At 45.4% G+C, this 57,671-nt stretch carries 45 protein-coding genes and 2 pseudogenes (2 of these 47 running past the window's edge); 43 read left to right on the top strand and 4 right to left on the bottom strand.

The genetic code is table 11. The features are described from left to right. Together uvrA and MKZ15_RS20925 are read left to right on the top strand one after the other, a co-directional pair. Positions 1–193 carry the 3' portion of an excinuclease ABC subunit UvrA gene (gene uvrA / locus MKZ15_RS20930; protein WP_339817846.1) on the top strand. Its footprint begins 2,687 nt before the window's first position, so the window shows 193 of its 2,880 coding nt (coding positions 2,688–2,880); its start codon lies off the left edge, out of view; it ends in the stop codon at positions 191–193. Between the two features lie 138 nt (positions 194–331). Beyond that, positions 332–442, top strand: a complete 111-nt coding sequence (locus MKZ15_RS20925) for a putative holin-like toxin (protein ID WP_339817843.1) — start codon at positions 332–334, stop codon at positions 440–442. Positions 443–609: 167 nt separating this feature from the next. On the opposite strand, the gene MKZ15_RS20920 is transcribed toward MKZ15_RS20925, so the two are convergent. Beyond that, a complete protein-coding gene (locus MKZ15_RS20920; RefSeq protein WP_339817840.1) occupies positions 610–2,247 on the bottom strand; it encodes a nitrite/sulfite reductase in 1,638 nt (545 codons plus the stop codon). Between the two features lie 329 nt (positions 2,248–2,576). Here MKZ15_RS20920 and MKZ15_RS20915 point away from each other — a divergent pair, with 329 nt between their 5' ends. From MKZ15_RS20915 to MKZ15_RS20900, 4 genes are all read left to right on the top strand, one after another. Continuing rightward, complete coding sequence (locus tag MKZ15_RS20915; protein ID WP_155608185.1) at positions 2,577–2,792, top strand: hypothetical protein; 216 nt, start codon at positions 2,577–2,579, stop codon at positions 2,790–2,792. Positions 2,793–3,108: 316 nt separating this feature from the next. Then, the gene (locus MKZ15_RS20910) at positions 3,109–3,273 is read left to right on the top strand and encodes a hypothetical protein (RefSeq protein ID WP_339817836.1); all 165 of its coding nucleotides are present in this window, start codon (positions 3,109–3,111) and stop codon (positions 3,271–3,273) included. A 224-nt stretch (positions 3,274–3,497) separates the two neighbouring features. Beyond that, positions 3,498–4,412 (top strand): copper amine oxidase N-terminal domain-containing protein, encoded by a 915-nt coding sequence (locus tag MKZ15_RS20905; RefSeq protein ID WP_339817833.1) that lies wholly within the window; start codon positions 3,498–3,500, stop codon positions 4,410–4,412. Between the two features lie 1,021 nt (positions 4,413–5,433). After that, a complete protein-coding gene (locus MKZ15_RS20900) occupies positions 5,434–7,698 on the top strand; it encodes a DUF5704 domain-containing protein (protein WP_339817830.1) in 2,265 nt (754 codons plus the stop codon). A 14-nt stretch (positions 7,699–7,712) separates the two neighbouring features. Here the strand turns inward: MKZ15_RS20900 and MKZ15_RS20895 are convergent, their stop codons facing one another. After that, positions 7,713–8,267, bottom strand: a complete 555-nt coding sequence (locus MKZ15_RS20895) for an AbrB/MazE/SpoVT family DNA-binding domain-containing protein (protein ID WP_213622144.1) — start codon at positions 8,265–8,267, stop codon at positions 7,713–7,715. A 216-nt stretch (positions 8,268–8,483) separates the two neighbouring features. Here MKZ15_RS20895 and MKZ15_RS20890 point away from each other — a divergent pair, with 216 nt between their 5' ends. The 5 genes from MKZ15_RS20890 (at position 8,484) to galU (ending at position 14,311) form a co-directional block, all read left to right on the top strand. Continuing rightward, positions 8,484–9,107: a deoxynucleoside kinase gene (locus tag MKZ15_RS20890; RefSeq protein ID WP_339817826.1), complete on the top strand. Its 624-nt coding sequence runs from the start codon at positions 8,484–8,486 to the stop codon at positions 9,105–9,107. Positions 9,108–9,109: 2 nt separating this feature from the next. Then, a complete protein-coding gene (locus tag MKZ15_RS20885; RefSeq protein ID WP_155608183.1) occupies positions 9,110–9,772 on the top strand; it encodes a deoxynucleoside kinase in 663 nt (220 codons plus the stop codon). A gap of 352 nt (positions 9,773–10,124) precedes the next feature. After that, positions 10,125–12,674 (top strand): DUF3656 domain-containing protein, encoded by a 2,550-nt coding sequence (locus tag MKZ15_RS20880; RefSeq protein WP_339817824.1) that lies wholly within the window; start codon positions 10,125–10,127, stop codon positions 12,672–12,674. A 416-nt stretch (positions 12,675–13,090) separates the two neighbouring features. Further along, positions 13,091–13,288 (top strand): hypothetical protein, encoded by a 198-nt coding sequence (locus tag MKZ15_RS20875; protein WP_155608181.1) that lies wholly within the window; start codon positions 13,091–13,093, stop codon positions 13,286–13,288. Positions 13,289–13,435: 147 nt separating this feature from the next. Further along, entirely contained in the window at positions 13,436–14,311 is an 876-nt protein-coding gene (gene galU / locus MKZ15_RS20870; protein WP_155608180.1) for a UTP--glucose-1-phosphate uridylyltransferase GalU, read from the top strand. A 37-nt stretch (positions 14,312–14,348) separates the two neighbouring features. Here the strand turns inward: galU and MKZ15_RS20865 are convergent, their stop codons facing one another. Continuing rightward, positions 14,349–16,805: an O-antigen ligase family protein gene (locus MKZ15_RS20865; RefSeq protein WP_339817819.1), complete on the bottom strand. Its 2,457-nt coding sequence runs from the start codon at positions 16,803–16,805 to the stop codon at positions 14,349–14,351. 109 nt (positions 16,806–16,914) lie between these two features. Here MKZ15_RS20865 and MKZ15_RS20860 point away from each other — a divergent pair, with 109 nt between their 5' ends. The 25 genes from MKZ15_RS20860 to MKZ15_RS20740 all read left to right on the top strand — a co-directional run bounded on the left by MKZ15_RS20860 (position 16,915) and on the right by MKZ15_RS20740 (position 45,831). Beyond that, entirely contained in the window at positions 16,915–18,195 is a 1,281-nt protein-coding gene (locus tag MKZ15_RS20860) for a glycosyltransferase family 4 protein (protein WP_339817816.1), read from the top strand. A 1-nt stretch (position 18,196) separates the two neighbouring features. Continuing rightward, a complete protein-coding gene (locus MKZ15_RS20855) occupies positions 18,197–19,273 on the top strand; it encodes a mannose-1-phosphate guanylyltransferase (RefSeq protein ID WP_339817814.1) in 1,077 nt (358 codons plus the stop codon). A 36-nt stretch (positions 19,274–19,309) separates the two neighbouring features. Next, positions 19,310–20,275, top strand: coding sequence for a GDP-mannose 4,6-dehydratase (gmd, locus tag MKZ15_RS20850; protein ID WP_339817811.1), 966 nt, complete (start codon positions 19,310–19,312; stop codon positions 20,273–20,275). Positions 20,276–20,285: 10 nt separating this feature from the next. Beyond that, entirely contained in the window at positions 20,286–21,245 is a 960-nt protein-coding gene (locus MKZ15_RS20845; RefSeq protein ID WP_339817809.1) for a GDP-mannose 4,6-dehydratase, read from the top strand. After that, on the top strand, positions 21,227–22,009 hold the full coding sequence (locus MKZ15_RS20840; RefSeq protein ID WP_339817806.1) for an ABC transporter permease: 783 nt from the start codon (positions 21,227–21,229) through the stop codon (positions 22,007–22,009). The genes MKZ15_RS20845 and MKZ15_RS20840 overlap by 19 nt, the downstream gene beginning before the upstream one ends. 14 nt (positions 22,010–22,023) lie before the next feature. After that, complete coding sequence (locus MKZ15_RS20835) at positions 22,024–22,731, top strand: hypothetical protein (RefSeq protein ID WP_339817803.1); 708 nt, start codon at positions 22,024–22,026, stop codon at positions 22,729–22,731. Continuing rightward, on the top strand, positions 22,718–24,343 hold the full coding sequence (locus MKZ15_RS20830; RefSeq protein WP_339817801.1) for an ABC transporter ATP-binding protein: 1,626 nt from the start codon (positions 22,718–22,720) through the stop codon (positions 24,341–24,343). Before MKZ15_RS20835 ends, MKZ15_RS20830 begins: the two co-directional genes overlap by 14 nt. After that, entirely contained in the window at positions 24,327–26,150 is a 1,824-nt protein-coding gene (locus tag MKZ15_RS20825; RefSeq protein WP_339817798.1) for a methyltransferase domain-containing protein, read from the top strand. Before MKZ15_RS20830 ends, MKZ15_RS20825 begins: the two co-directional genes overlap by 17 nt. Positions 26,151–26,156: 6 nt before the next feature. Then, on the top strand, positions 26,157–27,200 hold the full coding sequence (locus MKZ15_RS20820) for a glycosyltransferase family 4 protein (RefSeq protein ID WP_339817796.1): 1,044 nt from the start codon (positions 26,157–26,159) through the stop codon (positions 27,198–27,200). Positions 27,201–27,211: 11 nt separating this feature from the next. Continuing rightward, positions 27,212–28,576, top strand: a complete 1,365-nt coding sequence (locus tag MKZ15_RS20815) for a glycosyltransferase family 4 protein (protein WP_339817793.1) — start codon at positions 27,212–27,214, stop codon at positions 28,574–28,576. A 27-nt stretch (positions 28,577–28,603) separates the two neighbouring features. Then, on the top strand, positions 28,604–30,820 hold the full coding sequence (locus tag MKZ15_RS20810) for a hypothetical protein (protein WP_339817790.1): 2,217 nt from the start codon (positions 28,604–28,606) through the stop codon (positions 30,818–30,820). Positions 30,821–30,879: 59 nt separating this feature from the next. Next, complete coding sequence (locus tag MKZ15_RS20805) at positions 30,880–31,884, top strand: lysylphosphatidylglycerol synthase transmembrane domain-containing protein (RefSeq protein WP_339817787.1); 1,005 nt, start codon at positions 30,880–30,882, stop codon at positions 31,882–31,884. Beyond that, the gene (locus tag MKZ15_RS20800) at positions 31,884–32,846 is read left to right on the top strand and encodes a glycosyltransferase family 2 protein (protein WP_339817786.1); all 963 of its coding nucleotides are present in this window, start codon (positions 31,884–31,886) and stop codon (positions 32,844–32,846) included. The genes MKZ15_RS20805 and MKZ15_RS20800 overlap by 1 nt, the downstream gene beginning before the upstream one ends. A 24-nt stretch (positions 32,847–32,870) precedes the next feature. Then, a complete protein-coding gene (rfbF, locus tag MKZ15_RS20795) occupies positions 32,871–33,677 on the top strand; it encodes a glucose-1-phosphate cytidylyltransferase (protein ID WP_339817783.1) in 807 nt (268 codons plus the stop codon). Then, entirely contained in the window at positions 33,674–34,780 is a 1,107-nt protein-coding gene (gene rfbG, locus MKZ15_RS20790; protein WP_339822540.1) for a CDP-glucose 4,6-dehydratase, read from the top strand. The genes rfbF and rfbG overlap by 4 nt, the downstream gene beginning before the upstream one ends. 66 nt (positions 34,781–34,846) lie before the next feature. Further along, positions 34,847–35,767, top strand: coding sequence for an NAD(P)-dependent oxidoreductase (locus MKZ15_RS20785; protein ID WP_339817780.1), 921 nt, complete (start codon positions 34,847–34,849; stop codon positions 35,765–35,767). A gap of 35 nt (positions 35,768–35,802) precedes the next feature. Next, positions 35,803–37,104: an NAD(P)/FAD-dependent oxidoreductase gene (locus MKZ15_RS20780; RefSeq protein ID WP_339817777.1), complete on the top strand. Its 1,302-nt coding sequence runs from the start codon at positions 35,803–35,805 to the stop codon at positions 37,102–37,104. 19 nt (positions 37,105–37,123) lie between these two features. Next, the gene (locus tag MKZ15_RS20775; RefSeq protein WP_339817774.1) at positions 37,124–38,920 is read left to right on the top strand and encodes a hypothetical protein; all 1,797 of its coding nucleotides are present in this window, start codon (positions 37,124–37,126) and stop codon (positions 38,918–38,920) included. 204 nt (positions 38,921–39,124) lie between these two features. Beyond that, positions 39,125–39,868, top strand: coding sequence for a sugar phosphate nucleotidyltransferase (locus MKZ15_RS20770; RefSeq protein ID WP_339817771.1), 744 nt, complete (start codon positions 39,125–39,127; stop codon positions 39,866–39,868). A 19-nt stretch (positions 39,869–39,887) separates the two neighbouring features. After that, on the top strand, positions 39,888–40,436 hold the full coding sequence (gene rfbC, locus MKZ15_RS20765) for a dTDP-4-dehydrorhamnose 3,5-epimerase (protein WP_339817768.1): 549 nt from the start codon (positions 39,888–39,890) through the stop codon (positions 40,434–40,436). Between the two features lie 13 nt (positions 40,437–40,449). Then, positions 40,450–41,472 (top strand): dTDP-glucose 4,6-dehydratase, encoded by a 1,023-nt coding sequence (gene rfbB, locus MKZ15_RS20760; RefSeq protein WP_339817766.1) that lies wholly within the window; start codon positions 40,450–40,452, stop codon positions 41,470–41,472. Then, entirely contained in the window at positions 41,469–42,344 is an 876-nt protein-coding gene (gene rfbD / locus MKZ15_RS20755) for a dTDP-4-dehydrorhamnose reductase (RefSeq protein ID WP_339817765.1), read from the top strand. The genes rfbB and rfbD overlap by 4 nt, the downstream gene beginning before the upstream one ends. 96 nt (positions 42,345–42,440) lie before the next feature. Further along, the gene (locus tag MKZ15_RS20750; RefSeq protein WP_339817764.1) at positions 42,441–43,379 is read left to right on the top strand and encodes a glycosyltransferase family 2 protein; all 939 of its coding nucleotides are present in this window, start codon (positions 42,441–42,443) and stop codon (positions 43,377–43,379) included. Between the two features lie 119 nt (positions 43,380–43,498). After that, the gene (locus tag MKZ15_RS20745; RefSeq protein WP_339817762.1) at positions 43,499–44,428 is read left to right on the top strand and encodes a glycosyltransferase family 2 protein; all 930 of its coding nucleotides are present in this window, start codon (positions 43,499–43,501) and stop codon (positions 44,426–44,428) included. Continuing rightward, positions 44,425–45,831 (top strand): undecaprenyl-phosphate glucose phosphotransferase, encoded by a 1,407-nt coding sequence (locus MKZ15_RS20740; RefSeq protein WP_339817760.1) that lies wholly within the window; start codon positions 44,425–44,427, stop codon positions 45,829–45,831. Before MKZ15_RS20745 ends, MKZ15_RS20740 begins: the two co-directional genes overlap by 4 nt. Positions 45,832–45,898: 67 nt before the next feature. On the opposite strand, the gene MKZ15_RS20735 is transcribed toward MKZ15_RS20740, so the two are convergent. After that, complete coding sequence (locus MKZ15_RS20735; protein ID WP_339817757.1) at positions 45,899–47,041, bottom strand: acyltransferase; 1,143 nt, start codon at positions 47,039–47,041, stop codon at positions 45,899–45,901. Between the two features lie 173 nt (positions 47,042–47,214). Here MKZ15_RS20735 and MKZ15_RS20730 point away from each other — a divergent pair, with 173 nt between their 5' ends. The 7 genes and pseudogenes from MKZ15_RS20730 to MKZ15_RS20700 all read left to right on the top strand — a co-directional run. Next, complete coding sequence (locus MKZ15_RS20730) at positions 47,215–48,111, top strand: phosphatidylinositol-specific phospholipase C/glycerophosphodiester phosphodiesterase family protein (RefSeq protein WP_339817755.1); 897 nt, start codon at positions 47,215–47,217, stop codon at positions 48,109–48,111. 203 nt (positions 48,112–48,314) lie between these two features. Beyond that, the gene (locus MKZ15_RS20725) at positions 48,315–49,016 is read left to right on the top strand and encodes a heptaprenylglyceryl phosphate synthase (protein WP_339817754.1); all 702 of its coding nucleotides are present in this window, start codon (positions 48,315–48,317) and stop codon (positions 49,014–49,016) included. A 296-nt stretch (positions 49,017–49,312) separates the two neighbouring features. Continuing rightward, positions 49,313–51,687, top strand: a pseudogene (gene pcrA / locus MKZ15_RS20720) (DNA helicase PcrA). Positions 51,688–52,107: 420 nt separating this feature from the next. Then, positions 52,108–54,130 (top strand): annotated as a pseudogene (ligA, locus tag MKZ15_RS20715) (NAD-dependent DNA ligase LigA). Between the two features lie 200 nt (positions 54,131–54,330). Beyond that, positions 54,331–55,692, top strand: a complete 1,362-nt coding sequence (locus tag MKZ15_RS20710; protein ID WP_339817752.1) for a radical SAM protein — start codon at positions 54,331–54,333, stop codon at positions 55,690–55,692. A 288-nt stretch (positions 55,693–55,980) separates the two neighbouring features. After that, positions 55,981–57,456: an extracellular solute-binding protein gene (locus tag MKZ15_RS20705; protein ID WP_213622129.1), complete on the top strand. Its 1,476-nt coding sequence runs from the start codon at positions 55,981–55,983 to the stop codon at positions 57,454–57,456. Between the two features lie 181 nt (positions 57,457–57,637). Next, positions 57,638–57,671, top strand: the 5' portion of a protein-coding gene (locus MKZ15_RS20700; RefSeq protein ID WP_339817747.1) for an MFS transporter. 653 nt of this gene lie beyond the right edge of the window; the window shows 34 of its 687 coding nt (coding positions 1–34); the start codon lies at positions 57,638–57,640; the stop codon falls past the right edge of the window.

Here is a 57,671-nt window from a genome sequence, read left to right as displayed (position 1 = left end):
CGATTATCTGATCGACTTAGGCCCAGAAGGCGGCAGCGGCGGCGGAACGATAATTGCCACCGGTACGCCGGAGGACATCGTAAAGGTTGAGAATTCCTATACCGGGCGTTACCTGGCTCCAATCCTCAAGCGGGATGCCAAGCGCACCGCAGAATTAAGCGTAGTGGAAGAGAAGGATCGGGAAGTTGTATAGAAGATAACAAGAAGCAGTCTCTTTAGATTGAGACTGCTTCTTTTTCTATTAATATATTCCATTAATGGTATAATTACACTAACAACAGAATGGCTATAAAGGGTGGTCGGCTAGTCTCCTGTAAAGGAGGTGATGCCTGTGGAGGTTAAGGATGCTTTGGCGTTAATGATTAGCTTTGGTGCGCTTCATATTGCACTGATCGGGCTGATCGTTACGGTCATGGCACTGAACCAAAGCAAAAAGAAATAGACCGCCCCGAACAAGGTACCGGTCTATTTCAGTAGACAAAACCGTTCACAGTCAACCGCCCTTAAAAGCGGCTGTTGCCGAGTGGAGATGTTCGCGCATCTCCGCTCTTTTTTAATGTATCCTTCTAATTCCCATAATATCACAAATTCAGCATGAATTAAAATGGTTTACGAGGCGATTCCCGCTTCCAAGATCTGGCTTAATTGCTCTTGGAACGCCGGGACTCCAACACGAAGGACGAAATCATGGAAGGACTCGGAGGCATTCCGATTCGTTTTGTAGAACAGCAGCAACTGCTCAAGGACATAGGCAACTTGATCGCCTTTAACGCGTCCTTTCAGTGCTTGGTTAAACTGGGCTTGTGGACCATTCGCTCCACCACCCAAGGTACCGCCTACTGCAATGTCGAACGCATCGACCATGCCCTCCGGTGTTTTAACCAAAGAGCCTTGCAATCCGATATCGGCGATGTGCTTCTGTCCGCAGGCATTCGGGCAGCCGATAAAGTGGATTCGAACCTTCTCGTCCAAAGCCACATGTGCGTCCAGATACTCCGCCACTTCGACCGCGCGTTGCTTCGTTTCCACGATGGCCAGGTTGCAAAATTCATTGCCCGTGCAGGAGACGGTCCGGCTCATAAAGTGCTTCGGAAACGGCGTTAACCGTTGCAGTACCGGTGCCTGAAGGGCTTCCTCCACTTTGTCGTCGGGGATACCGCTAAGCAAAATATTTTGAGACATGGTGGTACGGATTTTGCCGTCACCGTATTGATTAGCCACGTCGGCCAATTGCTCCAGCTCATCGGCATTTAACCGCCCCACCGGTACGTTGAGACCGATATAGTTAAGCCCTTCTTGCTTCTGTGGATGTACTCCGTCAAAGTAGGCTGCTTGCCAGCCGACGGTTTTGTCTTCCCCGCGAGATTCCAGCTCGCCAACCAACTCGACTAGTTTATCTTTGAATTTCTCCGGTCCCCAGTCGGCAACCAGATATTTCAGGCGGGCTTGATGGCGTTTCTCCCGGTATCCGTAATCACGGAATATCGTGGTGACCCCGATCGCTACCTTCAGCACTTCCTCCGGTCTTACGAATATGTCCAGCGTTTTGGCCAAATGTGGCTTTGCGGATAAACCGCCGCCAACCATGGCATGAAACCCGATAACTTCCTTGCCATCAATCACTTTAATCGCCGGTGTTAAGGCCAAATCGTTGATTTCCGCTTGTGCGTTATTATAGACGTTTGCGGAGATCGACATCTTATATTTTCGCGGCAAATTAGAGAAGTCCCGATTCAACAGGAAAAATCGGTTGACCTCTTCGACGATCTCCGTCGTATCGATCAATTCATCCTTGTCGATTCCGGCGAGCGGGTTGCCGACGATCGTACGCGGGCAGTCACCGCAAGCCTCGTAGGAATACAAGCCAACCTCATCTAACCGCTTAAAAATATCCGGTAAATGCTCCACGCGCAGCCAATGGAATTGAATGGCTTGACGTGTCGTCACGTCCACCAGGTCACGTCCGTATAAGCGGGCAATGTCCGTCAGGGCACGCGCCTGCGCGGTGGTCATGATCCCTGTATTAATGCGCACGCGCATCATGAAATGTCCGTCTTTCGGCTTTTGCTGATATACGCCGGCCCATTTGAAACGGTCCATATCGTCCGCTGGAATGGAGTCGAACCCTTTAACCGCATACTCTTCAATTATCGTACGGATCACGTCCAGGCCGTCTTTTTCCAATTTGACGAATTCAAATTTGTTGAGTTTCTCCGGCTCTGCGGTCCATATCGGTTCATACGCCATGCGATAACCTCCCTTTGATTCCTTGAGCTTGTTAATTCCGACAACAAAACTATGAATAATGTTAATTTTCATGGTACCATAGTTGAGATATAGCGTAAATAATGAAAGGGACTTCTGGACATAAAACTTACTTATGAACAACTAAAGATCTGATGATAATACATATGTCAATGACCTCTAACACAAAATAAGGGTTAAAACCGACGTTGAATGCATGTTTTTAGCGAAAAGTTTGACAAAAACTTGTCTTTCCTCTTGCATCCGAACCGGAGGGAAGATAACATAGAAGAAGAGTTGTGATTTCGTGGATTTCAAGAGGAGGTTTCGCGATGTTGCTCGAAGCAGCGCAAGAAACGGCAAAAACAACGACATTTAACGGGTTTGATATTTTTATGATTTTGTTTACGATCATCATTTTGATCGGCGTCATCCGCTTGGTGACCCAGCGCCCGAAGAAGAACTTGTTCGCGATCGCTTTCGGGATCATCAGCCTGTTGGTCTTTTTGGCGTCCGATGCAATTATGATCAAAACTTGGTTTAGTTAAGCCAGAACGAGGGATACATATTTCATCCTATGAAATAAGCCAGGACACTTTATTCCTTTTGGAGGGATGGAGTGTCTTTTCAATTTACAGGATATGGACTATAATAAAGGGCAGGTGAAGCACACCTTGACATCAATCCGATGGCGAGGTGTGTTTTTTTTGTTTTTATAAATGGATGAATTTATCAGAAAAGCAAGAACAAAGGAGGTGTATAGAAGAGGTTAGCGAATAAGTGAGGAGGCATATTTCTCCTAACTGCATCGGATTGGGTAAGGATGCAGAAGGGACACTTTCCCTTCAAGGGAGGTGATCGGAAATGGATACGTTGAATACTGCGATTGCGGTGCTGGTGTTGGCAGGGGCCTTGTTGGGGGCATTGAAAAAAGTCTTAAAAGAATGGTCCGAAGTTCGTAGGCTTTTGTCCGAGATGCTGTTTGCGGGCAAAAGAAAAAAGGATGGCTCCCACCGCCGCAAACGTTAGGGCAACATCCTTTTCCGGGAGGGGCGAATGTGCCTCGTCCCTTCCCTTCTTTATCCGTATTATATCCAATTTATTTTATGCATACAAGCGTAGGAATGGCGGTATGTCCTGGGAGCGTTTTTAACTTCAGCCGGTAGAGTGGTTATTGGCTTGTGGTGGTTTGTCGGGATTTAATGATGGTTCGCAAACGTCAATGAAAACAAAATGATGAGGAGTTAGTGATCATGAAAAAAATGTTGGCGGTGTTGATTTCTGGAGTGATTGTTCTTGGGGGATTTCAGGTTTCGGATGCGAAAGCGGATGGATCTAATGACATTGTTGGTAGCCCTAAACTGGCCGTCTTGGTCGATGGACGTAAGGTGAAATTCGAAGGAGGCGATCCGGTATCGGAAAACGGCCGTGTTCAAGTACCGCTCCGAGGTGTTGGCGAAGCCCTAGGTGCCGAAGTAAGGTTTATCGGCAAAACCGTGACCTACAAAAAGGAGGGAAAGTCGATCGATCTTACCCTTGGAAGTAACGTCGCTGTGGTTGATGGTAAAGACGTGAAGATGGATGCCCAAGCTAAAGCTGTAAATGGCCGGACTTATGTGCCGCTGCGCTTTATTAGCGAAAACCTGGGCGAAACTGTGAGCTGGGATCAAGCTGCAAATTGGGTTTGGGTAGGGAAAAAGGAAATACCGACTCCTGAAGATGTTGGAGTGAAGAATGTACCTATCGGTAACTTTACAGAGTTGATTGGTGATCATACCTGGGTTCTAACAAGTGTTGAGGGAACAAAGTACTCCACTGTCAACGTGATTAAAGCGGATCAGCTTCCCTTGAAGATTGGGGATCGGGTGATTTATGACATTTGGCCAGTCAAGCAGGGAAGTATTGAAGGGTTGAAAATGCATGTTTCTGAGGGTAGTCCTTCATTGGTTTTCCTTGGCTCTCAAATTAATGCAAGATCAAGAAACCCCATAAAAAATCTTTCAGTAACTAATTCGGACAAAACGCATATTGTGACCTATGCGGTTAAAAGTGGCCACGATGTAGATTTTGATCCGAATTTTGAAAAATTCAAACTAGCACAGGTTGATTATATCGTGGTACGTATGTCTTCCAATGCTTTAACGATCATTGAGAACCCGTTTAAATAAGATGGAGAGTCCAATGCTAAAGCGGATTTCAATGATCACATTAGCTGTTCTAGTAGCATTGAGTAGCTTTTCACTTCCTCCAAAGGTGGAAGCAGCCGGTGCATTACCAACCACTCAAGACAAGAATGATCCTAATAAATATTATTTCGTTGCATTATTTAGTTCGGATATTTGGCGCAGATCAGACGGAGTAACTTGGACCGGTGATGGTAGCCCAGGTGGACCAGTAAATATAACATTTCCCTATTCTTTCGATTTTCCTGGTCGAAAAATAAAAAGTGTGGAAGTGACTAGGTTCAGAGAACCTAGCGATTGGGATAATGGTTTAAATATTTGGAATACATCGCGGTATAATTCAATGGATTGGGCTAGTACTGCAGATTTTATGAGTAATAATTTTAATTCTGCCAGATCCGGAACGTTGACCGGAGTTGGAACTAGTACGGTTTCCTTTAAGGTACAAGTCACAGGAACATTAACAACGTCTCAGCTAGGCAATGCTGGGGAAGACATAACGCATGAGGGTGGCGGTGGGTTAGATCCTGGAGTTCTTGGCTACCGTTACTACTTTCCTTCCATGTTGACGATCGAGCTAGAACCTGTGCAGGGGAAGGCCGTCATTAAATACTTTACAACGACGGGTCAATCACTAGACGGGATTGATGGCTTTCGAAATGAAACTAAACAACTTATCAAGGATCAACTGTATTCCTTTAAACCAATGTCAGCGCCGACTAATTATACATATCAGGGCTATCAAACAAAAGAGGACGTAGAACCTGTTGATGGCCCACAAGACAAAGGTGATCCGCCAGGATTCACTTACGAAGGTAAGTTCTCAACCTATTACGTCTACTTTTATTACGAAAAAAAGGGTGGGCCACCTCCAGACCCCGATCCAGATCCTGTAGGCCAATGCACCTCCCCCGCCCCCAGCGGCAACTCCATCGACGTTCCGCTGAATGATCCCTCTGTCAGCGCGGTCATACGGGCGGACAGCCGGGGGAGTGAGAGGTTTAATGTGTTGGACGGGATTCCGACGACGGAGAGTTTGTATGGAAACGTACTTGCGAAAAGCTACTTATCCAAAAATAAATTCGTGGAAATGAGCGGGACGTGCAGCTTTGATATTACGGTGAACCGTACGTATGAACTGACCTGGGATCCCGGAAAGGAAGTCACGGACGAGAAGGGGAATAAGCACATCGAACCTGACCCGCAGTTGGCCAGCGAAACGGTGACGAAGTCGTATACGATCGAGCGGAGGTATTCCTTCTGGGTTATTGATAACCTGGAGGTTTACAAAATCAACGAAGCAGCGCTGCAAAACTATGCGTTTGAAGGAAACGGCATTCGGATTACACCCAGCGGGTACTCGCCGCCAAGCTACGCTACATCGAAATCCAGCGGATATACTCCGCCATCGCCGCCGAGCACGTTAGAAGCGCCGTCCGGAAGCAGGTCGGGCGGGAAGACGAAACCGGACGTCAGCGGAGAAAACCTGAATTCCTATGCCGAGGACGCCGTTGATGAGGTCAAGGTTAAAAACGACAGCCTCATCTTCAACGGAAGTGCGGTAATGAACGGCTCCCAAACGGAACGTGCTGGACAACGCCCGGGGCAGATCCCCACGGCAACGCAAATCTCCAACAACGTGCTGTACAGTCCGGGACATGTCATTCCCACCAGCAAGTCGAACAAAGCGGATCAGCCGAGCACCGGGACGATTTATTATGGACTCATGAGCGGCAATATCAATGGCGGATCTGACAAAAGTTTCCCCATCTACGGCATCAACAGCGTTACCGTACATACACCCGTGGTCATGTACCCCAACGTTTCCGACGATCGGGCTCATAATCAGAAGACGAGTCCGGCGGCGGGACGGTCGGCGATTATTTTGGACCGGCCTTTTACGGTCATGATGCCCAACAGCGGTCAGCATACGAATGATTTAGGGTATGGAAACCGGGATTATCTGAAATACATCGATAGCAAGCAGGTTCGCTTCCCGTTTGATGTGTATGAGGGGACGAAAGCGGCGTTTTATCCGAAAAACACCTGGATTGAAGTAGACAAGTCTCGGGAGCAATTTGCTTTCTACCTGCCTGTTTGGGTGGATGAAGGGTTTTATGCCGTGGAGTTTCGCAGCATAGCGCATAACGCGCCGCCCGGAGCCACGGAGCAAACCAATGCCAACTTGAACCTCAGCCATCATATTGCCTACGGCACAGTGCCAGTTGACGTGATCGGGCGGGTATATGATTTTCAGGTAACCGATATCGTCGATTACAATTGGGAAGGCGTGTTTCGGTCAGCAACCGGAAGTCGAACGCCTACGGGAGCTTCTTACTGGGTCGGGTTAAACGGAATCGATGGGGCGCCAAGAGGCAATCCAACGCAATACACGTTGCCGATTCGCCCGGGGAGCCACCCGCTGTACAAAAACGCCGTCATTAAAACGGGGTACCATTTCAAATTCGACCTCAAAACGAAAGGGAATATGTTTAGCCCTTTAGATCAAATCGCGATTACTCCTTCATTTGATTTCATTGATGCAGCGAGTGGAACGCGGCAGCCCGTTGATCTGTATTACCATACCGGGAGCCAAAGTTACGTGCGGATCGGTTCGGCATCGGACCAGGTGCAGCGGTACGTGATTTTGAACGAGCGGCTAAGAAACGTGCCTGTCGAGGAGTTGACGGATACGGCGCTCTATCAATACGATCACGACTATACGTTTGACCAAGTGGGCGGGATCGGTCGCAGTCAATTCGTGCAGTGGTTTATCCACAAGCCTTCGATGCAAAAAACGCCGGTCGGCAGCTTCAGCCTGCTGCGTTTACCGGCGGGGGTACGCACACTGATCGGTCCGAAGACGGGGATTCCCTTCGCCGTAGATCCGGCGCGGGTGAATGCCGCAGTACAAAGATGGTACGGTGAATACAGCCTTCCGGCCGAATTGTACGCCGTTCCGGCAGGCACGAACGTGGCTGAGTACGGACGGACGCATGGGGGGCTGACGGATCGCTCGGCGATCTTTTTGAAAAAAGGTTATATCGTCGTTAACTTCAACATCGAAACCGTTCGGAACGGGGATACCGGGAAGCCGTATCTCCAATACATCCGTGCGCCGCTGATGAACCAGTGGGCCGGGATGGAAGGTTTTGCGCGGAGCGTGATGGACCCTTACGGGCGCCGCTACGCGCTGAAAGACGGGGATGTAGTATTTTATCATGCGGATCTGTCGAGCCGAGATGATTTTCGGCCGCTGGTGACGCACTAACCCCGCCTATCGCATTATTTACTCCTTCCCTTGATGGGGGAGGAGTTTTTTTCGGATTCCCTTATTTCTTGGAGAAGTTGACTTACCCGGCTTTGGGAGATGCCAATCAATCCAGCCCATTCGGTTTGGGTGTAGTTGGGATGGGTGCGAATGGCTTCTAGCAACAGTTCATAGGCATTACTACGTCTGCGGCCTCGTCTCCTTAAAGGAGGGGTGTCGTTGGATTGACCTGATGCGACGTCCTTTGTGGGGGTGGTAGCTGCTACCGCCACTTCCTCTGTTCCCGGTGTAAAAGGTGAGGGGCTGAGCTCTAAGGCAGCCTGAAGCCGAAGGTTCTGAATACAAGAGGAACAAATAAACTTCTCATGGAAATAGATTAGGTTATCCATCGTCTGGCAGAACATACAGATCTGCGACTGATATTTACGAATCATGATCCATCGGGATTCGGGGTCAATAAAGAACTCCATGGGGTCCTTCTCCTCGATTTCCAATACTCTTCTCCATTCAATGGGCAATACGATTCGCCCCAATTCATCCAATGCTCGAACGATACCTCTTCTTCTCATCGGTTTACCTCCCATCGACTAAGCTGATCCTTTCAGTAATTCGGCACAATTCCAGAAATTCCTGTAAAAAAAGTTAAAAATACCTGTTTATCCCTTATTTCGAATCGTCGCAGATCCACCGTTATCATCAAAAAATGAAAAGGCCATGAAGCCGGTTCTATGTTACAATGTTTAAGTCTATTTTTTCAGGCAAGAGAGATGTGGGAGGACCATCAAGTGAAGAAGCCATGCCCGTTTATCGCCGTGGAAGGCGCCATCGGAGCCGGAAAAACCACGCTAGCTACGATGCTCGCCGAGCGGTTTGATTATCCCCTGTTGAAGGAGATCGTGGATGAGAACCCGTTCCTGGACAAGTTCTATCAAAATATTGAGGAATGGGCCTTCCAGCTGGAAATGTTCTTTTTGTGCAATCGGTACAAGCAATTGGAGGATACGGTGCAAAATTACGTGTCCCGGGGTTTGCCGGTCGTGTCGGACTATCATATTTATAAAAACTGGATTTTTGCTCAACGCACGCTGCATGGGGACAAACGGGAAAAATACCGGCAGATTTATCATCTTCTGACCGACGATCTTCCCAAACCGAATGTGATTGTGTACATCCAAACGGAGCTGGCCACCTTGCTGAAAAGAATTGAAAAACGCGGGCGCGGCTTTGAGCAGGACATCGATCCAGGTTATCTGGATCGGTTGATTGAGGATTATGAAACGGCGATTACGCAGCTTCGAACGCAGGAACCGGATACGGTCATTATTACGATTGACGGAAATGAGCTGGATTTTGTTGAACATCCGGAGCATTTCGAGCAGATCGTTGCCAAAATAAAGGAGCACTTATAGAGATGAATCATGAATTTCGCATCCCCCAGGACGCTCTGATTACGGTAGCGGGTACCGTCGGCGTCGGCAAATCCACGTTGACCACCGCGCTGGCCTCCCGACTCGGCTTTCGCACCTCGCTGGAAAAGGTCGATACCAATCCGTATCTGGAGAAGTTCTACCACGATTTCGAGCGATGGAGCTTCCATCTGCAAATTTATTTTCTGGCGGAGCGGTTTAAAGAGCAAAAAGCGATCGTCGAAGCGGGCGGCGGATATGTTCAGGACCGTTCGATCTATGAGGATACTGGAATTTTTGCCAAAATGCACGCCGATCAAGGCACGATGTCGAAGACGGATTACGAAACGTATACCAGTTTGTTTGAGGCGATGGTGATGACGCCGTATTTTCCGCATCCGGATGTGTTGATCTACCTGGAAGGGAATCTGACGTCCATCCTGAACCGGATCCAGTTGCGAGGCCGGGAAATGGAGATTCAAACCGATGTCTCCTACTGGGAGCATATGCATGAACGGTACGCGAACTGGATCAACGAGTTCAATGCTTGTCCGGTGTTGCGACTGAACATCGATGATTACGATGCAACGGACGAAGCGTCGCTCGACGAGATCATCCGCCAGGCGGCGGAGATCATTCAGACTTCGCGGGTACAGCGGGGCAAATAATGCATGGGGAAGCCGATGGGACCTTTGTGGGTCTGGTCGGCTTCTTTTTTTGACAGGCAGGCTAGCTGTTCCAACTCTTATGACGATTATCCCGTTGCATCAGGTCATGGACGACTCGAAAATTGAATGTTAGGCCCCTCCTGAACGAAAGGGATAATCGCGGAAAGAAGCGTAAGAGGGCTTGAGGACAGTGAGAATGAGGTTACCCCATGTTTTTCCTTGCGAATGGATGGAAAAGCTAGAGTGCACGGGCAATGTCTGCTAGAATATATAAGTTGGTTGACACTTTAATTTTGAAAATTCCGAATCAAGTAGAATAGACGCTGGCTGAAGCTGGCTTGGGAGGACATATATGAGCAAAACAACGTTAACGCGGCAGGATGTTGAGCTGTTGGCGCCGGCTGGCGATTGGGATTGCATGCGGGCGGCGGTGGCGAACGGGGCGGACGCGATCTTTTTTGGCGTGGAGAAGTTTAATGCCCGGGCGCGGGCGAATAATTTTCGCATGGACGAGTTGCCGGAAATCATGGCGTTTCTACACAGTTATGGGGTCAAAGGTTTCCTGACGTTCAACATTCTCGTATTTGAAGACGAGCTGCGGGATGCGCAGGAACTGATCGAGGCGTGCATTAACGGTGGCGTGGATGCGGTCATTGTGCAGGATCTGGGGCTAGTGAAGCTGATTCGTGAATTGTCGCCGGATTTTCCGATTCATGGCTCGACGCAGATGACGATCACATCTCCGGAAGCGGTGGAGTTCGTGAAGCCTTGGAATATGGAACGCGTGGTGCTGGGGCGGGAAAATAACCTCAAGCAAATCAAGGTGATCGGGGAGCAAGCCAAGCTGCCGATGGAGGTATTTGTGCATGGGGCGCTGTGCGTGTCCTATTCGGGTCAATGTTTGACGTCGGAGATGTGGGGCGGGCGCTCGGCGAACCGCGGCGAATGTGCGCAGGCTTGTCGCTTGCCGTACGACCTGATGGTCGACGGGGAACAGAAGCCGATGGGCGATGTAGCCTACCTGTTGTCGCCGAAGGATTTGGCGGCGATCGACATCATGCCGGAGCTGATTGAGGCGGGGGTGACGTCTTTTAAAATCGAAGGCCGGATGAAAAGTCCGGAGTACGTCGCTAACGTGGTGAGCAAATATCGCAAGGCGATTGACCGTTATTTTGACGGGGATGATACCCGTCCGTCGAAGGAAGAGATCCGAGAGCTGCAGCAAAGCTTCTCGCGCGGCTTCACGCATGGCTTCCTGGAGGGGACAAACAATAAGAAGCTGCTGGATGGGACGTTCCCGAAAAGCCGGGGCGTGTACCTGGGCCGCGTTGAGAAAGTGCTGCGCGACGGTGTGGTCTGCAAGCTGGATGCCCCATTAAAACGCGGGGACGGGATCGTCTTTGATGCCGGGGATCCGACGCAAAAAGAAGAAGGCGGACGCGTCTACGACCTGCGCCGTCAAGGCGTGAAGCAGGAGGGTGAAGCCGGGGAAGGCTGGATCGTCGATATCGTGCCGGGCCGGAATGACGTCGATTTGCGCCGTGTGCATGTCGGCGACCGGATCTGGAAGACCAATGATCCGGCGCTCGACAAGCGGCTGCGCCAAACGTACGAGACCGAGAAGCCGTACCGCGTCTTCCCGGTGCAGGTGCGGGCGGTGGGCCACGCCGGCGGGCTGCTCTCGACCTTCTGGACCGATGTGCAGAAGGGGACGATGGTGCAAGTCGACTCGGAGCTCGAGCTCGAGGTCGCGCAAAAACGGCCGATGGACGCCGCTCTGCTCGAAGAGCAGTTCGGGCGTCTCGGCGGTACAGTGTTCCAGCTCGAGAAGCTGGATGCGGAGCTCTATGGCGACGTGATCCTGCCGATGCGAGAGCTGAACAGCATCCGCCGGCGGGCGGTGGAGCTGCTCGCCGCCGAGCGGCCGAAGCCGCCCGTATGGGCACGGGCGGCGGTGGGGGTTGACGCCCCTGCCACGGGCGGGGCGTCTTCGGCGCAGCAGGCGCAGGGCCGCGGGCCCGCAGCGCCTGTGAAGCGCGGCGAGGCGCAGCTCGCCGCGTTGTGCCGCAGCCTGCCGCAGGTGCAGGCTGCACTGGAAGCCGGCGTATCACACATCTACGCCGACTTCGAGTTTATCAAGCAGTTCCCGGCAGCGGTGGACGCCGTTCGCGCAGCCGGAGCCTGGATTGCGCTGGCGACGCCGCGCATCCACATGCCGGGCGAAAACGGCTACCACAACAACATCCTGCGCCTCCAGCCCGACGCGGTGCTGGTGCGCAACACCGGGGCGCTGTATTACTACTTGCGCCACCGGCAAGAGAACCCGTCGGCCGTGCATCCGCAATTGATTGGCGATTTCTCGCTGAACATCGCCAATCACAAGACGGCCGAGCTGTTCCTGGAGGTCGGCTGCGACGTGGTGACGCCGTCCTACGACCTGAACATCCAACAGATGGTCGATCTGCTCCGGGTCAGCCCTACGGCTGACATGGAGGTTGTCATCCACCAGCATCTGCCGATGTTCCACACCGAGCACTGCGTGTACTGTACCTTCCTCAGCGAAGGGACCGACTACACTAACTGCGGGCGGCCGTGCGAGGAGCATCGCGCTTCCTTGCAGGACCGGATCGGCATGTCGCATCCCGTCCGCGTAGACGAAGGTTGCCGCAACACGGTGTACAATGCCATCGAGCAGTCGGGCGCGGAGTATCTGAGCCATTTTCTCGAGCTCGGCGTAGCGAAATACCGCGTCGAATTCCTCGAGGAAACGCCGGAGCAGGTGCACGAGGTCATCGACCTCTACAACAAGGCGCTTCGCGGAGAAATCAGCGGCACGCAGGTCTGGAAAACACTCAAAGCGACCAACCAACTCGGCGTTACGCGCGGACAGCTGGTGAAATAAGGACGAAGGGAGCCCTAACGGCAGTGGTTTTGCCGTGGGGGCTTCTTTTTTGCATTGTGTGCAATGATACTTTAAGCAAATAACGTCCCTCAGGTCCGTTACCACACCATCCTCCCAATGCCCCGCCCATCCTCTTCTTTATAAAGAACAAAACCTGCTTACAAATGTCCTCCCCGGAAGGACGACTACACCCCATAAAGACACCTGTTTTCCTATCAAATACAACTTGTGGAAGGTTTGTGAACTCGTTATGGATAGGGGCGATAACCGATCTTTATCGGTTATCAAAAAATCGCTGATATGCTATAATGAAAGCGTAAACAAATGAGATGCGAAGCGGGTTTGTTAGTGCAAGGGATATCGACGAAAACACCTGTTTTTAGCTTCGCTCACAAACTTTTAGGAGGGTGAAAGTGATGTTTGAAGGATTCCTCGAGATGCAGTCGGTCGTGACCCGTGTACAAGGACGGCTGGAACTCGGCGGCGAACAAGAATATCGTAGAATCGAGTTCGGCACCGAACGTTTCCTGCACACGCCAGAACCGGGTAATCGGATCCGCAACGAGGAAAAACTTCCTCAGCGCTTCACATGGCGGAAATTCTGGATCCAATAAATCCGATGTACTAAGTCGTTGTTAACTTACCTATAACTTCAGTCGGACTTCGGGGGTGAACCTCGGGGTCCTTTTTGCTAACCACCGGCAGGGATATGGTATAATGAACCAGTGAAATTATTCTTGGAACGAGGGAGTCATGCTTTCATGAAAATCCGCAAAGCGATCATCCCCGCAGCCGGGCTAGGGACGCGTTTCCTGCCAGCAACGAAGGCGATGCCCAAAGAGATGCTGCCGATCGTCGACAAGCCGACGATTCAATATATCGTGGAGGAAGCGGTCGCTTCCGGCATCGAGGATATCATTATCGTGACGGGGAAAGGCAAACGGGCGATCGAGGACCATTTCGACACCTCTTTTGAACTGGAATACAATCTGAACGAAAAAGGGAAATATCAGCTGCTGGAAGAGGTGCGCAAATCCTCGGAAATGGCGGACATCCATTATATACGACAAAAAGAACCCAAGGGTCTCGGCCACGCCATTTGGTGCGCGCGAAAGTTTATCGGCGATGAGCCGTTTGCGGTGCTGCTCGGCGATGATATCGTTGAATCCGGCAAGCCATGCCTGAAGCAAATGATCGAGGTGTACGATGAACAACAAGCTTCCATCGTAGGGGTTCAACCGGTGGGCTGGGATGAAGTATCCCGATACGGGATCGTTGATCCCGTGGGGATTCGGGACCGCGTTTACCAGGCAAAGCAGTTGGTGGAGAAACCGGAAGTCGGCAAAGCACCGTCCAACCTGGCTATTATGGGTCGTTACATTTTAACGCCGGCTATTTTTGATATCCTGGAAAACCAACGCATCGGCGTCAACGGGGAAATCCAGTTGACCGACGCCATATCGCGCCTAGGTGAAAAGGAACGGGTATTAGCCTATCACTTCGAAGGCACCCGCCACGACGTCGGCGAGAAATTAGGCTTCATTAAGACATCTATCCATTATGCCCTCGAGAACCCCGAGCTTCGTGACCAACTGCTCAAATATATGTCGGAAATTATTTTGGATAGCTTGAATTAAAAACCGGCCTCTCCTTTGGGAGAGACCGGTTTTTTAATTAAAACGTCAGGTTAGCTAATTGCTCAATCGAATCCCTCTCGGATGGATCGACTTGCAGCAACCGGTCATATACGGCCTGATCGCTAGCACCGGTTTTCTGCAAGGCAGCCAGATACCAACGGGCAATCTCGCGGTTCGTGGCATCGGTCAAATCATCCTTAATCCCGATTTTGAAAATTTCCGCCGCCTTGGCCGGTTCATTCATCATAGATTGCATTTTACCAGCATTCAGGACCATCGGTTGCGTGATCTCAAACGGATTCCCTTGCATTTGCCCTTTAGGCAATGTCTTCAGGTGCTCTACCCCATCTACAACATGCTGATAGGCAGCCAGCCCGGTTTGAAAATATTGCTCCTTCTGAGAAGTATCCTGTTCACCAAGCTTTTGATACCCCAACTCATAGGATTGAACAATCAGGTTCTCGTACCAGCTCATATCATAAGCATAACGATCGGCATTATCGCGGTACACCGCATACGCTTTGTCGTATTCGCCTTTGGATTGATAAAGCTTAACTAGCTGTTTGTACATGTCCTTGTTGAACGGTTCTTTTTTTAGCGCATTCGTAAGGAGGGTCTGCTCCTGATTGTAGAACGCTTCATCTTGGGTTTGATCAAACCCGGCCTGCAGCAGAGAGCTCAGATACAGCACCGCATCCGGTTGGCCGCTGCGTTTCTTGAGTGCATCATCCAGTGGGGCCTTGATTTCCTGGAAGTCCGTGCTAGTCGTGATCAGCTCTTTACCTTTGGCCGCCGCCCCGGCTGATTGGATGTTCCGGATCGATACAAAGATTAAGATCAAGGAGGCGATCACCATCAACGTGCTGTACAAGCCGCGCATCGTGCCTGGTTTAACGGAGAATTTTTCGACTGGACGGTTGTCCATTGCCGCTGCCATACCCGCAAGCCCTAAGAACACTAGGATGCCTAGAAAAACGTAACTCATGTTAAAGTCCATCAAGCTGTGCATTAGGACAGACAGGACGATGATGAAGTATACGAAGTACGACTCCCGTTTTTGCTCATCTGCTTTGACATAGCCACGAATATACTTATAAAAAATAAAGATTAGAAAAGCAGCCATTACGAGGAAGCCTAGAATTCCGACCTCAACGAGGTACTGCATCACAAAGCTATGCGCTTGACGGCTGGTGTACGGGTTGTTTTGGTATTTTTCATAGATCGAAGCCCAGGCACCGCCGCCAGCCCCGATGATCGGGTAGTCTTTGACAACTTTTGCCGCATCTTTATAGAAAGTCATCCGTTCCAGGAAGCTGTGCTGCTGGAGGTTCAGGTTTTCTAAACGTTCCCCAATATTACCAGGTAATACATGTTTCAAGTTCGTCCCGAGGAACAACGCGGCCAAAACAGCTACTGCAATAACCGAGACCAGAGGCAGCCATAAGTTGGCAAGCTTCTTGCTCGCCCATTTCCCAGTTCCGTTCTCTAAACGAGGAGCAACAAAACGTTGAATCAGCCAAGCCATAACAGCCAATACGATCGAAGCGGCCAAGACATAAAACCATCCTTTGGCCGGATCGCCGATCTGTCCCAGATGGAACTGTTGCCCCAGTTCTGTAACGGGCTTTGCAATCATCAGCGTGCTGACTCCGGCTATCAAGCAGTACACAATCCAGAGGATCTGCTTAGCAGGCTTCAAGAACAACAACAAGACGATAAACACGATTGGCAGGAACACCAAACCGCCCCTGGATAACGTCAGTAGAATCGAAAGGGCAATCGGTACGAGCATAAATGCATGGATTGCTTGGCTATACCATCTTTTCGAACGTGTAATGGCGAAGACGGCTACGAAAAAAAATGCCATCAAAAAGGCCGCATACGTATTCGGGTATTGGAACACCGATGCAAGCCGCGGACCGTTAGAATCCACCCAAATAGCCTGCGTGTATTGCCCGTTAACAACAGTCCCTGTAAACCAGCCTACGATGGCCGATACGGTTCTTCCTTGACCGAGCCAGTTGAACAAACCGAAAAGCACGACGATATATCCAATCGTAATCACTGTCGTTTCGACAATGCGGTTCGACTTCCGGTTTTGCAGCAAATACAAAGAAATGACAAACATAAAGGCATAAAGCGACTGAATTAGCACCATATTGGAAGCAAAGTACTGGCTTGCTGCCGGAATCAGTGCGATAATGTAAGTTATGGGAATAAGCATAACGAATAGGGCCGTCCAATCCCGCTGGTCTTCCAGCTTGAGGCTTTTGAAGTAGGCGGCAACCCAGCCTAGCATCAGAAGACTTCCAATGAGAACCGCCCAATAAATTGGCTTCTCAAAGTCAAGAACAAGTCCATTAAACAATCCAGCCTGGAACGGAGCCCAGACCAAGAACAGAATCAAACCGATCAACAACACCAAGAGCGTCGTAGGTAACTTTTCCCCGTTTCTCGACGCTTCGACCATTTTCCCGTATACTGGTTTCGACACGTGTTTATCTCCTTTGCGAATAGATACGACATTTATTTTAGCATATTGATAGATGGGGAGCTAGATTTCCATCTTTTTGCTAAATGTTAACAATTTGGTGGTGTTCAAGATGAAAAATACGTTTTTTCGAATATTGTATAAAATCGCAGTATTATTTATGCCGATAATCAAAGTCTTTCTACCGCTTGGAGCCAGGCAACGGGTTAAAAGGTTATTGCTAAAGAGAGCCTTTCCGATTGATAACCAGCCTTCACGGCTAATGATTTCCAGTTATCCCAAAGGTGTTAATTTGGTTGGATATGCCAGGGCAGAGATGGGGATCGGAGAGTCTTGTAGAATTGCAGCGAGGAATTTAAATGCCGTTGACATTCCTTATGGGATCATCAACTTTACGGGAACGAATAGCGCGAGGATGTCAGACCTCACATGGTCGCATAAAGAAGTTTTACAACTTGAGTACAACGTCAACTTAATTCATATTAACGCAGAACAGATGATGGAGATCTACGCTAATTACGGTAACTCCTTTTTTAATGGGAGGTATAACATCGGTTACTGGCATTGGGAACTTCCTGACTTCCCGGATGAATGGCTTGAGAGTTTTAACCTTGTGGATGAAGTATGGGTCCCGTCCACCTTTGTTGCAGATTCCATTTCCGTGAAAAGCCCGGTTCCCGTAGTGAAAATTCCACATTCTATCGAGGTTAAGGTTGTGGAGCCGCGTGAGCGGGAGTATTTTGGTTTGCCGAAAAGCCCCTTTTTGTTCCTTTCTATGTATGATGTGAAGAGCTATCAAGATCGCAAAAATCCAGAGGCTGCGATTAACGCATTTAAAGCGGCATTTCAGCCGGACGACATGAATGTTGGACTCGTCATTAAAGTAAATTGTTTTAAGAGCAATTTAAACGGCTTGGATGCATTGGATACACTTATAGAAAACTATGAAAATATATACTTAATAAAAGAAACCATCAGCCGTAACGATATAAATGCACTTCTCTCCTTAACCGATTGCTTTGTTTCATTACATAGAAGCGAAGGTTTTGGTTTAGGGTTGGCTGAAGCGATGTATTTACGAAAACCGGTTATTGGTACGAACTGGTCTTCGAATACCGATTTTATGGATCATAATAATTCCTGCTTGGTTGACTATGAGTTGATACAGGTTGGAAAGGACCAGGGGCCGTATAAGGCCTATCAAAATTGGGCTGATCCGAATGTTGAACATGCTGCAAATTATATGAAGAAGCTAGTAAATGATAAGGGATATTATCGGATGATCGCAGCTAACGGTGAGAAATACATTAAAGAGAATTACTCGCCAGAAGCGGTCGGTAAACTGATTCAGCAACGGCTTGATTATATCCACTTGTGGAAATTTGGAGGTTAACATGACAATTACTTGCGTGATCATGGCCGGGGGAAAGGGAGAACGGTTTTGGCCAAAAAGCAGAACCAATCTCCCTAAACAGTTTTTGAACATTTCCGGAAATAAATCGATGATCCAACAATCCATAGCTCGTTTGGAAAAGTTGGTAGATATCAGTCAGGTATTTATTGTAACGAATGGTTTGTATGCTGAACTGATAAAGGCCCAAATCCCACACTTACCGCATGACAATATCATTATCGAACCTATCGGGCGAAATACGGCCCCTTGCATTGGATTGGCATCAATATTAATTGAAGAAAAGTTTCCAGACAGCACCATGATCGTGCTGCCGTCGGATCATATTATTGAAAACGAAGAAGGCTTCGTAAAGATACTGAGAACAGCCGTCGAGGCAGCGCAAGACAACAAGAGCCTTGTGACATTGGGGATTCAACCGGCCTACCCCGAGACGGGATATGGGTATATAGAAAGCACGAATGATAAGCAAGTCATCAATGAGTTAGATGTACTTAAAGTAAATAAGTTTGTTGAGAAACCTGATCTGTCAACGGCAGAGTCCTATTTGCGATCCGGGAACTACTATTGGAACAGCGGCATTTTTGTATGGAGAACCGAGGTAATACGAAAATATATCCAAAAACTCATGCCAGAGATGCATGATATACTGGAAACGATGCGAATAGCGTTTGGTACTTCCGAACAGTCGAAAGTCATCGAATCTGAATTTGCCAAGATGCCGGACCAATCGATAGACTATGGCATCATGGAGAAGGTTACAGACATCTATGTAATCCCATGCATATTTGGGTGGGATGATGTTGGTAGTTGGACAGCATTGGAGCGAATCAACGAACTAGACGAAAATGGAAATGTGATTAAAGGGAATATATTGAATCTAGATACTAAACGCTGCATTATTGAAAGTAACGGAAAACTAATCGCTACACTAGGGATTGAGGACCTAATTATTGTCGATACAGAGGATGTAACTTTGATATGCAGTAAGGATAAGGCACAGGAGGTTAAATTGCTGCTTAAGGAACTTCGTATGCAGAAATTAGAGCAGTACTTATAATCGATATAAATGATGATGAATGGAGAGAAAACAAGCATGGCTAAAAACGCGCTAATTACAGGGATTACAGGTCAAGACGGATCTTACCTGGCTGAGCTGCTTCTTGAGAAGGGCTATAAAGTATATGGCCTTCGCCGCAGAACCAGCACACCGTTGATGGATAACATTGAACACATTAAAAATGAGATTGAGTTTATTGAAGGGGATTTGCTGGACCAGGGGTCGCTAATTAACGCGGTAAAGAGATCAAATCCGAATGAAGTTTACAACCTTGCTGCTCAATCATTCGTGGCGACATCTTGGGAACAGCCTGTCCTGACCGGACAAGCGACGGCTCTTGGTGTTACGAATATCCTTGAAGCGGTTAGATTGACGAAGCCAGAAGCTAAGTTCTACCAAGCTTCAAGTAGTGAAATGTTTGGTAAAGTCGTTGAAACTCCACAAAAGGAAACAACTCCTTTTTATCCACGGAGTCCATATGGCGTAGCGAAAGTGTATGGTCACTGGATTACTGTGAATTATCGTGAAAGCTATGATATGTTTGCATGTTCTGGCATTCTGTTTAACCATGAATCGCCTCGTCGAGGTGTTGAATTCGTCACACGTAAAGTTACGGATGCGGTTGCGAGAATTAAACTTGGTCTCCAAAGTGAACTTAGAATGGGGAACCTTGATGCAAAACGTGACTGGGGCTTTGCTGGTGACTATGTGAAAGCTATGTGGCTTATGCTGCAGCAAGATAAGCCGGATGATTACGTCATTTCGACAGGCGAAACACATACCGTTCAAGAACTAGTTGAAATCGCTTTTGGCCATGCGGGGTTGAATTGGAGAGATTATGTGGTTATTGATCCTAAATTCGTCCGTCCGGCCGAAGTCGACTTGCTTCTGGGAGACAGTTCAAAAGCACAAAAATCACTGGAATGGAAACTGGAGGTTGGCTTTGAGGATTTGGTTAAAATGATGGTGGATAGTGACTTAGATAAATTAAACCAGCAGTAAGGAGCCTATTATGCAAACGGCATTAATTACTGGAGTGAACGGTTTTGCGGGGCGCCACCTTGCTCGGTTACTAAAATGTAAAAACTATAAAGTATATGGAACAACGAGATCTCCTGGCTTTTTTATGCCAGTTAACATGATCAATGGGTTGGTTGTTACTCAACTAGATAATAAAGATAGTTGGATTCGGATTTTAAATGAAGTCAAGCCAGATGTTGTTTTTCATCTGGCTTCACAAAGTAATGTGAAAATTGCTTGGGAGCAACCTAGTCTTGCCTTTCTATCTAACACCATGACTGCGTTGTATCTGTTTGAAGCTGTCAAGCAAGTATCTAAAAATATACGGATAATTAGCGTAGGCTCTTCTGAAGAGTATGGGTTCTATAAAGAAATGGAATTTCCAATAAAAGAAGAATCATTCCCTCATCCGAGCAATCCATACGGGGTATCGAAACATAGTGTCGCATTGCTTGCTCGGCAATTTTATGAGGCTTTTGATATGGATATTATCCATGTGAGACCATTCAATCATATCGGACCTGGTCAAAGACGAGGCTTCGTAGTTCCTGACTTCGCTTACCAAGTCGCAAAAATTGAAAAAGGAATCCAAAAGCCGATTATTTCTGTGGGTAATCTATCATCTAAAAGGGACTTTACAGATGTTAGGGATATAGTGGAAGGGTATGAATTGATTTCAAGAAGAGGTTTGAAAGGACAAACTTACAATATATGTTCTGGAAAACCTGTGGTTATTTCTGATTTGCTAGAAATCCTAATTTCATTATCTTCAAGTCAAATTCAGATTGAAGAAGATCCCGGCAAACTACGGCCGATCGATATTCCAATATATTATGGGAGTAACGAAAAGATTATCGAGCATACTTCATGGGCAAGAAGCATCGAGTTAACTCAAAGTCTGGAAGATGTTCTTGAGGAGATCAGAAAAGAAGAGTGGTTAGAAAACTTATGAATAGTGGAACCCTTTATATGATTTGGGATATGGTGAAGCGGGATTTTCGTAATAAATATGCCGGTTCGGTATTTGGCTTACTATGGAACCTAATTCTTCCTATAGCTTATATTCTTATTTATACTACGGTATTCTCTCAAATCATGGCTGCCAAATTACCCGGTATGACGAACACGTTTGATTATAGCGTTTATTTAAGTTCGGGAATACTCGCTTGGACAATCTTTAATGCTACACTAATCAAATTTCAGAATGTTTTTGTCGACAATGCGAATATCGTAAAGAAAATATATTTTCCTAAAACAATTTTGGTATTCTCCATAACTGTTTCATCCATCATAGAACTAATCATTAATTATTCCCTCTTATTATTAGTTCTCGTTGGTATAGGATATGATTTGCATCTGAATTATATTGTTGTTTTTTTAATTATTCTGTTGCAACAGGTGTTTTGCACAGGCATTGGATTAATACTATCCGTATTTAACGTGCACTTTAGAGATCTGAACCAAATCACATCAATTTTGATCCAAGTGTGGTTTTGGCTCACGCCGATCGTATATGTTTTAGATATTTTACCGGATGGATTGAAGAAGACGATGTCATTCAATCCCCTTTATTATTTTATTGAATCGTATCAATCTTTAGTGTTGCGTGGGCATATTGTGAATATCATGGCTATGTTATTGATTTCGTTAATAACCTTCCTATTTGGCTGGATTGTTTATAAAAGAATGATAAATGAAATATCCGATCTGATTTAAGTAGGAGGTCAACCATGGATAAACTTAATTTTGATGAGGAGCAATTGAAGAAACGCATCAAGGAAAGGATACTTTATAAAGCTGATCTTCATTTTCCTGAAAAAGATACCAGACCCAGCGACTCAAATGCTTCTCTGTTGAGACCGCTGATAGAATCCCATAATATTTTGGAAGTGGAGTATTTCTCGCACCGAAAGTTCTTGGGTAAGTTTATTGTTATGGTTAAGAAGGGCTTGAGAAAACTTTTACGTCCAATTTTTATGAGACAGATTCACTTCAATCAAAAAGTTATTGATCATTTTTATGTTGTGGATCACAACTTATCAGACACGGTTGAAAATGTTAAGGGAACCTTCAAGAGAATATCTGAGGAAACGGTTGATGAAATAGTCGATGAGTTAAAGGGTTCGCTTCAGGAAGTTGTTGCTTCTAATGCAGAAAGCATCCGTCGGTATTATGAGCATGAGCTACAGTCTAAGGTGGATATGCAAATTCATGAACAGGTGCAAAAGTTAAAATCAGAATTGCATGTGGAAATTAAAAGTAATGTTTATAGGGATTTGGCCCTTTACGCAGGCAATCACTACAATGAAATTGAGAGGTATCATCTGCTTTTACTTGCGTTAAGGGAAGACCCGGATAATTTAGAGCTGGAAAAGGAAGTGCTCGAAGCTTTTGAAAGAATGAACATAAGTAGGTTGAAAACAAATGGCCAAATATAATGCACGAATAGTTTCCCTTGATCAAGAGACGCGAGCTACTACGAGTTCTGGAAAAATGAGTTCGATTTCGTTAATGATAACGAATATAGGTGACGAGGTTTGGTATGCCTATAGCAAGGATCATCCTGTGCTGATTGGATATCATTATATTAATGAGAAAGGGGCAGTAGTAGAAGGGATTCGAACAAAACTGCCTTATAACATTTCTCCTGGAGAGAGCGTACTGCTAAAGTGTAACTTTATTATATATTCCAAACTTAAAGAACTTGATATTGAATGGGATTTGGTGCGAGAAGGAGACGCCTGGTTTAAGGACTACGGGTCGGAAACGATTGCAAAGAAAGTGAATCTTGTAAAAAAAACCGGAGATATCCAAGAAATTAATGATGAAGTTGCGATAATTTGTGAAGGACTATCTAAAAAGTTCAAACTATACTCTCGCAATAGTTCAAAGTTGACCGAATTAGTGTCTGCTGGAATCATTAAAAAACATCAAGACTTTTGGGCGTTAAAAAATATATCATTTAAGGTCAACAAAGGGGAAACCTACGGAATCATCGGATTTAATGGTTCGGGTAAAAGCACACTTCTTAGCATACTTGCGCAAACAAAGCATCACACTCAGGGGGTATTTCGTGTTAATGGAAGAATAGCTGCATTGCTGGAACTTGGCGCAGGTTTTCACCCTGAATTAACGGGAAGACAAAATGTAATTTATAATAGTTATTTATACAATATTCCAGGACATGAGATCGAGAGTAAGATGGAATCGATCAAAGAGTTTGCTGATATCGGGGAGTTTTTCGATAAACCCGTGAAAAGCTACTCAAGTGGTATGTACGTTAGGTTGGCATTTTCTCTGGCTATTCATGTGGATCCGGATGTTCTGATTATAGATGAAGCACTTGCTGTTGGCGACGAAGTGTTTCAAAGAAAATGCTATTCAAAGTTTGAGGAATTTAAGGCCTTGGGTAAAACGATTATCCTTGTAACGCATGATTTAAATGCTGTAAGGGCACTTTGTGATCGGGTAGGGATCATTTATGATGGGAGCCTGATATTCGAGGGTAGTTCCAATGAAGTCGTGAACTATTATCAAAAAATGTCCCTGACTGCAAACCTTCAAGTGGCTGAGAAAAGTCAAGACGACCAACAAAAGTTGAGATATGGGAACGGTAAAGCGAAGATTACAGAATATGCATTATTTGATCAAGCTGGAAAAGAATCAACGGTTTACCGATCAGGGGATAAAATCAACATTCGGCTCAAGGTAAAGGTGAATGACACAATTATTACTCCAGTATTCGGAGTGATTATCAAAACTATAAATGGAATCGAAGTATTCGGAACCAACTCGAAGCTTCTAAATAGTTCAATAGATAAATTAAATAATGGGGACAATGTATGCTATGACTTGATACTCCCTCTTTATCTAAATGAAGGAAGCTATTTTTTAAGTTTTGGCATAACTGATCAAAGTGGAGGGGACGTAGTTACTATCGATCGGATGATAGATACTACGTTTATTAGAGTCATCTCAGAGATACCATGTTTAGGTCTGGCCAATCTTAACTTAGGAGCTGAATCGAAACATTATGTCACTAAACAATAGTAGACCGTTAATTTACTTCTTTTGTTTTAGTTATAAGGACGAGAAGGACATTGAAGCCATAAAAAAAGAAGCGATGACTTATTATAGCGAATTCTCAGGAAGCTTTCGTAATTTTGAATACAGGTTTGTTTCATTGGAAAGTGATCTTAAGGACAACGTTGAAATTTATGATAAAAATGAAAATGTCTATTACTGGTCTTATAATTTTTCCCAACTGATATCTAAATATAATCCGGACCTTATCCATATTTTTCATGATGATCTAGATGCGTATCAATTATTCGAAAAAAATTATGATACAGATAACAGGGTTACTTTATTTAATGTAACCGGCATGGAGCCTTTAAAGAGAACTGATGAGCAATTCCTCGAACATCTCTCACATGCCATTGATGTAGGTAATTTGCAAATTATAAGTCAATCTGAAGCTGTTAAAAATAATTTATCTTCGTACGGCCTGCGTTCTACTTTTATCAATAATTTTAGTAACATTCAATGGGGAGAAGTAAAGAAAAAGAGAAACAACAATTTCACTATAGGATTTGCTTCTTCACCAATGACTTCGGATACTTGGGTTCAGAGAGGCATGGACTTGATTTTGGAGCTAGCCTCTATTTGTAGAGGATATACTTTTAAAATTTCCTGGAGATCAAATGATACAGGTAAGCTTTATCAGGAAATTGAGCAGAGGAACCTTACTAATCTTCATGTGCGTGAAGGTTACTTGAATATGGTTGACTTCTATAGCGATGTTGATACTATTATTTTGCCATACGTGACATATGAGAACAATCACTCAAGCCCGTTGTCGCTTATTGAAAGCCTAATTCTTGGTATTCCTGCTATTGTTACGAATGTTGTGGGATTAGCTCGACAGGTTGAAACTTATGGCATGGGAGTTACAGGAGAACCTAATGTCGATAGTTTGAAATTGTGTGTCGAGAAATTAGTCGAAAATTATGATGAATATGCAAACAATGCTTTTAGATATGGAAAAGAATTGTTTTATTTGGATGCTGAAAATAAGTTAAAGTATTTTGACCTGTACAAGAATTTAACCGCTCAAGAAGCTGCACCCAAACTAGGTGAATGGAGAAAGATGCTGGAGGAAAAAGGGAAGTATTTAGTCAGTGGAAGAGTTGGAATGAAAAAATATTATAATGATAAATTCATTGCTGAAAATTATGATGAAGATCGGTTTGTTGATCATCCCATGAGAACCTATAATAAACTGGAGAAAAGCGCTATTCATTTTTTTGTTAAAAACTATGCTGCAATTTCAAATCCGTCAATTCTTGACATAGCGTCAGGCGAAGGAAGAATATTGGAAGAGTTGATTGGTTATGGTAGATGCACTGCTGTTGAAAACTCTTCTTTTATGATATCTGTCTCGGCAAAAAAACTTTCAGGTAAAGGAAAGTTAACATATGTAAGGGAAGATATCTTTGATTTCAAAACTACCGAAAAGTTTGATGTTATTACTATATTTAGATTTATTAGGCACTATAATTATAGTGATCGGAAGAAAATATTTAAGAAATTATTTGATTTATTGAGTGCCAATGGGATGATAATATGCGACTTTCCAAACAAATTAGTTGAATGCCAATTAAGAAATCGATATCAATGGCATGTATTTAATGTTTATGATGCATTTTGGCATATGAATGAAATAATAGATGAGTTATCTGACAATGGTTTTAAATTAATTCATAACATCCCTGTGGGTGAACTTCTTTTACCAAGTGATAGAGTCGGCGACTTAATGGAACCACTTGCTAACATTGTATGCTTCGGGAAGGAATAGTAGATAATGAAGAAGAAAATAGCTATTTGTCATTCTCATGTTCCCTTTGTAAAAGGTGGGGCTGAACTCTTAATTAGCTCTTTGAAGAAAGAGTTGCGTAACAGAAACTACTCTGTTGATGTAATTCAACTTCCTTTCAAATGGTACCCGAACGAACAACTTATCCAAAGCATGATGAATTGGAAATTCATAGATTTATCCGAGAGTAATGGAGAAAAAATAGATTTGGTTATTGGTACGAAATTCCCTTCCTATGGCATAGAACACAAGAATAAAGTTACCTGGTTAGTACATCAATTTAGGCAAGTTTATGACTTGCTAGGTACACAATATAGTAACTATGATTATTCTCCTGAAAGTTTGTCGATAAAAGAATTAGTTAGCCGATATGATTATAACAGTCTTTCAGCTTCCAAAAGAATATATACTATTGCTCAAAATACAACAGATCGGTTAGCCAAATATAACAAGATTGATTCCGAGGTGCTTTATCATCCTCCTAAACATATCGGTTCATATTATACTAATAATTTTGAGAACTATATACTTTCTGTCGGCAGGTTGGACAAACTTAAGAGAGTAGATATATTAATAGAGTCGTTAAAAAGTACCAATCCTAATGTTAAATGTATAATAGCAGGACAAGGACCAGAAAGAGAAAATCTTCAACGACTAGTAGCTAAACTTGGTTTGTCAGATAGGGTGGAATTCCTTGGATTTGTTGAGGATAAGCAATTGCTTGATTTGTACGCGAACTGTTTGGCGGTCTATTTTGCGCCGTATGATGAAGATTATGGATATATAACATTAGAGGCATTCTTATCTTCAAAACCGGTTATTACTTTGGGTGACACCGGCGGGGTGCTGGAATTTGTCAAAGATGATATTAATGGTTACGTTTCGTCAAACTCCTCGCAGATTTCAATGAAAATTGATTATTTATATCATAATAAAGAGATTGCAAAAGAATTTGGAAATACAGGATATGAATCTATAAAACATATATCTTGGGATCATGTTATAGACCGTTTGACGGAGACGATAAGATAGGGGTTTAAATATTGAAAAAGATTGCTTACTTTTCACCGTTAAATCCAATTCGATCAGGAATTTCTGACTACAGTGAAGATCTATTGCCGGAGTTGTCTAAGGTTTATGACGTAGAAGTATACGTCGAAAATGGATTTCAAGTTGAAAACGCCAATATTAAAGAGAACTTCGTTATAAGGGAGTATTCTGAATTTTCTAGAAGATATAACGAGAAGCAATACAGTGCAATTCTTTATCATATGGGAAACAACTATGCAGCTCACAAAGAAATTTATGAATTTATATTAAAATATCCTGGAATCGTTGTATTACATGACTATTCACTTCATCATTTCTTTGCGGCTAAGACATTGGAGCAAGGCAATTTAGATGGATACCGTGATGAAATGTTATATTGTCATGGGAAAGAAGGGTTTGATGAAGCTAACCGCTTTTTGAATGGCGAAATAGGTCCGATTTGGGAGAATAATTCGCTGCAGTTTCCACTTAATTTAAGAATTCTGGATCATTCTGCGGGCATAATAGTGCATTCGCAGTTTGCTAAAGATTTGTTGAGAAAACAAGCGAGTTATGTCCCCATTGAGGTTGTTCCTATTCCTGCACCAAATATTAGTAAGTTTGAGGACCTGGAGAAAGAAAAAGAGGATGCTCGGGAAGAACTAGGTATTGATCAAGGAGATTTTGTGATTAGTTCATTGGGTTATGCTAACCCCACAAAGAGAATAGATAAAATTATTGAGGCCCTTTCGGTTATCAAATCCAAGCAAACTATAAAAAACTTGAAGTTTTATATTGTTGGAGAAGTTTCGCCTTCATATCCTATAAAGGGTCTTGTTAAAAAGCACAAGCTCGAGAATGAAGTTGTTTTTACTGGTTACGTTGACCTCAAAGATTTTGATAAATATATTTCTGCTTCAGATATGTGTATTAATTTAAGATATCCAACGCAAGGAGAGAATTCCGCTAGTTTGCTTAAGATCATGGGGCATGGGAAGCCTGTGATAACAACTAATATAGGAAGTTTTAGAGAATTCCCAAAGAAATTAGTCCATAAAATCGAATATGGAAGTACAGAAGTCATCGAATTAGTAAATTCAATGCATGAGGTAAGTCAAACGGATAGAGCTCAATTATCTTTGAATATTTTAGAGTACGTAAGAAATAACAGTAGTTTGGCTATCTGTGCCAATAAATATGACATGTTTGTAAGCAGAATATCTACCGAAGGAAATAACTTAATGTTAGGATTAAATCAATATATTAATAACTACATTTCTCAAATGAATAGTAAACATTATTCTTTTGGCCCTGACTTGGAGACAATGATTGATAACTCGATACGGATTGTAAGCAAATCGTTTGAAAAAAAGATTTAATTAATTTATATCTGGAGCTGAGATTTAGTGCCGAATCAACTATTGATTTTTCTTTTATTGGTTGTAGTTGTTTTTATTTCCGGGTATTGGTTGACTGTTTTTCTGCTTGGGAAAAAACTTAGAGATTATAAATTCTTATTTACTTTTTTACTTGGTGCAGTATGGCTTATACTTATTAGTTCATGGGTAAGTTATTTAGGTTTTTCAATGAAAGATTCCTATTTATATATGCTTCTGGTTACGGTTATCATCGATATCATTGCATTAGTAAGTGAAATAAGAAATAAAAGATTACGTGAATGGATCCCGGGAAAATATCAAATCATAGTGTTGTTTTGTGGTCTTATTTCGTCGCTAATTATTTTATTTCCAATATTGTATTTTAAAGCTTTTAATCCGTATACCGATGGTTTCACTTACATCTCGATTGCAGACTATTTATTGAATTATAGTTATTTTCAACCGGCAGACCCAAATCCCTATTATCCTTGGTTAACTCAGATGAAATTGTACCAGGATGCGGGTTACCGTATGGGGGCCCAATTTCTGCTCTCTTTTATGACTGCATTATTTAACCGCGAAATGTCATTAGAAGTCTATATGCCTGTTACTGCTTTAAGCCAGTTTCTATTAGTAGTTGTTATGTGGTTGTTTTGTAAAGAAGGAATTAAAATTCCTACGAAAGCATCTTTGATTGCTGTTTTTTTTACAGCAATACATTTAAGTATACCTATTAACAGTGCTTTGTGGGGGTTCTATCCGCAAGCTTTTGGCGTAGTTTTAGGCGCTGCCGCATTTATGTTGTTTCTTAACAAAGATATTTGGGAGGATTCCGGACGTTCATCTGATAGATGGAAAATGCTCATATTAACCTCTTTAGTTTCCGCAAGTATAGTTATTACTTATAGCGAATACGTGCCTTTTATAGCATTATCGGTATTGTTTCTGCTCGTATTCCATTTAATAGTTTCGAAAAGTTACAAGTATGTATTCAGTAATGTTGTTGGTTTAATTATATTAATAAGTATTTTAAGTAATTTAGGTTTAATAAAAGCAATTGGGGCAATCAGACATCAACTTGGTGTTGTCGTGGGCTGGCATATACCTTATGATTTGTGGCAATATCTCCTATTGGTTCTTTCCTTGAATCCAATATACAATGCTAATTCAATATTTTTAAATCATCACCTTCTGTTTTTCGTTGTTTCGTGTTTAGCTTCTTTATTGTTGTTTATAGTTTTGAAATATTTCATATTAAATAGAGATATGGCTCAGTATCGGCGGCAGATATTCCTGGTGGCCTCTTCCTTTATTCTTATGTTGATCTGTTTTACCTTTTTTGCTGACAATCCATGGTTTAGTGATAAAATCGGTCATTCTTGGAATATCCACAAAATAATACAGTATATGTTTTTTATATTCCCGCCAATTATCGGCTTGTCACTTTATAATTTTTGGAATAAAAGCAAAATAAATAAATTCATTTCAACTTTCTTAGTTCTTGGATATATCCCTATAGTTCTTGTTTTTACCTATCACTTTTCTTTGATGAATACTGAACAAATGAGAACGTATACTGGAAACAACGAGAATCCGATTAATGAATACTATAAATTAATGGATACTTACAAAGACGAGAAAAAGCCCATTAATCTTGCACTGTCAACAGACTTGACAAAACATCGTCAGATGATTGCATATTTTTTGAAAAATAACAAATTAGTTAGCGATTGGTCCGATGATGGATACATTAGCGGTAGTATGTCGGCAGAAAATCGCAATTTAAGTTTCGATAGTAAGGGAATAACTCTTATGTTCAATCAACATGCAGCCAATAAAATTGCCAATATGGAATTGGTGACTGGAAAGGTAATTTCGAATTTTATTTCAGGTGTCTATGGTCTGGAAAAAAATGAAACTCAAAGCTGGCATTGGTCTTCCGGTGATGTGAAAATTAACGTGTTTAATCCCTCTGTTGATAATGAAAAGAAAATTGCTAGATTCATTTTCAGTGTGGGTCTTCCTCCCGGAGTAGCTGAGTCAAAAGCCATTGATGTAATTTATAATGGCAATCATATTAAAGAATTGGTAATTGAACCGACCCAATCTAATCCAATCGACCTTTCTCTTGAAATTGACCCTGGGGAAAGCCAATTAGAGTTAATAATGAGGAGTGGACCAGTTAAAATTGCTGGCGAAGACAGAGAATTAGGCTTCTCTATAATTGATTTTCAAAGTCAATAAAATGGAATATCCTTTTGCTGATAAAAAATGACTTCACAGTATTTAATAGGGGCGATTTAATGCAGAAAGTTAAGGTTATCTTTGGAATCGCGATTAGCGTGTTCTTTATTTTCCTGTTAGGATGGAACTTGAATCTAGCTGATTTAGGTAAGGCGTTTAATAGCATTAACTACACTATTATTATTCCTGCTGTATTAATCCAAATTTCGAGTTATTGGGTGCGTAGTATAAGATGGAAATACATTTTATCAGGAATAAAACCAATGAAAACTAAAGAGCTACTACCTATTATATCAATTAGCTATATGGCAAATAATTTATTGCCTTTACGTATTGGTGAGTTCGTAAGAGCCTATTTAGTAAGTAAAAAAGGCAAAATTAGTGCTGCGGCTTCCTTTTCCACAATCTTGTTGGAACGGATTTACGATGGGATAACGCTACTTCTTTTTTTGGGTTTTACCGCTTTGTTATTTCCGTTTCCTGATTGGGTTAAGCAAATAGGCATCTTAACAACTTTACTGTTTCTAGGAGCTTTATTATTTTCGGTAGGTATAGTGTCTTTTAGATCAAAAACGATGCAGCTTGTTAATTGGGGGTTGAAAATTTTTCCTAAACGTCTCCATGCGAAGTTGTCCACATTAATTGATAAATTAATAGTAGGATTAGAGGTTGTTAAGAATAAAAGAGCACTCTTACCAATAGCTTTTTATTCTATACTCATATGGCTTATGGAGGCTAGTTTGTTTTATGCTATTGCTGAAGCATTTGATTTTTCCAGTACGGTATATATTGCATTATTCACTCTTGTAATTGTCAATTTAGGTATCATGATACCATCATCGCCTGGATATATTGGAACTTTTGAGTTTTTTGTAAGTAAATCCTTAGGCGTATTTGGTATTATTAAAGAGTTAGCATTGGGATATTCAGTAATACTTAGAATTACACAGTATATCCCTATTACAATCATAGGCTTTATATTCATGCTTAAAGAAGGACTTTCTTTTAAGTCCATCACAAAATTATCTAAAGATGAGGAAGAAAAAGTTTACGGAGGAGAATAATGCACAAAGTAGTTTCTATAATTGTTCCAGTTTACAATGAGCAATACAACATTAAGCCGATGTATGAACGAGTATCTGCTGTTTTTGAGAAGTTATCGAACTATACATTCGAATTAATTTATGTAGACAATTGCAGCACGGATGCTACAGTAGATGAAATCTCCAAAATAATTGAATTTGATGAGAATGTTAAAGCTATCACAATGTCGAGAAACTTTGGAAGTTCTCAACCCAGTAACATTGCAGGCTTGAATAATGCTGCCGGTGATGCAGTTGTTATAATTGATGGCGACATTCAAGATCCTCCCGAAATGATAGAGCAATTCATAAAAAAGTGGGAGGAAGGTTATGAAGTAGTTTACGGAGTAAGGAAGAAAAGAAAAGGGTCCTTGGCTCGAAGAATTGGATATAAAGCTTTTTATCGGTTATTTAAGAAGATGTCCTACATTGATATTCCTCTAGATGCAGGTGATTTTGGCTTAATTGACCGAAGAGTGGCCGAAGAAATTAAACAGCTTAACGAGAATGAAATGTTTTTCAGAGGGCTTCGTGCATGGGTTGGCTTTAAACAAATCGGTATTGAATATACCCGCGATGACCGTCAGCATGGAAATACTAGCATACCTTTCCTAGCTAATCTAAAGTGGGCAAAAATGGGAATCTTTAATTTTTCCTATAAGCCTCTTGAATGGATTTCAACTACTGCTTTCTTTTTAACTTTAATCTCGTTAGCTGGAATAATTTATTACGTATTGCTGCACTTTTTAAAACCTGATACACCCTATGGCTTTTCTACAATTATAGTATTGATTTTATTTTTAGGTGCAGCACAATTATTGGCTTTGGGCATCATTGGTGAATATGTGGCCAGGATTTTTAATGAGGTTAAGAAGAGACCTCGGTATATTATAAGAGAAGTTATAAGCCAGAAAGACAAGACTACTGACGGGCAACAGGACTAAAATTACAAGGGGGATTATTCGATTATGAAAAACATTCCAGTTGTGTTGTTATGCGGGGGAAAAGGAACCAGAATTCGTGAAATGACAGAAATAATGCCTAAGCCTATGGTGGAAATAGGAGAGCGACCGATTTTATGGCATATTATGAAGATCTATTCTTCTTATGGATATAATAATTTCAATATCTGCTTGGGATATAAAGGGCACAAAATTAAAGAGTACTTTTTAAACTATGAATACATGCAAAGCGACATTACGCTCGACTTGGGCAGAAAAGGGAATGTGTTCATTCATAATACTCATCAAGAGAATGAATGGAAGGTAACGCTAGCGAATACGGGCGAAGACAATATGACAGGTTCCCGCATAAAACAAATGGAAAAGTATATTAATAACGATATATTTATGCTCACTTATGGAGACGGAGTTTGTGACGTGGATATTAATCGTTTAGTCGACTTTCATCTATCTCATGGCAAGATCGGAACGGTATTGGGTGTTCGTCCCCCTGCAAGATTTGGCGAACTATTATGTGAGGGTGAGCAGGTCATGAGTTTTAGTGAGAAACCTCAAACTTCTGATGGCCGAATCAATGGCGGCTTTTTCGTTTTTAATAAAGAGATTTTCAATTATGTTTCAGAAGATGAAGACTGCATTTTTGAGAAGGAGCCGCTTGAATCTCTGGCCGCAGACGGAGAGCTTATGATGTATAAACATGATGGCTTCTGGCAGTGCATGGATACCGTTAGAGATATGGACTACTTAAATAAATTATGGCAAGAGAATACCGCCCCATGGGCTGCTTTAAGGAATACGGTGGATATGCTATGATGTACCATTCATTCGGAAACTTTTACAAAGGAAAAAGAGTACTAGTAACTGGACATACCGGATTTAAAGGTTCTTGGCTCACGATTTGGTTAAAAGAACTAGGTGCAGAAGTTATTGGATACTCATTGGATCCAAAAACTGATAATGACAACTTTGTTCTATCGGATCTTAAGGATCGAATTACAGATATTCGAGGGGATATAAAGAACTACACGCAACTGGCTGATGTATTTGAAAAGTATCAACCGGAGATAGTTTTCCATCTGGCTGCTCAGCCATTGGTCCGGCTTTCTTACGAATTTCCTCGGGAAACTTTCGAAGACAACGTAATGGGAACAATTAATGTCCTTGAATGCGTAAGGAATACACAAAGTGTTAAGGTATGCGTGAATATTACGAGTGATAAATGTTACGACAATAAAGAATGGATCTGGGGATATAAAGAAACTGATCCTATGGGAGGCTATGATCCTTATAGTGCTTCAAAGGGCTGTTCTGAACTTGTAATTAGTTCCTATATTAACTCTTTCTTCAACCCTTCTGCATACAGTAATCATCAGAAAGTAGTTGCCTCAGTAAGGGCCGGTAATGTCATTGGTGGTGGTGATTGGTCCGAAAATCGGATTATCCCTGATTGTATTAGGGCACTTGAATCGGGCCGTCCTATTGAAATAAGAAATCCCCACTCTGTTCGTCCATGGCAACATGTCTTGGAACCGTTAAGTGGTTATTTATGGCTTGCCTCCCAAATGCAATGTGATCCTGAGAAATATGCAGGAGCTTGGAATTTCGGGCCTAATGACGAATCAATAATAACTGTTGCAGATGTGGTTGGGAAAGTTATCGATAATTACGGCCAAGGCAGTTGGAGTGATCAATCCCTTCCTGGACAACTGCATGAAGCAAAATTATTGAATTTGGATTGCAGTAAAGCTAAATTTCTACTTAAATGGAAGCCGACATTAGATATGGAACAGTGTATAGAACTAGTGGTGGATTGGTACAAGAAGTACAAAGATACAGAGGTATACGAGCTCTGCGTCAATGAGATTAACCAATTTATTTCCTATGCCAGAAAAGGTAATAATTCTTGGGCTAACTAAGGCTTATTCAAAGACTTAAACAATCCAGGTTGTTTAGGTCTTTAATTCTGAAAGGAGATATTTTTGATGGAAGAGACTGAGAAGAGAATCCTAATTACAGGCTCAAATGGGTTCGTTGGTAAGCATTTAGTAAGTGCGTTAGCGAATAAAGGGTACACTAATATTTTTGGACTGCATAGAACACCTTCAACAGAAGCTAATGTTTTTATAGCGGATTTGAGTAATAAACGAGAAGTAACAGAAGTTGTAGAGAGAGTAAATCCTCAAATAGTATTTCACCTAGCTGCCAATATTAAGCCAAGTAGGGAAATTGATGATCTTGATGAAATGATTCAAAGCAACATAGGTGGAACAATGAACCTACTAACAGCCTTAAAGAAGTCTAACGCATCCGTAGATTCTTTTGTTAACGTTGGCTCTTGTGAGGAGTATGGTTGGAATGAGCAACCATTTACGGAGGATATGCCTCCTAGTCCGGTTTCTATCTATTCCGGCACGAAAGCAGCCAGTGCCGTATTGTGTAAAATGTTTTCCAATATGTTTAACATGCCTATTATTACAGTGAGACCATCTCTAATCTATGGGCCAGGCCAGAGCGAACGGTTTTTTATTATGCAGGCTATTAAGAAGATGTTGCTCAATGAAGAGTTTAATATGACATACGGTATGCAAACTAGAGATTTTATTTATGTTGATGATTTTGTGGAAGGGCTAGTAGCTGTTTCACAACTACAGGATCATACCGGCCAGATTTTCAATATTTCTTCAGGCGAGGAACATAGTCTGAGGAATATTGCAGAGATTATTAAAAGCGCCACTAATTCTTCATCAAAACTTAACTTTGGAGCTATTCCATATCGTGAGAGTGAGATTATGTCTTACAGATGCGAGAATTCAAAGATAGTTGAGGTTACAGGCTGGAGACCAAAAACTGGTATGGAAAAAGGTATTGGGAAAATAGTCGAGGATCTAAAAGGAATCAAGTAACTACTCTAAAAAAGTTTCGGAAGGAGATCATCAAAATGAAAATCGCAATCATTGGCGGCGGGATTGCCGGGATGTCTGCCGCCTACTATTTAAATAAAAAATTTGGAACAAGTGCCGATGTAGATATTTATGAAAAGGGAAGCGATGTCGGAGGATTAGCCGGGACAATACCGATTGAAGACACCTATATAGAGAAATATTATCATCACATTTTTACCCATGATAAGTTTTACTTGGATTTAGCGGAAGAATTAGGTGTTTCGGATTCGTTGATATGGTCGGATTCAAAGGTTGGCTATTATCACGATGGGGTATCCTATCCCTTTACCACCCCAGTAGATCTATTAAGATTTAAACCTCTGAGTTTTATTAATCGCCTAAAGGTCGGAGTTTCCTCTTTGTTTATTTCTCAATATAAGAATGTTCCAAAACTTGAAAGTATGACTACCGAGGAGTTTATGACGCGTTATGTAGGTAAACAAGGCTGGGAAGTAATTTGGAAGCCTATGCTTAGAATAAAATTCGGCGAAAACTACAATAAAATTCCAGCGGTATGGATTTGGGAAAGAATAGTTCAAAGAATTCGTTCAAGAACGGGAGGCGGGAGTAAAGAATTGCTTGGCTATATGAAGGATGGCTTTCATACTCTCAATAAAAAATTATTGGAAAGTATTAAACATAATGGAACTAATGTGATTTTGAATGCTGATATTAAAGAAATTGTAATAGAGGATATGCAATGTAAAGGGCTTAATATTAACGGGGAAATTAAAAAGTACGATATTGTGATTTGTACAGCCGCGCTTCCTGTATTTCTTGATCTTTGCAAAAATGCTCCGGATGAATATGTCGAACCGCTTAAACAAGTTAAATATGACTGTGCACTAGTAGTGCTTATGGAGTTAAAAGAGAGCTTAAGTAAATATTATTGGCTCAATATTAGTGATAATGAAATACCCTTTGGGGGGATAATAGAACATACTAATTTGATCCCGAAAGAGAACTATGGAGAAAAGACACTTGTTTACTTTTCAAAGTATCTAAATCCGAATCATGAATTTATGAATATGCCGGATAACCGGATTATCGAAATTTATATTGAATCACTCAAAAAGATATACCCCGATTTCAATGAAGAAACCATCATTAATTATACAATTTCAAGAGACCGGTTTGCTCAGCCAATTTGGCCTATGCAGTATTCTAAAATCAAACCGGCTTACAAAACACCGATACAAGGCTTATATCTAGCCAATACATCTCAAATTTATCCAAACGATCGCGGAATGAATTTTAGTGTGAAGTTAGGAAAAGAAGTAGTGGATACTATTAAATAACTTTTGGAGTTCACCTATAATGAATAATAAGTTTCATAATATAGTTAAAACATCTACAATTCTATATTTATCCTTGCCAATTTTTTTGTTTTTAATTGGTTGGTTGAACCCTACTTTTTCAATATTGGCTTCATGTGCATTAATAATCGGATGTGTCCTTTTTATTAGGAATAAAGAGGAGACTCAGCATATTGAGCTAAAATGGTATAGTGTTGTTTTTGGTTTGTTACTTGTTTTCTTGTGGGTATACTTATCGGGAACAGGAGGGTTCGCGTATCAAAATAGTGATTATTCTAAGCACAATGCAATATTGCGTGATTTAATCCATTACGAATGGCCTGTAATATATAATTATTCAACTGACTACTCCAATTCAGCACCGCTTGTTTACTATGTGGCTTACTATTTACCGGCGGCACTTGCCGGTAAGTTGTTTGGATGGACGATAGCCAATGTAACAATGTATTTATGGACGGTACTTGGGGTGATTCTTTCATTATATTGGCTCTTTAGAATAATTGGGAAATTCAAACTTTCATTTATTCTTGTATTTATTTTATTTTCTGGGATGGATATTTTAGGGGGGATTTTAATAGATAAAAGCTTGCCGAATCTTTCGGACCATCTTGAATGGTGGGCGAAAGTTTTGCAACAATACCCTTCCTTTACAACTCTTTTGTTTTGGGTACCACAACATGCGATAAGCGGTTGGCTCTTTACTTCTTTATTAGTTTATAACTCATGGGTTTCTAAAGAGAGCAAATTTAATGTGTTTATAGTAGCCTTAAGCTCTCTTTGGTCGCCTTTCGTGATGATAGGATTGCTTCCGCTGTTGTTCTTGTCTTTTTTTTCAGTCAAATCATATAAGGCTCTTTTTTCTGTTTCAAATATATTATCAGCTTCGGTTCTTTTGTTTTTTATTGGGTTTTATTATCTGGCTGGATCGGGAGCTGTTTCCTCGAACACTGGTTGGATTTGGAATCATATTGACTTTTTGGAGGTATGGCCTAATTTAGCCTTGCTTTATGTTTTGGAATTCGGTTTACTGTTCATCTTGTTGTACAGAAAATCATTAGAGCATAAAATATGGTTGTTTGTCGCAGTATTCTATATGTCCATAGTTCCTATTTATATTGTCGGTGGCAATAACGATTTTGGTACGCGCTCAATAATCCCATCTTTGCTAGTTTTGTTTATATTTCTTATAAGCTCATTGAAACAAGCATCCTCTAAGGTTAGAAGTAGCTTATTAGTTTTACTTCTTATTATTGGGACAGTTACCCCCATTATGGAGATTTCACGTACATTAACCAAACATAATCAATCTAGCGACGGATGGTTTACAATATTCAATACACCGGAAGATTACCGGAATCAGTATATTGGAAAGCCAACTTCATTTTTTTTGAATTATTTGGCAAAAGATGATTCGAATCGAGCTGTAAATCCAGTTGAATTTACTTTAGAGATGGGGAATTGGTCTCCTTATGGAATGAATGCAACTTTTGATGTTAATAACTTTGAGGTAATAGCCGAGGATAAAGTAGACGCTGGTTTATTATTAAGTAAACATTTTGAGAAGGGTACGTATCTTTTGAAAGCAGTGATAAGTGGAAAGGCTGAAAATGTACACATCTCACAATACGGTATTCATAAGATAATTGATATACCTTTATTGAATGGTGAAATGGAGGTGTTTGGGCTTTTAAGGGTAAATGATTTTAGTGAGGGAACCCTAGTGTTTGGTTTAGGAGGATGGGGCACTGGTATAGGGGAGACTAAATTAGAGGAATTAATTGTTTATAAATGGAATTAATAAAACCAGAGAGTTAAAGTTTTTAGACTTTTTGAGATATGTTATGTTAATTTTTGGGGAGTATCATTTGGAGATAATAGTGAACTGTCTATTATAGATATTTGTCTATTTGAAGAGAACCATGCATCAGTAAAAAAACAAATATATATATACTTAATGCTGAAATTAATCAGCGTGTTATCATGCAAATGAAAGGATAATTTCATGAAAGCCATCATCCTCGCCGGCGGGACAGGCTCCCGCCTTTTTCCCTTAACTAAAGTAACCAACAAACACCTTCTCCCCGTGGGCAAGTATCCCATGGTTTTTCATGCTGTGCATAAGCTAAAGCAGGCCGGGCTCACCGATATTCTCTTAGTCACTGGTAAAGAGCATATGGGTGATGTCGTGAGCTTGCTCGGCAGTGGTAGTGAGATGGGTGTTTCATTCACTTATAAAGTTCAAGACGAAGCTGGCGGGATAGCTCAAGCGCTTGGGCTGGCTGAACAGTTTGTAGGTGAGGATCAAATGGTCGTTATTCTCGGTGACAATGTATTTGCTGATGATATCACGCCATATGTTGATCATTTTAAACGTCAACAGACAGGGGCTAAAATCCTAATTCAGCAAGTCTCAGACCCCACTAGATTCGGTGTTCCTGAACTTGAAGGGGAGCGAATCGTCTCCATCGAAGAGAAGCCCAAGAATCCTCAGTCAAATTATGCGGTGACGGGCATCTATATGTTTGATCATCATGTATTTGAGATTATTCGAACCTTAAAGCCATCTGCTCGCGGAGAATTGGAAATCACAGATGTGAATAATGCATATATTAAACGTGGGGAGCTCACCTATGACATCCTACAAGGCTGGTGGACGGATGCTGGGACACATGAATCCTTGGCACGAGCCAACGAATTCGCCAAAGATTTAGTGTTTGGTGAAGAGTTTGGCAAACTCAAACGGTAGAGTGGGAGGGTGCTTGGATATGAGGATGAATCCGCTTAATTTAAATGGAGCGGCATTGCTGGAACCGGTGGTACATGGGGATCACCGGGGTTTTTTTATGGAAAGTTACAATGAGTCCATTATACGTAAGCTTGGCTTGGATTTTGACTTCATTCAGGATAATCAATCTTTGTCGGCTGAGCCGGGGGTGCTTCGGGGAATGCACTATCAATTGAATCCCAAAGCACAGACGAAGTTGATCCGGGTGTTAACTGGCGCAATCTATGACGTCATCCTAGATATTCGTCGGAGCTCACCGACCTATGGCAAATGGGTTGGCGTTATTTTGAGTGAGTATAACAAGCGTCAACTGCTAGTGCCAAAGGGCTTTGCGCACGGCTTCTGCACTCTTGTGCCAAACACCCAAGTTTTATATAAAGTGGACGAATACTACTCGCCGGAACATGATCGCGGCATATTATGGAATGACCCGGCACTAAACATCGACTGGCCGGTTAGTGAGCCGATGCTTTCGGACAAAGACCGGAGGCATCCGACATTCGTGGAAGCGGAATTGAATTTCGATTAGGAGGATCTTCTTCATGAAACTGCTCGTTACAGGCGGTGCCGGATTTATTGGCAGTAATTTTGTTTTATATATGCTGAAACAGCATCCGGGATACAAAATTGTAAATGTGGATGCATTAACTTATGCCGGAAACCTGGAGAACCTGAAATCGGTGGAGGGTAATCCTAATCATACGTTTGTCAAAGCGGACATTACGGACGCTAAAGCCATGGTTGAACTGATTGACCAAGGTATTGATGTGGTGGTCAACTTTGCTGCAGAATCGCATGTGGACCGCAGTATTTTGGAACCGGATGTATTCGTTAAGACGAATGTGCTCGGGACACAAGTCTTGCTTGATGCAACGAAAAAGCATGGGGTCAAGAAATTCGTTCAGGTATCTACGGATGAGGTTTATGGGACGTTGGGTGAAACAGGATTGTTTACGGAAGAGACGCCGCTTGCTCCGAACAGTCCTTATTCGGCGAGCAAGGCCGCCGGTGACCTGTTAGTTCGCGCCTATCATGAGACCTTCGGACTTCCCGTAAATATCACGCGTTGTTCCAATAACTATGGCCCTTTTCAATTCCCGGAGAAGTTAATCCCATTAATGATATCCAGGGCCCTGGCTGACGAAGCCTTACCTGTATACGGCGATGGGCTAAATATTCGAGACTGGTTGTACGTTGAGGATCACTGTAGTGCGATCGATCTTGTCATCCATCAAGGACGTAATGGTGAAGTTTATAATATTGGCGGAAATAATGAGCGGACAAATCTGCATATTGTGCGCACAATTCTGGAGCAGCTAGGCAAGCCGGAATCGTTGATCAAGCATGTGGAGGATCGTCCAGGGCATGATCGGCGCTATGGTATCGATCCGACTAAGACCATGAAGAAGCTTGGTTGGAAGCCAAAGCACTCTTTTGAAACCGGAATTAAAGAAACTATTCGCTGGTATCTGGACAATAAGGAATGGTGGACGCGAATTCAATCAGGGGCTTACCAAGAGTATTACGCCAAACAGTACGGCAATCGACTGGGCGAACCATCATGAGAGTGCTCGTAACCGGAGCTAAGGGGCAGTTGGGCCAAGATGTCGTACGTTTGTTCGAGAGTGCCGGGCATCAGGTATTGGCTAGTGATCGAAATACGTTGGATATTACCGATGATGCGACGTGCCTGAAAGTTGTGAAGGAATTTAAACCGAATGCGATCATCCACTGTGCGGCGTATACCGCTGTTGATCAGGCGGAACGCGATGTGGATGCGGCGTATGCAGTGAATGCGGTCGGAACGAGAAATTTGGTGTTAGCCGCAGAGCAGGTGAAGGCAAAATTTTGTTACATTAGTACGGATTATGTTTTTGATGGATCCGATATTTTGCCTTACCAGGAATACGATAATACCAATCCGCAAAGTGTTTACGGGAAGTCGAAACGAGCCGGAGAAATCTTGGTTCAAAGCTTGTCTTCCGCTTTCTTTATCGTACGAACTTCTTGGGTGTATGGGTTGTACGGTAACAACTTCGTGAAGACGATGCTTAAGCTGGGCCAAGAGAAGCCTGTACTTTCCGTGGTCAATGACCAAAAAGGTTCTCCTACTTATACCGTTGATTTAGCCGCCTTTCTACTGGAGCTGATTCAAACGGAGAAGTACGGAATTTATCACGCATCCAACTCGGGGGAATGCACTTGGTACGAATTCGCACAAGCGATTTTCGAGGAAGCTCGGGATATATTCGGACAAACATACCCTGTGCAGGTTAAACCTTGTACAACCGAAGACTTTCCTCGCCCGGCCCCGCGTCCCCGAAATTCAGTGATGGATCACTTGTCTATTCGCACGAACGGATTTCAGGATTTACGGCCGTGGAGAGAAGCGCTTAAAGCATTTATAAAGGAATTGAAGGCTAGCCAGGAACATTGATTTCTGGTTAGCTTTTTTTCTGCCCTCCTAAGTATACGTTCTATAAGCACTTTGATATAATTTCTACAACAAAGCCATAGCAAAGGAAAGTACTTCATGCCAGTAAATCCAACTGTCACCATCCAAATCGTAACCTATAACAGCGCCAATGATATTGAAGAATGTCTGAACGCCGTTCTGCAGCTGTCTTATCCGATCAAGGAGATCATCATTATCGACAATGCATCTACAGACGGGACGGTGGATCGGATACGAGCGTACGTTGAGCAATCCAATGCGAACAACGTATGGGTTGTTCCCAATCCTACGAACACTGGCTTTGCCCCTGCTCACAATCAGGGGATCCGCATGACGCAAAGCGACTATGTGTTGGTGCTGAATCCGGACGTGCAGCTGGGGGCCGAATATGTCGAGCGTCTTGTGGAGGTCATGGAGCAACGTTCAGAGGTGGGCAGTGCCACGGGGCTACTCGTCTTAAAGTCGTCACCAGATATCGTAGACAGTACCGGTTTGTCGATGAGCGGGATCTGGCGTGCGGTTGACCGAGGGGCAGGAGAATCGGCCAGTCAATGGAGAGAATCCGGCGAAGTGTTTGGCGTTTCCGGGGCTGCGGCCATGTACAGACGCGTGATGATCGATGAATTATCGATCGCGGGTGAGTTTTTTGATGAGGACTTTTTCGCCTATAAAGAGGATGTGGATGTGGCCTGGCGGGCTAGTTTACTTGGCTGGAAAGCTTATTATTGTGCGGAGGCCTTGGCCATTCATGCGAGAGGCTGGAAGAAGGGCGGTCGCCATTCGCAGCCTTTAGTTATTCGCCGGTATTCCTACATCAACCGATATAAGATGCTCTATAAGAATCTTTTGGGATATCATTGGATCAAATCTCTGCCAAAGGTGCTTGCTTACGAGCTGGCGAGTAACGGATACATGCTTTTGAGAGAACCCAAAGTACTTGGAGCTTGGTGGGACTTCTTTCATAAACTGCCGGAGTTAAGGGAGAAGCGACAGGAGATTCGAAGAAAGGTGAAATAGTAATAATTGCTGCAAACGTCCGCATTATATGCCGATTTTTCCCTATCATCCTCCCCTATGCCATGATGTGCTATAATGTCGATAGACTACTATATTTGTAGATTCGGAGCGCATAAATCATGGATTTAAGTATATTGATCGTAAATTATAATACGCGTCAGCTGACGTTGGACTGTCTGCGGTCGGTATACGATTCCGAGACGGTTTATTCGTATGAGGTGATTGTCGTTGACAATGCGTCGAAAGATGAATCGGTAGCGGCCATCAAAGAGCAGTTCCCACAAGTTAACCTGATCGCGAATCCAAATAACACGGGATTTGCCAAAGCGAATAACCAAGGGATGGCTATTGCCCAGGGACGTTATGTGTTGCTGCTCAACTCGGATACCATCGTGCAGCCCGACACCGTTCAGACCATGGTTTCTTACATGGATGAACACCCGGACCTCGGGGCAGCGGGATGCAAAGTGATCCTGCCTGACGGCTCGTTGGATAAAGCATGCAGAAGGGGATTCCCGACCCCATCGGCGTCCTTTTACTACGCCTTCGGATTCTCGAAGCTCTTTCCGGACCGGCCGCGGTTTAACCAGTATCAGCTAGGGTACAAGGATCCGAACGAGACTTACCCTGTCGATTGCTTGGTCGGCGCCTTTATGCTGGTGAGACAAGAGACGATCCGACAGGTGGGCGGTCTGGACGAAACCTTCTTTATGTATGGGGAAGATATCGATTGGTGTTACCGCATCAAGCAAGCGGGTTGGGGCATTCATTATCATCCGGCCACATACATTGTTCACTATAAGGGAGCTAGCAGCCGGCGCAAGCCATTCAAGATCATTTATGAATTTCACCGCGCAATGTGGGTTTTTCACCGGAAACATTATATTAGCCATTATTCCTGGATCACGAACGCAGCCGTATACAGCGGTATTTCGTTGAAATTTCTTTTATCCCTAGCTAAAAATAAACTGCTCCCTCAGGGTATGAGAACCCCATTGAGAGCAGGCCAGCCGGAGTCGGCGGAAGTTAAAATGGAGGTGAGATCATGATCCGAAAGAACCAACGGTTCTTGACCCAACTGTATATTCTGACGGATTTTGTGTCCATCCAAATTTCCTTCCTGCTAGCTTGGTGGATTAAATTTGAAAGCGGCTTGATCGCTTACGAGCAGCCGTTGCCTGTGGAGATTTACGCTTTTTGGAGCGTAGTTTACGGTGCAATTGCAGTAATCGTCGGTGTCATAATTTCCCTGTACGAGCCCAAACGAAAAAAACGCTTTGCCGATGAAGTCTGGAAGATCATCCAGGTGCATGTTGCGAGCTTATTCCTATTGTTTGGCCTGATGTTCTTCTTTAAACAAGTGGATATATCCCGTCTCTACTTGGCGATATACATGATGTTCAATCTACTTTTGATTATGTTCTACCGATATTTCCTGAAAAACAGCCTGAAGCAGCTTCGGAAGAAGGGCTACAACAAGCAGTTTGTTCTGATTCTCGGAGCCGGATCCTTAGGCCAGCGTTTTCACAACAATCTCAAACAGTACCCTGAATTGGGCTATGATATCGTTGGGTTTCTAGATGATCATAAAGTTTGGGATGGGATCGAGGCAACACGTTATAAACCGATCCTTGGGAGGATCGATCAACTGGAGAGTGTGTTGCAGGACAAGTTGATTGATGAGGTCGTGCTGGCGCTTCCTTTGGAGGCGCATCACCGTTATGCCCGGATTATTTCCATCTGTGAAAAAGTAGGGGTACGAACGCTTATCATCCCGGATTTCTTCGATTATCTGCCGGCCCGCCCGTATTTTGATAATTTTGCCGGTATGCCGATGATTAACGTGAGGGATATTCCGCTGGACTTGACCGGGAATCGGGTGGCTAAGCGGATTTTCGATATCATGTTCTCCCTGCTGGCGATCCTCATTACCTCTCCGGTGATGCTATTTGTGGCCGTTGGCGTCAAGTTGACCTCGAAGGGCCCGGTCATCTTTAAGCAGGAGCGAGTAGGGTTAAACCGACGGACATTCCAAATGTACAAGTTCCGTTCCATGCGGGTACTGCCCGAGGGGGCCCCGGATACGGGGTGGACGACGGAAAACGACCCTCGGCGTACCAAGTTCGGGGCCTTTATCCGCAAGACGAGCCTTGACGAGCTGCCGCAGTTCTTCAATGTGCTGGCCGGGCATATGAGCGTGGTGGGTCCACGCCCGGAGCGGCCTTATTATGTGGATCAGTTTAAGGAAGAAGTGCCGAAATACATGGTGAAGCACCATGTCCGGCCGGGCATTACCGGTTGGGCGCAGACCCATGGGCTTCGTGGAGATACGTCAATTGAGGAACGGATTAAATACGATATTTTCTATATTGAGAACTGGTCGATCTTATTGGACATTAAAATTGTGCTAAGAACGGTCGTAAATGGTTTCATCAATAAAAATGCATACTGACGGGATGATAGCCCCCGGCAGCAAAAAAACGGTCCTCCACATAGAGAGACCGTTTTTTTATCTTCCTTCACCCCGCTATTCCACGATCCACACCAACCCGCGCCTTCCGCCAACGATTTCGGATTCTTCGGAAACCGATGCCCAACCCGACGCTGATGCAGGCGCAGAGGATAAACGATATTAAGGTCTGGATGTAAACGCCAAGGATTCCGAGAACATTCAGCGCTAGAAGGTTCGTATATCGCAAAATAAAAGCGTGGACCAGATAGGCGCCGAAGGAGTATTTCCCGATAACGGTTAGCACGAATCCCATCTTCGTTGGCTTGGAGGTCAAGCGCTGGATTGTATAGAACAGCACTGGAAGCATCGCGAGAGTGGCTACTATCATGAGAGGCTTGAGTGGTCCTGTCACATATGAGCTGGTCAAGTAGTCCCCGGCTGCTGCGCCTTGGTTGATCCCCCAGATTTTCGTCCCAATGTAAATAAGAAAGAGGACGGTAATCGCAAGGCTGACGCCCCAGAGCGACTGCATCGCCTTTTTCCAGCGTTCATAATATAAGCCGGCGAATCCGCCGAGTACGAAATAAAACGTCCAGAACAGAAAGTTTCGGTCCAGGTAGCGATAGAGGGTTTGCAGAATCGGCTGATCCGATTGAAAGTACCCTTTTGACAGCGCATAAACCAGAATCAGATTGGCGACCAGAAACCCGATGGTTACCGACAGATTGACAGAAGCCGGTCGCTTGCCGGCCAGAAGCAGGCGGAAGACAGGAAACAGCAGATAAAACGGGATAATCATGACCATAAACCACAAGTGATACGAGGCTTTACCCGTAAAAGCCAGCTCCAGTACATGAAGGAGGTCTCCCCAATCGCCGATGATGGCGCCTCCACTGCGAACGCTCACCCACGCATAGTAGAAGAGCGTCCAGAACAGATAAGGTAGGACGACCTGCTGTCCTCTTTTTTTCAAGAAACGTCCATATTGAAAAGATCGGTCGTAATTGTAAAACAACACCACGCCGGTGATAAACACAAAAAGCGGTACGGCAAACCGAATCAACCCCAAGAAGGTCGTCCCCAAGCTGACGGATAACGACAACAAACCGGGTTGAGCGAACAATCCACCGATGGCATGCTGCAACACGACTGCCAAGAAGGCCACGCCGCGAAGCGCTTCGATCTCTTCGAGTTTTGCTTTTCTCTCCATTTTGTCCTCCAGGGTGTTTTGCATAGAATGACCATAAAGAAAATAGGTGCATTCGTCAACCGTATTCCCTGAATCTACCGGCGACTCGATAAATCTACGAGATATGCTATAATGACTTTTGACAATAAACGACATTTATCGTTGGAACTCCGATAGAATAGGATTATTTTCTTATGAAAAACAAACTTCTCTACAACCTCCTGCTCCTCATGGGCATCGCGCTGCTGGCGCTGAGCTGGTTACCGGAGTCGCCGAAAACGGAAGAGCAGGGCTTTAAGGCCCATCGGATGGTGGCCCACGCCATGGGCGGGATCGAGGGAATGACGTATACGAATAGTTACGATGCCTTCCTCGCCAACTATGAAAAAGGCCTTCGCGTTTTCGAAGTTGATCTGCTGCTTAGTAGCGATGGCAGATTGGTGGCGCGACATGAGTGGGGCCAGAGCTTTACGCGACAGCTCGGCCAGCAGGATCAACTGGCGACGGAGCGACAGGGGGCGGTCCTTTCCCAGGCCGAGTTTAAAGCGGCGAAAATCCAGGGCACCTACGAGCCGCTAGATTGGATCGATGTCTTGGATCTGATGGAACAGTATCCGGATGCGTATATCGTCACGGACACGAAGCAGTCTACTCCGGAAGAAATCCAGCGGATCTTTACGCAGATCGTCGATGAGGCGTTGGCGAGGAATCCGACGTTATTGGATCGCGTGGTGCCGCAAATTTACAACCGGGCGATGTGGGAACCGGTCGAGCGAATCTACCCGTTTGATTCGGTTATCTTTACGTTATACCAGACGCATGAGACCGATGAGGATGTGGTGGCCTTTGCCCAGGAGAAAGAGCTCGCCGCCATCACGATGTCCGACACCCGGGCAAACGCGGGCTTGATCAAGGAGTTAAGCCGGGTTGGCGTTCCCTCCTACATCCATACGATCAATGATCCAGAAACCCTCGCCAAGTTTAAAAAGATGGGCGCCTACGGGTTTTACACCGACTTTTTGACGGAAGCGGATTTGGCAGAAAATACGGGATTGTTCTCTTTATTGAAGAGATACGTTTTTGTCCGATAAAAACGTATCTTTTTTTGTGTTCGCATCCGACGCGAACATTGACAGGGTACCCCGGGTAACATAGACTAGAAACAGAGAAAACTGAACTGGAAATTTAGTCGTCTTTATGACTTTATATCGGATGGACAAGGAAGAGCGGGGCGAAGCAGCAAGCCCCGTTTTTCGCGGTCCATCTGCCGAAATTGCCGTTGGAGGAATGGAAGTTGAAGCAGATGATACCTGCCTGGCGGCATGTGTTTAAGCTGGATCCGGACCGTGACCTGGATGACTCGACGCTGGAGGCGGTTTGCTTGTCCGGGACGGATGCGATCATGATCGGCGGATCGAGCGGAGTGACCTATGAGAATACGGTTGAGTTGTTATCCCGGGTACGCCGTTTTGAGGTGCCTTGCGTGCTTGAGATCTCCGATCTAGAGGCGGTCGTGTCGGGGTTTGACCTATATATGATTCCGATCGTGCTGAACGCGGGTCACCCGGACTGGATCCTCGGTCAGCATGCTCGGGCAATCGAGCAATACGGGTACCTGATCCCTTGGGAACTGCTGGTGCCGGAAGGATATCTGGTGCTGAATCCGGAGGCGACCGTAGCCAAAGTGACGGCGGCGCAAGGCCCGTTGGAGGCGGCAACGGCACGGGCATATGCCCAGGTGGCCGACCGCTTGCTGCAACTGCCGATCGTCTACATGGAGTACAGCGGTCAGGTCGGGGATTTTGAGCTGATCTCGGACGTGCGGCGAACGTTGGATCAAGCGCGTTTGTTTTATGGCGGCGGGATTGCGGATGCCGAAACCGCACGCCGGGCGGCTGCCGTGAGCGATACGGTGGTCGTTGGCAACGTGGTATACAGCGATCTGGATCGGGCGCTGGAGACAGTGGCGGCGGTGAAGGAAGCAGTCAAGCACTAGAAGCGATGAAGGGGTGGCGGAACAAACACCACCGCCATCTTCGCGGAGAGGTTTTGGTTATAACGGACACCAGGGACGTTATCTCTCGGAACAACGAGCCCCCAAGCAGCTACCGGACTGAGAAGACCTTATTTGTCCGAATACGGACCCTCCCGACTCGGTTGGGGTGAAATAGCGTCATCTGAGTCCGTTACATCGGGAAAACCTCGGGAAATGAGTGAATAACGGCTCTGGAGTCCGTTAGTCGTTTTGGCAAGGACGAAGAGATGTTTTTTAATAAGGAAGGAGCAAGTTTGATGCAACCTGTGAACATACAAGAGGCGGTAAGCCGCCTGAATCCGCAGCAAAGACAAGCCGTAGAGGCGACCGAAGGGCCACTCCTGATCATGGCCGGCGCAGGCAGCGGCAAGACGCGCGTGCTGACGCACCGCATCGCCTACCTGATCGCGACCCGCAAAGCGCCGCCGTGGGGAATCCTGGCGATCACCTTTACGAACAAGGCCGCACGCGAAATGCAGGACCGGGTATCCCGGCTGGTGGGCGGTTCGGAGGGACGGGATATTTGGGTATCCACGTTCCACTCGATGTGCGTGCGGATTCTGCGGCGGGATATCGAGCGGATCGGGTTCACCTCCAACTTCTCCATCCTGGATTCAACAGATCAGCTGTCCGTGATTCGGAACTGCATGAAGGAACAGAACATCGATACGAAGAAATTCGAGCCGAAAGCGGTTCAAGCGGCAATTAGCGCGGCGAAGAATGAACTGATCACCCCACAGCAATACGAGCAGAAGATCGGTGATTATTTCGAAGGCATCGTGGCCCAAATTTACGCCATGTACCAGAAGAAGCTGCGCCAAAACAACTCCTTAGACTTCGACGACCTCATCATGAAGACGATCGAGCTGTTTAAGGGATCGCCGGACGTGTTGGATTTTTATCAAAAGAAATTTCAATACATTCATGTCGACGAATACCAGGATACGAACCGCGCGCAGTACATGCTGTGCCGGATGCTGGCGGATAAGCACCACCGCATCTGCGTTGTTGGGGACAGCGACCAGTCGATCTATCGCTGGCGCGGGGCGGACATCAGCAATATCCTGAACTTCGAGAAGGATTATCCCGAGGCGAAAACGATTCTGCTGGAGCAGAATTACCGTTCAACCTCAACGATTCTGGATGCAGCCAACGGAGTGATTGGGTTGAACACCGGGCGCAAACCGAAGAAGCTGTGGACCGACAAAGGCGATGGGGACAAGATCAAGGTGTACCGCGCGGATTCAGAGCATGACGAAGGGTATTTTGTCACGACGGAAATTCATAACAGTGTCAAAGGCGGACGCAACTACCGCGATCACGCAATTCTGTACCGGACCAATGCGCAGTCGCGGGTGATCGAGGAAATCCTGATCAAGTCGGATATCCCGTACCAGATCGTCGGCGGCATCAAGTTCTATGATCGCAAAGAGATCAAGGACCTGCTCGCTTACCTGCGCCTATTATCCAATCCCGATGATGATATCAGCTTGACGCGGGTCATTAATGTTCCAAAGCGGGGCATCGGCGACACGACTGTGGGTAAGCTGGCGGATGCTGCCGCACAGCGGGGAACGTCAATTTACCGTGTGTTAGAGTTCGTGGATGATCTGGGATTTGCCGGGCGGACCCGGAACGCGTTGGTTGAGTTTTTTGACATGATCAGCGGGCTGCACAAAATGGTAGAGTTCCTCTCCGTCACGGAACTGACCGAGAAGCTGTTGGAGATGACCCAATACCGGCTGGAGCTGCAGAACGAGAACACGCTGGAATCCCGCTCGCGGTTGGAGAATATCGACGAGTTCCTGTCCGTCACGATGGAATTCGAGAACAATAATGAAGATAAGTCGCTGGTCTCCTTCCTGACGGATCTGGCACTGATCGCGGATATCGATAGCATGAACGACAACGGCGATGCCGAGAAGCCAAACGACGATGCGGTCGTGCTGATGACGATGCACAGTGCCAAGGGCCTGGAATTCCCGGTCGTGTTTATCATCGGCATGGAGGAAGGGGTCTTCCCGCATAGCCGGGCGTTCCTCGACAACGAGGAACTGGAGGAAGAGCGCCGCCTGGCGTACGTGGGCATCACCCGCGCCGAGGAGAAGCTGTTCCTCTCGTGCGCGCAGATGCGCACGTTGTTCGGCCGCACGACGGCGAATCCGCCGTCCCGGTTCCTCGAGGAGATCCCCGAGGAACTGAAGGAGGACGGCGGCCGCGTGCCGCGCGACCGTTACGGCCGAGGCGCCGGCGCGGGCGGCGCCTACAGCGGCCGCGGCTTCAGCGGCGCCGGCGGCGGCAACTTCGGCCGCCCGGCCACGGACGCGGCCGGCGGCCCGGGGCACGGTCCGCGGCTGCGCCTAGCGGACCGGCCGGGCGCGGCACCGCCGCTCCGATGCGGAGCGGCGTGACCGTGACCGGCGGCGCGGCCTCCGCCGCCGCCAAGACGGCCCCCGGCGATTTCAGCGCCGGGGACAAAGTTGCCCACGCCAAGTGGGGCGTGGGCACGGTCGTTGCCATCAAAGGCTCCGGCAACGACACGGAGCTGCAGATCGCTTTTCCGGCCCCGGTGGGCGTCAAGCGACTGCTGGCTGGTTTCGCCCCGATCACGAAGGTGACCGACGGCGAATAACCGGGTATAATTGCGCCAAACCGGGGAAGGTTGGAGGATAGCTGGGCTGAATTGGGCTACGTCGGCTGTAAATAGGGGTAATTTATGTCCTTATTTTCACCGAATCGGGTTCCCATCGGCCAAATAAGACCGTATTATGGTCTTATTTGGCCGATATGGCACTCATCAGCTTAGTTTGGCTCGGATAACGCCATTTTTTACCCTTATTCCTCGCTAACGAGAGCATTCCCATCAAATAGTGGTATAAAGTACCCTTACTGTCGTGGGTGGTGGTGCACGCCGGGTCTACGCCTTGCGATTCGCGCACTTCCCTGAGTAACGCCGCACTTGCCCCAAACGATCCACCACACGGAGCGAACCCTGCCGGGTTCCTCCGTTGTCATACATAAACATACTTACCCCAAGGAGGGTTGTCCCTGCATGGATGCGATGCAACAAATGGAGCAGCTCGTCGAGCAGTTGAACCGGTACAACTATCATTATTACACTTTGGATGAGCCCCTCATCAGCGACAAGGAATACGACCGGTTGTATGATGAGTTGACCGTGCTCGAGGCGCAGACGGGAATTACCCTCCCGGATTCGCCGACAGGACGCGTGGGCGGCGAGCTGCTGGAGGGTTTCAAGCCGCACCGCCATCTGGCCCCGCTGTGGAGCCTCGACAAAGCTCAAAATCAGGAGCAGCTCCTCAATTGGAACAACCGGGCGCTTAAGCTGATCGCGGACTATAACGGCAAGAACCCAAACACCCCCTGCCAGATCCTACTTATGTGGTCGAGCTAAAATTCGACGGGTTAACGCTGAACCTGACCTATACCGATGGCCAGCTTGTTCAGGCTTCTACCCGCGGTAACGGCGTTGTGGGCGAGGGGATTCTGCCTCAGGTGAAGACGATCAAATCCGTGCCCCTGACCATTCCTTACCGGGATGGGACAATTGAAGTCCAAGGCGAGGGTATCATGAATTTGTCGGTACTGGCCAAATACAACGAGACGGCGGCCGAGCCGCTCAAGAATGCCCGCAACGCTGCCGCCGGTGCCCTGCGCAACCTGAACCCACGTACGACGGCGGAGCGGAAGCTTAGCGCTTTTTTCTACAATGTCGGATACTCGGACAACTTGAAATTTCAGGATCATCGGGAAATGATGGCCTTCCTTAAGGACAATCGTTTCAAGGTGAATCCTTATGTAACGTATCACGACGGCTTTGACAAAGTGATCGAGACCCTGGATGAAATCGTGGAACAACGGCCTACCCTCGATTACTTGATCGACGGAGCCGTCATCAAAATCACCGATATGCGTACGCGTGAAGTGCTCGGTTATACCGATAAATTCCCGCGCTGGGCGGTCGCTTTTAAATTTGAAGCCGAAGAGACGACGACGATCCTTGAATCCGTCACCTGGAACGTTGGGCGAACCGGCAAGATCACGCCTCTGGCCAAGGTCGAGGCAGTCGAGTTGGCCGGTGTCACCGTGCAAAACTGTACGCTGAACAATATCGGCGACATTGAACGTAAGAACCTGAAGTTTGCCTTGGGCACCCGGGTGTTCATCCGCCGTTCCAACGACGTCATTCCGGAAATCCTCGGGAAGGTGCCGGACGAACCCGATGGCGAGGAGATCGCGTATCCTGAGGTTTGCCCGGCCTGCGGCACGTCGCTGGAACAGCGCGGCGCCCATCTGTTCTGTAACAATCGGCTGGGATGCAAGCCGCAAATCGTCGCCCGGATCACGCATTTCGCTTCCCGGGACGCCATGGACATCGAAACGTTCAGCGAAAAAACCGCCGAGCAGCTCCACGATGAGTTAAACCTCCGCGACGGCCGAATTGTATACGTTGACGTTCGAGGATCTGATCAAGCTGGAGCGCTTTGGCGAGAAGAAGGCGAACAATCTGCTCCAGGCAATCGCGGAGAGCAAGGGACGGGATCTCGCTTCTTTCCTGTTTGCGCTGGGTATTCCGAACACCGGCAAATCGACGACCAAGGTGCTGGCCGATCATTTCGGCAGCCTGGACGCCGTGTCGGCCGCAACCGTTGAAGAGTTGACTTCTTTGCCGGACATTGGCGGGATCGTTGCGGACAGTATTGTCACTTTCTTCGCCGATCCGTTCTATCAAGCAGGTATCCGCAAAATGTTGGAGTTGGGAGTTTCGCCGAAAGCTCCGGACAAACCGGCCGCACCGGTGACCGATTCCTTCTTCTCCGGAAAGACGGTCGTGCTAACCGGCACCCTACAACAGTTGAGCCGCGACGAAGCGACGGAACGGCTTGAGGCGCTGGGCGCCAAGGTGACCGGCAGCGTATCGAAGAAGACCGATCTCGTCATCGCGCGGGGAGAAGGCCGGCAGCAAACTAGCCAAAGCGCAGGAGCTTGGCATTCCGGTCATTGAAGACGAGAACGAATTGATCCGGCTGTTGAACGAGAACGAAAATAGCTAAAACCGATAAATCTACTTATATCCCCGAAGCGTAAAGCGGATGTCCGCCAGCGCGTTCGGGGATTTTTTTGCGGCCCAAACGCCGGAAAAGTGACGAGGATCATGGCAAGGAGGCGGGATTTTCTCCATCATAGGTCGATGGACCGGAAGGTCCTCATATTTGCATGTTTTCAATTTGACCATGAAAAGGATGGAGAACACATGAATCACGACGCGTTACAGTGGAAGCCTTCGCGCTTTAATGCGCAGAGCGAAACGGATGACGGCGGCCTGATGCTGTATAACAGCTACACCGGGGCGATCGCCGCATGCTCGCCGGCCGAGCGGAATCAGGTCTTGGAGTGGCTGTCCCCAGCCGCGCCTGTCCCCGAACCCGCACCTCCGCTGTACGAATCGATGATCGAACACGGATTCCTTGTCCCTAGCGATACGGACGAAATGCGGCGCGCTTTGTCTCTGCATCAATCAATGCATGCCCAAGATGCGATGCATTTGGTTTTGTTGGTGACGGAGGCCTGCAATTTCCGCTGTACCTACTGTTACGAATCTTTCCCTAGAGCCACGATGCGCGAAGAGGTGCTTCGCGGTCTAGAGGCTTATATGGCTGAGCGGGCCCGTACCCTGAAGCAGCTTACGATCAGCTGGCATGGCGGCGAGCCGCTGTTGGTCCCGCATGTCATCGAACGATTATCCCGTTCGTTCATGGCCGCCTGCGAGGCGAGCGGCGCCGTATACGGTGCAGAAATGTCGACCAACGGTTATTATTTGACGCGGGACCGTTTCGAGCAGATGCTGGATTTGCACGTCGAGCGGTTTATGGTGACGCTGGACGGGGAAGGCGAAACCCACAATACCCGTCGCGGTCTGAACGGAGGCGGGGAAACCTATCAGACGATCGTAAATAACTTGCTGTCCCTGAAGCAGGTGGATCGGCCGTTTGAAATTAATTTGCGCGTGAACTTTGACAATAGCAATTTGGAGGACGTGTCCCGGTTCATTCCGGTGCTTCGCGATTTGTTTGGCGATGATCCGCGGTTTAAGATATATTTCCGTCCCGTCGGTTGTATGGGCGGCGAGAATGATCTAAACCTGCCGGTATGCGATGAGCGGACCAAAGACCACAGCATCTGGGCATTTAACGAGCAGGCGATCGCTGAAGGGCTGACGGTCAGTTCCTTTATCTCGGACATTTTGCTGCCTACCGGTGCAGTTTGTTATGCGGCCAAGCCGAATTCCTTGATCGTCGGATCGGACGGGATGCTGTATAAATGCTCGGTAGCGCTGGAGCAAGACAATAACCGTTTGGGCCGGATTCATGAGGATGGAACGATGGATCTGGATTATGACAAGCTGGCGTTATGGACGACTTCCGGCGAAGAGACGGACGAGAAGTGCCAGGCTTGCTTCTTCCGGCCTGCCTGCCAAGGGAATCATTGCCCGCTGTACCGGATGCGGACGGGGAATCGCCCTTGTTCCTATGAGAAGCGCCAGATCAAAAAGACCCTGCGTACCATTTGGCTGCAAGAACAACGGGAAGCGGAGGCTTCGGAAGCCTTATCTTGACGGTTTGGCTGCGTTCTTGTCTCTGTACACCCATCCCGACAAGGAGGTGATAGGCATGAAGGTCATTCGTTCCGCGGCTCAGCCCGCACACGTCAAAACCGGCCGGGTATCTAAATCCGTTCCGGGCAACTTAAGCTAACTCTGCGTCACTTTAAGAAGAACCGATTCCCGCGGACGGGTTGATACCGCGGTGAATCGGTTTTTTTTACCAAAATATGAAACTATCTCTCCTCCTCGGACGTTCTATTCATAGAGTCATCATTAAAAAATATTCATTTGGAGGTCGTAATGAGGAGGAACTGGTTACATAAGGGGATGTTGGTCATACTGGCCTGTATGGTGTTTGCGGGTTGTGCTAACCGCCCTGCACAGGAGAAGGTGCAAACGTCTAGCTTAAAGATTATGTATTGGGACGAAAGGTATTTCTTTCAGGAGTATGGTGATTTGTTTGCCATCGGTCATCCGAACGTGAATATCGAAGTGGTTAGCACAAACAGCATTTACAACAACTCGAATGGCGAGCAGATCGACTATGAGAAAGCCTTCTCCGAGTTCGTTGAGAAGGAGCAGCCGGACGTCATCTTATTGGACTCGTCCAATTACGATAAATTCGTGACCGATGGAAAGCTGATGGAACTGGATACGTTGATCGAGCGGGATAAGTACGATACCGAGACCATTTATCCGGCGTTGATCGAGATGCTAAAGGATAAAGGAGGCGGCAAGCTCTACGGCCTGTCCCCGAACTTTAATGGGAGCGCCATCTTTTACAATGCGGATTTGTTTGCGAAATACGGCATTGAAGTACCGCATGATGGGATGACTTGGCAGGAGCTTCTTGACCTGGCGCGGCGGTTCCCAACGGAAGGCGATAAGGATACACGCGTTTATGGCTTTGGAGCGCAATACGGTATGTCGATGGAGAATCTTGCCTCCTCGATCGCATCGGCCCAAGGGTTGCAGTTCTTGAATCCGGACACGATGAAGGTGACAATTAACACGGATTCATGGAAGCAAACTTATAAGCTGGCGATGGACGCGGTGGATTCCAAGGCCGTATATATCCCTGAAGGCAACGGTTTTCAAGGCGGGACAATGGAAGAATACTATAAGAGTCAGATCTTTGTGATGGGCCGGATGGCGATGGCTGTAGAGAGCCTCTATATGCTGCAAGACCTGAAGCAAGCTCAGGATTCACTCAAAGATTATAAACCTTTTCAAATTGGTGTTGCAGCGGGGCCGGTGGATCCCGCTGATCCGCAGTCCTCCCGAAACATCAACTTTAACGAGATTTTCGCGATACGGGCAAACTCGCCGAATGCGGATGCGGCATGGGAATTTATCAAGTTCATAAATGGCGAGGAATTCGCCCGAGTCAAATCGAGAACGATGAATAATGGTTTGCTGTCCCGTATGGGGGTTGTTAAGGAGTATAACGGAGTTAACCTAGAGCCGTTCTATAAACTGAAGCCGAAACTCAACAACGATAATCGTAGTTATGAGAAAGTCCCTAATGATTTTTATATGCAGTATCAACCGGTTCTTGAACGGGAGTTGAAGCTTGCCCAAGAGAAGAAGAAGTCGATTGATGAAGCGCTGCAAACCGTTCAGGACGAAGCCCAGGTTCTTTTGGACAAGGCGGTGAAGGACGAAGCGGCCAAGAAGAGTTCTGGCGAAGCGGCTGATACTGGAACTAGCGGTGAATCCTCCGATGCCGGAACCGGCGGTGTCATCGTTATCGAATCCGGGAAATCGGGCGAATAAATAACAGACGGTTTCGTCTAATTCATAGGAGGGCGAGTCCTTGCGCAAGCAGGGAACTCACCCTCTTTTTTACGGAGCACTGAAAATTTCGTCAGATTGCCATCATTGACCTCGATTGTTTAGGTGTTGGCGGGAACGTTATATCGTATAATCTTCAAAGAATACGGGGTGGGGGAACGATATGCCGAAAACAAAGTGGTTATTAAATACGTTGG

Source organism: Paenibacillus sp. FSL R7-0216 (genome assembly GCF_037969915.1).
Taxonomy (GTDB): domain Bacteria; phylum Bacillota; class Bacilli; order Paenibacillales; family Paenibacillaceae; genus Fontibacillus; species Fontibacillus rhizolycopersici.
The sequence above is the reverse complement of the archived record's forward strand: the minus strand, read 5'-3'. Positions and strand labels throughout refer to the sequence as shown.

Coding starts and splice junctions, on each gene's coding strand:
- MKZ15_RS20920 (WP_339817840.1), bottom strand. CDS start 2,247: ATGGCGTATGAACCGATATGGACCGCAGAGCCGGAGAAACTCAACAAA.
- MKZ15_RS20915 (WP_155608185.1), top strand. CDS start 2,577: ATGTTGCTCGAAGCAGCGCAAGAAACGGCAAAAACAACGACATTTAAC.
- MKZ15_RS20910 (WP_339817836.1), top strand. CDS start 3,109: ATGGATACGTTGAATACTGCGATTGCGGTGCTGGTGTTGGCAGGGGCC.
- MKZ15_RS20905 (WP_339817833.1), top strand. CDS start 3,498: ATGAAAAAAATGTTGGCGGTGTTGATTTCTGGAGTGATTGTTCTTGGG.
- MKZ15_RS20895 (WP_213622144.1), bottom strand. CDS start 8,267: ATGAGAAGAAGAGGTATCGTTCGAGCATTGGATGAATTGGGGCGAATC.
- MKZ15_RS20885 (WP_155608183.1), top strand. CDS start 9,110: ATGAATCATGAATTTCGCATCCCCCAGGACGCTCTGATTACGGTAGCG.
- MKZ15_RS20880 (WP_339817824.1), top strand. CDS start 10,125: ATGAGCAAAACAACGTTAACGCGGCAGGATGTTGAGCTGTTGGCGCCG.
- MKZ15_RS20875 (WP_155608181.1), top strand. CDS start 13,091: ATGTTTGAAGGATTCCTCGAGATGCAGTCGGTCGTGACCCGTGTACAA.
- galU (WP_155608180.1), top strand. CDS start 13,436: ATGAAAATCCGCAAAGCGATCATCCCCGCAGCCGGGCTAGGGACGCGT.
- MKZ15_RS20860 (WP_339817816.1), top strand. CDS start 16,915: ATGAAAAATACGTTTTTTCGAATATTGTATAAAATCGCAGTATTATTT.
- MKZ15_RS20855 (WP_339817814.1), top strand. CDS start 18,197: ATGACAATTACTTGCGTGATCATGGCCGGGGGAAAGGGAGAACGGTTT.
- gmd (WP_339817811.1), top strand. CDS start 19,310: ATGGCTAAAAACGCGCTAATTACAGGGATTACAGGTCAAGACGGATCT.
- MKZ15_RS20845 (WP_339817809.1), top strand. CDS start 20,286: ATGCAAACGGCATTAATTACTGGAGTGAACGGTTTTGCGGGGCGCCAC.
- MKZ15_RS20835 (WP_339817803.1), top strand. CDS start 22,024: ATGGATAAACTTAATTTTGATGAGGAGCAATTGAAGAAACGCATCAAG.
- MKZ15_RS20830 (WP_339817801.1), top strand. CDS start 22,718: ATGGCCAAATATAATGCACGAATAGTTTCCCTTGATCAAGAGACGCGA.
- MKZ15_RS20825 (WP_339817798.1), top strand. CDS start 24,327: ATGTCACTAAACAATAGTAGACCGTTAATTTACTTCTTTTGTTTTAGT.
- MKZ15_RS20820 (WP_339817796.1), top strand. CDS start 26,157: ATGAAGAAGAAAATAGCTATTTGTCATTCTCATGTTCCCTTTGTAAAA.
- MKZ15_RS20805 (WP_339817787.1), top strand. CDS start 30,880: ATGCAGAAAGTTAAGGTTATCTTTGGAATCGCGATTAGCGTGTTCTTT.
- MKZ15_RS20800 (WP_339817786.1), top strand. CDS start 31,884: ATGCACAAAGTAGTTTCTATAATTGTTCCAGTTTACAATGAGCAATAC.
- rfbF (WP_339817783.1), top strand. CDS start 32,871: ATGAAAAACATTCCAGTTGTGTTGTTATGCGGGGGAAAAGGAACCAGA.
- rfbG (WP_339822540.1), top strand. CDS start 33,674: ATGATGTACCATTCATTCGGAAACTTTTACAAAGGAAAAAGAGTACTA.
- MKZ15_RS20785 (WP_339817780.1), top strand. CDS start 34,847: ATGGAAGAGACTGAGAAGAGAATCCTAATTACAGGCTCAAATGGGTTC.
- MKZ15_RS20780 (WP_339817777.1), top strand. CDS start 35,803: ATGAAAATCGCAATCATTGGCGGCGGGATTGCCGGGATGTCTGCCGCC.
- MKZ15_RS20775 (WP_339817774.1), top strand. CDS start 37,124: ATGAATAATAAGTTTCATAATATAGTTAAAACATCTACAATTCTATAT.
- MKZ15_RS20770 (WP_339817771.1), top strand. CDS start 39,125: ATGAAAGCCATCATCCTCGCCGGCGGGACAGGCTCCCGCCTTTTTCCC.
- rfbC (WP_339817768.1), top strand. CDS start 39,888: ATGAGGATGAATCCGCTTAATTTAAATGGAGCGGCATTGCTGGAACCG.
- rfbB (WP_339817766.1), top strand. CDS start 40,450: ATGAAACTGCTCGTTACAGGCGGTGCCGGATTTATTGGCAGTAATTTT.
- rfbD (WP_339817765.1), top strand. CDS start 41,469: ATGAGAGTGCTCGTAACCGGAGCTAAGGGGCAGTTGGGCCAAGATGTC.
- MKZ15_RS20750 (WP_339817764.1), top strand. CDS start 42,441: ATGCCAGTAAATCCAACTGTCACCATCCAAATCGTAACCTATAACAGC.
- MKZ15_RS20745 (WP_339817762.1), top strand. CDS start 43,499: ATGGATTTAAGTATATTGATCGTAAATTATAATACGCGTCAGCTGACG.
- MKZ15_RS20740 (WP_339817760.1), top strand. CDS start 44,425: ATGATCCGAAAGAACCAACGGTTCTTGACCCAACTGTATATTCTGACG.
- MKZ15_RS20735 (WP_339817757.1), bottom strand. CDS start 47,041: ATGGAGAGAAAAGCAAAACTCGAAGAGATCGAAGCGCTTCGCGGCGTG.
- MKZ15_RS20730 (WP_339817755.1), top strand. CDS start 47,215: ATGAAAAACAAACTTCTCTACAACCTCCTGCTCCTCATGGGCATCGCG.
- MKZ15_RS20710 (WP_339817752.1), top strand. CDS start 54,331: ATGAATCACGACGCGTTACAGTGGAAGCCTTCGCGCTTTAATGCGCAG.
- MKZ15_RS20705 (WP_213622129.1), top strand. CDS start 55,981: ATGAGGAGGAACTGGTTACATAAGGGGATGTTGGTCATACTGGCCTGT.